Origin of the sequence: Pelagicoccus sp. SDUM812003 (assembly GCF_031127815.1) — a bacterium.
GTDB lineage: Bacteria > Verrucomicrobiota > Verrucomicrobiia > Opitutales > Opitutaceae > Pelagicoccus.
Window position 1 is genome coordinate 1 of the sequence record NZ_JARXHY010000021.1, and the last position, 57671, is coordinate 57671.

Here is a 57671-nt window from a genome sequence, read left to right on the forward strand (position 1 = left end):
GGCAACAGCGTGGGCAACCTGCAGGACTACTGGGACGTCATCGAGTCCTACGACATCATGCAAGGCGGCTTCATCTGGGACTGGGTCGACCAAGGCATTCGGGCCTACACCGAAGACGGCGAACCCTACTGGGCCTACGGCGGCGACCTCGGTAGCGGCCACCTCCACCATGACGCGAACTTCTGCCTCAACGGCCTCATCAATGCCGACCGCACCGCCCACCCCTCGCTCTACGAAGTCAAAAAAGTCTACCAGTTCATCAAGTTCCGAGACTACCAGCCCTCGGACAACAGCATCGAGATCGCGAATGGATACGACTTCACTTCGCTCGCCGACTTTGTCATCTCCTGGGACCTTTTAGAAAACGGCGAAGCGATCGCCTCCGGCACCCTTTCGCAGCTCGACATCGCTCCCGGCGAATCCCGTCGCGTAAAGTTGGATACGCCAAGTCTTCCCTCCGACAGCGGCGAATATATGCTGAACCTCAGCGCCAAGCTTCGCACGGAAAAACCGCTGCTGCTCCGCGGCGTCGAACTGGCGCGAGAACAGTTCGCTCTCTCGTCCTACTCATTCGCAAACAAAGCTCTTTCGGGCTCCAAGGCCCTCGAGTTGCAGGAAGACGAAAGCGCGATCACGGTTCGCGGACCTGCCTTCGCAGTTGGTTTCGACCAGAAGACCGGGGCGTTGTCCAAACTCGTCTACCATGGAGATTCACTCTTGCTCGAACCGCTTCGGCCCAACTTCTGGCGCGCTCCGATCGACAACGACTTCGGCTACCGCATGCCCAAGTCCCACGGCGCCTGGAAACAAGCCACGGAGTCGCAAACGCTGAAGAGTCTCAAAACGAAGACGCTTCCCAACGGAGCCATCCAAGTATCCGCCCGCTATCGATTGCCATCCGTCGACGGAGACCTCGACATCACCTACACGGTCTCCGCTGACGGTTCAATCCTCGTCGAGAACCAGCTAAGCGGCTTGTCCTCCGACCTGCCCGACCTGCCACGATTCGGCAACAACTTCGTGATCAAACAGCAATACGACCAAGCGACCTGGTACGGCCGCGGCCCCTTCGAAAACTATTCCGACCGAAAGACAGCCGCCTTCATCGGGCGCTACCATTCGACTGTGGCCGACCTTCCTTATCCCTACGCTCGCCCCCAAGAAAATGGATACAGAACGGATACGCGTTGGCTGCAGCTTCGCGACGAGCTCGGCAAAGGCATCGAAATCAGAGCCATCGACGACGCTATCGGCTTCAACGCCCGCCATCATTTCGATTCCGATCTGGATCCCGGCATGGAAAAGGCTCAGCGCCACAGCACCGACGTCCCGCATCGACCGCTTGTCAGCGTCAACATCGACCATGCTCAAATGGGCGTCGGCGGCGACACCAGCTGGGGGCAGCGTCCGCACGAGCAATACCTGATCGCGCCTAGCGCTCTGCGATACGCATATCTGATCGCTCCGATCGACTAGCTCCCCCCTATCCAACCAGCACCCTATAACCCCACTCGCTAACATGTCTCACCTACGACTCGTATCCGCTTTTCTATCACTAGCGTCCTGCGCATCCTGCTTCGCCCAAGGCTTCGGCGAATCGCAACCGATCCACGAATGGCAGTTTCATCTCGGAGACGACGTCAGCGTGGTAAATCGAGAGCTACGGTCCGGAGATGCCGAGTGGCGAGAGGTGGTGGTACCTCACGACTGGAGCGTGGAGCATCCGGCCAGCCCTGAGCTGGCCAGCGCCACAGGCTATCTCCCGGGCGGCGTAGGCTGGTACAAGACTGAGCTCGAGATCCCCGCCGAGAGCGAAGGCAAGCGTTTCTACCTCTACTTCGAAGGCGTGTACAATCGAAGCGAAGTCTTCGTAAATGGAGCATCGGTCGGGTATCGTCCGAATGGATACGTCTCCTTCATGTACGACATCACTCAGCATGTAGAAGCAGGCGAGGGCAATCAAGTGGCGGTTCGCGTCGACCACAGCCTCTCCGCCGACTCCCGCTGGTACACCGGCTCCGGCATCTATCGCCCCGTTCAGCTCGTCACCGCAAATCCGATACACCTCGATCTTTGGGGAGTGAACTACTGGGCGGAATTCGACGATAGCGGAGACGCCACCTTGTTCGTAGACGCCCAGATTCGCAACCACGACGCCCAGTACTCGAACACTCCCAAGAGCGCGGCGCTCACTCTCGTGCACAAGCTGAAAGACGCGTCCGGGGCCCTTGTCGACAGCGTGACGGCGGAGCTCGCGACGCAAAACCAGAGCGAGTTGAGCAAGCGGCTTCAGTTCGCCGTGACGGAGCCTAGACTCTGGAGCCCCCAGAATCCGACGCTCTACGAACTCGAAACGACGCTCTATCAAGGCGACCAGATCGTAGACTCCACCTCCACTCGCGTCGGCTTCCGTTCACTCACCTTCGATCCCGACCAGGGCTTCGCCCTCAACGGGGAATGGATGAAGATCAAGGGCGTTTGCTTGCATCACGACGCAGGCATTCTCGGCGCCGCGGTTCCCAAGATCGTCTGGCGCGAGCGACTGGAAACGCTCAAGGAAATCGGCGTGAACGGCATTCGCATGAGCCACAATCCTCAAGCCACCGACCTGTACGATCTCTGCGACGAGATGGGATTTTTGGTCATGGATGAAGCCTTCGACGAGTGGGAATACCCGAAGAAGAAATGGATCGAAGGCTGGAATCTAGGCGAACCCGGCTTCCAAGGCTCGGCCGACTTCTTTCACGAGTGGGGAGAACGCGACCTGGAGGCTGTCGTCAAACGCGACCGCAACCATCCTTCGGTCATCATGTGGAGCATCGGCAACGAGGTCGACTACCCGAACGATCCCTATAGCCATCCCGTTCTGGACGAGGAAGGCATCGACCAGCAGCATACCTCCGGCTACCAGAAAGACCAGCCCCCTGCCGAACGACTGGGAGCTATCGCTCACCGACTCGCCGACGTCGTGCGCAAGTTCGACACCTCTCGCCCCGTCACCGCAGCCCTCGCAGGACCGGTCATGTCCAACGAAACGACCTATCCCGACGCCTTGGACGTAGTTGGCTACAACTACACGGAGCGACGCTACGATCAGGACCACAAGAAGTACCCGAACCGCATCCTCTACGGTAGCGAAACGCGACACGATCTCGACGCTTGGAAAGCCGTTTCCGAAAACGACTTCATCTTCGCTCAATTCATCTGGACGGGCTTCGACTACCTCGGCGAAGCGGGAGCTTGGCCCTCACGCGGCTTCACCTCAGGGTTGGTCGATCTGGCCAACAACATCAAGCCGCGCGGCTATTTCCGCAAGGCGCTCTGGTCGGACCAACCCGTCGCCTATCTCGGAACGTATTTGAGCCGCGACGACAGGCCTGCCTGGCGCACGGTCTACGGAACGCAGTCGTGGGACTACGAAAACGGGCAGCAAGTCACCGTGGTCTGCTACACAAACGGCGACGCCGCGCAGCTTCGCTTGAACGGAAAGAAGATAGGCAAGCGCAAGCAATACGATCCCGACACCGCGACCATCCAGTGGGAAATACCCTTCGAGGCTGGCGAGCTGGAAGTGACGGTCTTCCGAGATGGCAAGCCCATCGCGTCCGATACCATCTGGACGGACGGCGAGCCGAGCTCCCTGCGCGCCGAGCCGGTGGAAACGACCTTGAGCGCCAAATACGACGTCGTCCCGATCGAGGTGACGGTCATCGACGCCCAAAATCGCTTGGTCTACGGATCCGATCATGAAATCACCTGCACCGTGACCGGGCCCGGCCAGTTGCTGGGTCTCGAAAACGCCTCCCGCGACGCCTCCGAAAACCATCTCGACAACGTCGCACCCGTCAATCACGGCAAGCTCGTGGCTTACGTCAGGTCCACCGCCGACTCAGGAGTGGTTGAGGTCGAATTCACCGCCGAAGGCCTCAAGCCCGCTTCGGTCCGACTGCCCATCGCGCCCTAAGCGTGCAGCAATAGCGGTGGCAGGCGACCCACGCCTGGTCCGCTCAGTCTAGGTGCACGATGCCATGGCGAATCCCTGCTATGGCTGCTTCGGTCCGGTCCCGCACGCCGAGCTTCGAATACAGGGTCTTCATGTGCGACTTCACCGTCTCGTCTGAAATGCACAGAGACCGAGCGATTTCCTTGTTGCTTCGTCCTCGGATCAGGGACTCGAGGACCTCCCTTTCCCGTTCTGTGAGCGGCTGCCTTTCGGAGCGTCGCGCCAAACGCTCCGCGACCTGGCGAGGCAGGATCGCCCCTCCCTCGAACACCTCCCGGATAGTGCCGGCGATTTGTTCGACCGACATGTCCTTGAGCAGGTAGGACTTCGCCCCTGACTGGATCGCTCGATGAATCTCTTCGTCCCAGTCATAGGTCGAGAGCACGATGATCTTTGCTGCGGGATCCTTGCGGCAGATCGAGAGGATGGCCTCCACTCCGCCCATGCCATGCATGCGCAAGTCCATCAAAACCACATCAGGCGATACGTCTTCGTAGACTTCGATCGCCTCTTCGCCATCCGATGCTTCCGCGATAACCTCCATGTTCGGCTGGCTATCGACCAGAGCGATGATTCCCATCCGCATGGAGGGGTGGTCATCAACTACGAGGAGACGGATGCGGTCCCGCGCCTGCGCCACGTACGATTCGGTCGCCCGATTGCCTAGATCTTGTTTCATGGGGTTCAGGTGTGGTGGCCATTCGCTGATACGATTCGCCGACAATCATCCTATCAAAAAACGGGCTTTCATTTCTTCACTCGATTAGGGGAAAGCGCCGTTTTCCCAAAGCAATACCTGACTTTCCGAAGGCAATTCAGCTTGCCGAGGGCTCGGCATTTCGGCGATTCTATTTACAGAACTGTGCGCTCGAACTCCCCCAACCGCCCCCTCGTCTTGCCTGCAAGCGGCCTCTTCGCCATCCTTCTCGGACTGCTGGCGCTGACGGCGCCTGCGCAAGCTCCAGCCAAAGAAGCCGAGTCGCGCCGCGTTCTCACCACAGCGGCTGAGGTGCGAGCCCTCACCCCCGAAGAGGCTGACCAGGGAATACCCATTCGACTCCGCGGCTGCTTCATGACGAGGGAGCTCAGTTCATTCGCCATGATCGATGAGACCGATGGCATCTTTCTCTTCACCGAAGCAGACTTCGTCATCGATTTTCAACCCAAAGACCTAGTCGAAGTTGAGGGAGTCACGCTCGCGGGAGACTACGCTCCCTGCGGCGTCGCCCACTCGGTGCGGCGTATTGGCTACACGGATATGCCAGAGCCTCGCCCCGCCACGATCGCCGAGCTGCATACCGGTCAGCTGGACGCCGCTTGGGTGGAAGTCACTGGAATCGTTCGAAGCATCGAGCACTTGCCGGACACCGTCCCAGAGGACCCCTATGCAGCGGCCGACCCATCCTTGGTCACGGAACCGCACGACTATACCTTGTTGAAACTGGCCGACGGCCATTCCGAGGTCGCTGTCGAGCTGCAGGAAGTCTTGGACCCCAAAAAATACCTCGACGCCAAGATCCGACTGCGAGGCATCAATTTCTACTTGCAGAACGACAACCGGCAGGCCGTTCGCCCAATCCTCCACTCCACAAACGGAATCGTGCCGGAAATCATCCAACCGCCGCTAACCACGGATTTCAGCGGCCCGCCCCGCCCCGTATCCAGCCTAATCACCTTCGACCCGACAGGCGGACACCCCGGGCACCGCGTGCACGTGCGCGGGGTCGTCACCCACCATCGCCCCGGGCAAGCCCTTTGGATACGCGACGAAACCCACAGCCTGCAAATCCACACCACGCAAGCGGACCATCTCGTGCCAGGAGACATCGTCGACGCCCTCGGCTTTCCGGAAATGGGCACCTACAGTCCGGTCCTTCAGGACGCCGTGTTCCGCAGGAGCGACTCGCAATCCAGTCCAGATCCGGTGCGGCTTGACGATATCGAGATGATCACGCAGCACGACTCCAACCTCGTGCTGGTGGAGGCCCGGCTGGTGGAGGTCCAGCGCTATCCAGAGAGCGTAGAGCTGACGCTACAAGGCCTAGGCACCACAATCAGCGCCTCGCTCCCGACCGGATCCGAGACCACCGACCTTCCCAACTGGGAAGCGGGCAGCACCGTTTCCGTATCAGGCATCGCCTCGGTGGGCGTAGAAGACACCATCCCCAGAAACGGTCGCTGGACGCCCCAGTCCCTTCATATCCTTCTGAGGTCTCCCGGGGACCTCGCGGTGATCGTGCCGGCGCCTTGGTGGACCTCGAAACGCATCTCCTACGCCCTCGCGTTGGTGCTGACGCTCGCGGTGATCACGATCGCTATCGTAGTGCTTTTGTCACGACGACGCATCCACGAGCAGAAACAGCAGCGAAGCATGGCTGAGTCCGAGTTCTCCGCCATTCTCAACGAACGAAATCGGGTGGCCCGCGAGATTCACGACACACTGGCTCAAAGCATCGGAGCCATATCCGTGCAGCTGGAGCTGGTCCGGACCGATGCCAGCAACTTGAGCGATGGGACGCTGAAGCACGTGAAAACGGCCCACATGCTGGCCCGAAACGCCCTCACCGACGCTCGTGATTCGATTTGGAACATGCGCTCGCAGGTACTCGAGAAACACGATTTGGGCGAAGCCCTGAAACGAATCGTGAAACAGCTGACCGATGGCACCGAGATCGTGGCTTCCGCGCAGGTCGAAGGTCAACGCAGGCGTCTGCCGCCGATAGTCGAAAACAACCTGCTTCGAATCGGACAAGAGGCGGTCACCAACGCCTGCAAGCACGCCAATCCCCACCGTATCGACGTCACCATCACCTACCACAAGCGACGCGTCGAACTGGAGGTCTCAGACGATGGCAACGGATTCGATCCGGACGCAGTCTCCCGCGATGAAAACCGAAGCTTCGGACTCGTCGGCATGCGAGAGCGCATCGAACTGATCGGCGGCAACATCGAATTTCGAAGCGCCATCGGGAAAGGGACCCGCATCTGGGTCGAGGCGAACGACTAACACCACAGAACGCTCATCATGACAAACGGAGAAGCCAAAGCCCCCATTCGCGTGCTCATCGCAGACGATCATCCATCCATGCGGATGGGCTTGATCGCTCTGATCAACAGCCAAGCTGGCATGGAAGTGATCGCCGAAGCCTCCGATGGCGAAGAGGCGCTAGAAGTCTACAAGGACACGAAGCCCGACGTCACCCTGATGGACCTGCGCATGCCGGGCATGGGCGGAGCGGAGGCCATCCTGGCCATACGAAAATGCGACCCCTCCGCAAAGATCATCGTGCTCTCCACCTACGATTGGGACGAAGACATTCACCGAGCCCTGCAGTCCGGGGCGGCGTCCTACCTGCTCAAGGACATGCCGATCGAGGACATCGCCGAAACGGTGAAACGCGTGAACGAAGGCGAAGCGTCGCTGCCCAAGTCAGTGGCGAAGCGGTTGGCGGAACGCTCGCATCGAGAACAGCTCACCGAGCGGGAGCGGGACGTGCTCGAAGCGCTCACCAAGGGTCGCAGCAACAAGGAGATCGCGGCCAGTCTTTCCATCTCCGAAGAAACCGTGAAGTCGCACCTGAAAACCTTGTTTCAAAAGCTAAAGGTACGCGACCGGACCGAGGCCGCCATCGAGGCCATCCGGCACGGCATCGTGCATCTCGACGAGTAATCCTTCCAACGAGGAAGTTGGCGCGACCAGCTCCGCAAGGATCGCAAAAGGAGGATCGCGAAGCGAAAAGAGGCCCCTTCAAGCGAAGGGACCCCTTTGAATTTTAACCTAACTAGATTTCCTCCTTAGAAACTAAAGGTATTCGAAAGAGTCCATGTAGTTTCAGCAGGGATACGCACTTGGGCGATCGATCCATCCGGATTCGCTAGAATCGGGATCATGTCGTCATCCGCGAAGAGGTTTCTGGCATTGAGCTGCACGCGGTACTCGATCTTGTCGTTGATCGGCCGTTGGTAGCCGATCCACATGTCGAAGTTCTCCTCCGACGGACCGTAGATCGGGCGTTCCACGTCCGTCACCCAAATGCCGGCTTCTTCGTTGTATTTGGGATAGTAGCCGACCGCGGACTTATCCTGCCAACGGACCGCTCCACCCACGTTGAAGCCCTTGAAGGGGCCGTCATCGGCGAACTGGTAGTTGGTGATGAAGTTGAAGCGCCATTTGCGCAGCTCGTTCACGCCCTGTCCTTCACCCGCCTTGAAGTTGTGGTAGGGAGCGTAGACAGCGTTCATCATGCGGCCTCCGGTCGTCTCTCCGTAGCTGGAATAGCCTTCTTCGCCGTACCAGTGCCGAACGTCAGCGTAGCCGTCGATGGTCCAGTAGTTCAGCTCGTCGACCTCCTCTTGGGTGTTGTTGAAACCGTCGAACCAAATCGGGGCCATGGCTTCGATGAACTCCGGCCAGTCCGGCAGGATGTTGGTGCGAGTCGCCTCGTTCTTCGAAGCGTTGAAGCTCATGCGCCAGCGATCGGTCGGGTTGGCGGTGATTTCGAATTCGACCCCCTTCGATACCAGATCGTTGGTCAGCTTCTGACCACCCGGGGCGGCTGACTCCCAGAGGTAGTAGTCTTCGCCGATCCAGCGGAAGTTCTTGAAGTCGACCCACTCCTGATCGAGCGGACGGAACCACTCGGCATCGGTGCGGGCTTCGAACCAGGCTCGGCGGTACTCCTTTTCCTCGGCCGTAAGCGGTGGGCCCAGATACGGCAAGCCTGAGTCAGGATTGATGTCGCCCTGAGCGACGTAGTTCGGCGAGCCTTCTACCGCGGATTGGCGGATGCGAAGCGGCTGGTTGACCAATGTCGAAAGCTGGCTCTCCCAATCAGCGGGAATCGGTTGATTCATCACGGCCGTGTCATAGCTGCCTTCTCCGAAGAACCACTTGTTGACCAGCCACTCGGGAACGGGCTGCTGGTAGCGATCGCCAGAATTCGCCCCCCAAATCTCCATGGCGAGACCGTCGACGTGGCGAATAATGCCTCCGGCGGACCAACCGATCATACCCGGATCGCTCAGCGTGGTGTTCTGCTGAGTGGTCTCGTACCAAGTGGTGCGAAGCTCGAGCTTGTTATCGAAGAGGGCCAAACGGAAGCCATAGTCCTCTGTGGTGCCCGAGGGAGACGCTAGATCGTTGCCATAGTTGTCGATGCCCACGTCAGCCGGACGGAAGCTGCTGGAGTCGTTGTAGAAAACGCTCAGCTCCGTGCCGCCGGGCAAATCGCTGCCGAACAGGTCAAGCAGCTGATTGACATGCACCACCACGCCCCAGCTTTCGCGCGAGGCCTTGGCGTAGATGGGTTCTCTACCCTCGTAGGTCCATTCAGGATCGAAGGGCAAAACGTAGTTGTAGGTGGCATCGCGCGGGGGGCCTTCCTTGTCCCAGCGCTCGTACTCGTCTTCACGCCAACCGAAGAGAGGGATGATGGCGTCGTTGAGCAGACGGCCTTGCCATACGAAGGCGAGCGACTCGGTGGTGTCGTAGCCCTGCCAGGCGCCGTTGTAGAGAGGCGTCTTGTCGTCAGTGTAACTGAGAATCTGCGATGTTCCGGTCACCCATTCGCGACTGTCGGAATAGTCGAAAGTCAGCACGTGGTTGCTGGAACCCGGCGTATGCACGGCATTGAGTCCTGGCACTGCCGAAGCCGGAATCGCATCCATGCTCGCGTAGTTGCTCAAGTTCTCTCCGATATAGTGGATCCCCCAGGTGCCTCCGTAGGTCAAGCTGTTGTTGTAGCGTTGGTTAAACGTCTCGGCATCCCAGACGAACGGATTGAAGTTGGCCCCGAAGTTGGTCTTCTTCTCGTCGGTGTAGACAGCGGTGAACGTCTGCTCGCCGAAGAGCTTACCTAGGAAGTCGTTGCTGAAGGCCTCGCCTGGACGGAACCGGTAGAAGGCGGTGGTACGGAAGGAATCCACGGTATCCCTGGAGTCGTTTCCGCTATTGCCCCCGAGAACGAACGGACGCCCCGCGTCCGGATTGTTGTAACCCGCGCGCAGGTTGGCGTTCACGTCGATGGAGACGGAGTTCGTATCAATAAAATTGGTACGCCCATGCTCGTAGGTCTCATCGTAGTATCCAACATTGAAACCCAGATCCCCGTTGAGGAAGGTCTGAGAGAACGCCAGCTCCAAGGATTCGAAGTCGTTGTACTCGCTCTTGTTAGGGCCTTGAATGGTCTGGTCGATCATGGCCAGAGGTCCTGACAGGAGGTTCTGAGTCGGCCAAAGCGAGCCAAAGCCTTCGAAGGACTGACCGGTCTCGCTTTGATACTGGCTGATGAGCGGAGCGATCACCGGATTGTTCGCGTAGTAGGAAACCTGATCCTTGTCGTTGGACCAGTTTCGAGCTGCGAGACCGCTGAGGCCACCCCAGGGGCTGCCGTCGCGTTGGCGGTAGGCGTCCAGCTGGCCGTTGCCCACGACCCCGGAGTTCGGGTCCTGATAGATCGTAGCGGGCCAGCCATTCCACCAGGACCCCGCTGGAGCGCCGGTGAAAAAGGTGGCGATATCGTCACGGCGAGTATACGGATTCTCGGGGTCGCCCGTTGGCTCTTGCGGAACGCCATTGGAACCGATCGGAGTATGCGTGTACAGCTGCTCAGCTCTCCACCAATTGGAAGCGAAGTCAGCAGCCGTGGTCGCCACCGGACGGTTGGAATCGATCTCGCCGTACTCCGCTCTCACGTCGAACTGCATGAAGACGCCGTCTCCCATCTTGGGCTGCCAGCGGAGAGCGCCGTAGTAGCGTCGATCGTCGCTGAAGGTATGCTTCTGACGGTATTCTGACTCGTCGTTCATCGCGATGAAACGGACCGCCAGCACATCGTCGATGATGGGCGTGCTGACATCGATCACCTCGCGGTGCGAGCCGTAGCTGTCGAAACCGATCTCGAATGCTCCCCCCGAGTCGTTCATGTACGGGTCCTTCAAGGCTCCATTGATGATGCCCGCCGGACTTCCCAGTCCGAACAGGATCGAGTTGGAGCCACGCTGAATATCCACCCGAGAAGTGTTGTAGGAATTGGTGGGGATGTTCGAGGTGAAGTAGTTGCGCGTGATGTCCGCCTGATTGAGGCCACGCAGGCGGGTGCCTCGCTGTGGGTTGACGAGCATCTCGTTGCGATAGCCGCCATCGTCAGCATTCGTGCCGTAGTAGTTGCCGCCGATACCCGCCACTTCGGAATTGGTGGTGTAAACCAATATGTCCTTAAGATCGGTCGATGCCGTGTCGTCCAGGAACTCCTCGGTCACGACCGAGATAGCCGACGCCACGTCCTTCAACTGGGTCTTGAGACGAGAGCCCGCGAGCGAAGAGGTCGCACGGTAGCCTTGGTTCTCGTCAGAACTCACTTCGAAGGGAGAAAGCTCGAAAACCTCCTCTCCATCTTCGGTGTCGGACACCTGGGCAAGCGCGATTGGCGAGAACCACGCCGCAAGTCCGGCCAAGGCAAGCAGTTCCGCCTTGGCAAGAGCCCTAGGGCTCCTTTGATCAGTTTTCATAGTCATTGGGTTTGCGTTAGTTTGTATTTTTGGGGTGAAGGAAAGAGCGCATCTCAACCGCAGAATCCAATGCATGAGGGTTCGTCGGATTCCTCTGCCAAAGCGATGCGAAGCCCCGACAAAACAGGGGGCGCGAGACGACCGTCGATGAGCGAATCGCGAATTCTGGCACAATAGGGTACGGCAAAGCACAGACGTCCTCTCAGGGGTATGCGGGGTGATGAGTCAGGGGATCGAGGATTAACTAATAGTATAGCCCATCATCCTCATTCCATCCACCCCCCAAAAGGGGGAAATTTCGTGTAAGAACCGCCCACCGTCATGGCAGAGCACGCATCCACACGGGAGAGAACAACGCTCAGGAAGGAACGTTCATTCTCCAATTGCTCGAACAACTGGGCGTCCTTACGTAGGGATAATCATAATACACGCATCCGGCATCGCTCCGAATAACAAAGCCGGGCCGTTGTGGTTCTTATAAAAACGAAAAAAAGCCGCTGCTCCTTCGAACAGCGGCAATGAAGAAACAGGTATGAAGAAAGCCTACTCTAGATAGTACGAGCGGAGTTTCGCTAGGTTTTCTCCGCCCAGGCCAAGTCCTTCTTCGAAATAGGCCTCGAAGGAGCCATACTTCGCCTTAATCGCCGCGAAGGCCGACCGCAGCCACTTCTCCTTGGTGCCCATAAACTGCTTCATTACTTCGGGAGCGATGCCGTACTTGTCGGCGTACTGCTCGATCATCTCGTCCGGCATCGACCACACCTTTCCTGAGATCATGTAGTCCTGTATGACCGTCTCCTCGTCCACGCCGAGAGCCAGCAAGACCAGAGCGGAGCCGACTCCAGCGCGGTCCTTTCCTGCCTGACAGTGAAAGACGAGGGCGTTCTTGTCGTCTTCGAGAAGCTCGTCGAATATTCTTGAATACAATGGCGCTCCAAAAAGAACGAAGCCCGCGTAGCCTTGCTCCATAAACTGGTCGCCGATGACCTCCAGTTCCGCCGGCGACTTGTCCTTCAGCTTCATCAGCGCTTCCGCGTCCAGCTTGCGGCCGGTCGCCTCCGCCATGGCAGCTTGGATATCGAGATGCAGATACTCCACATCCGCATCTTCAGGCAGGCGATCAGGCGACTCCTGCAGCTCGCGCGCTTCGCGCAAGTCGCAGACCGTATCGATCCCCAGCTCCTGGAAGAGCTTCAAATCGTCATCCGTCAACTTGTCCAGGGCGTTCGAGCGATAGATCTTACCCCACTTTATCGTCCTGCCGTCTTTGGTTTCGTAGCCACCTAGATCACGGAAGTTGATCGCTCCTTCCATGCCAGGGAAACGCTTTTCTTCCGACGCGTCCAGGCTGAGCGTCATCGTCATTGCGGCGGCAGCGACAAACGCTGCCTTGTGTATCCATTTTTCCATTTTCGGTTCCTCCGATCGAGTTAGAATTTGGCCCGTAGTCCGAGCATGTAACGAGGTCCGAAGCCTTCCACTTCCACTGGTTGGGCGACGGTCGCCTGGTACCGAATCCCGCGCTCGTCCGTCAAGTTGTTGGCATCGAAGTAGATTGAGTAGACATCGTTGACCTGGTAGCGGGCCGAGAAGTCGACGCGCTCGGTGGCCTTCCAATAGATGTCGTCAGCATCGCCGAAACCCACGTCGTCGAGCCAGTCATCGCGCCATTGGTAGCTGAGGCGGAGCGAAAAACCGTGGTTTTCGTAGAAGAGCGATGAGTTGATCACCGCGTCCGATGTCCCTGGGAACGCGGCCTCGCGCCCGGCCGGCGTGTCGAAGGAGCCATCGAGCAAAGCGAGGTTCACTTGCATGCCCAGTCCATCGAGCGCATCTGGCAGACCGAGCGGACGGTGCAGCAAGTTGAACTCCAGTCCGGAGAGCGAACCGTCGCCACCATTGAGCGTGGTCGTGTATTGGTAGTCCGAGCGATCAATGCCCCCCGAATCGTAGCGACCGTCCCCCACTACGGTGGTGAAATCGAAAATCACGTCCTCGACTTCGCGATGGAAAAAACCGGCCGAGAGCAGCGACGACTTCGAGAAGTACCACTCGATCGACGCATCCACTCCATATGCGCGCTCCGGGTCGAGCAACGGGTTTCCGCCTATCACCGATTCATCGGTGTCGCTGATGCTGGCGCTGTAGCGCAGCTCTCCGAAATCAGGTCGGCCGATGCCGGAAACGGCAGCGAGGCGCAGCTTCGTATCGTTGTTCAAATCGTAGTTGTAGTGGACGCTTGGAAACAAGTCGGTGTAATCGTTTCCGATCTCCTGGGGAACGATGGCATCGCCCGCCACTAGATTCCCCGAGCTCGTTATATCCACTTGTTCGATACGCAATCCTGTGACGAGCTGGTGCTTGCCCGACTCAATCGTCGCCATGGCGTAGGTGGATTTGATTTCCTCCTGGATTTCGAACACGCTGTCCGGCGAAACGCCGCTGCTGGGATCGTAGAGGCCTGCCGCGGAAAGCGTTTCCAAAGCTGAGTCGATTTCTTCGCGCAAGCCGATGTTGTCGACGTAGTGGGTCGTAAATCCGAGATCGAAATCGGATACCCAAGCGTCGTTGGTGACGAACCGCCCCGAATCCCAATCGCCGCCGATGGCTGCCATGTAGGGCGATAGCGGCACCGTGTTGGCCACCGTAAAGGTGTTTCCGTCCGCCTGCCGATCGTCCATCTGCAGACCCAGCTTGAGCGTGACGTCGCTCTCACCCGCTGCGAACGCTCGCTCGGCATCGACCGATATCGTGTAAGCGTCGGAAAAGGTGCCTGAATCGATCGGGAGCAAAAGGTCCATGCCGAAACCTGCCTGATTCAGCTGTCTCTGCGGGGCGCCGAAACCAACGATCCCCTCGCTCGGCCGAAAGTCGGTCGCATAGAGATCGATGATCGGCGTGCCAGAAGCTAAACCGGTGTAGCTCAGACTGGGAAAGAGCGAAGGATCGGTCTGAATCTGCATCAGAATGGGCAAATAAGTGGATGAATCGGTTTCGGTGAAGTTGGCTTTCCACTGCAGGTCCCAATCCCCTATCGCGTGCTGGAAGCCCGCCGTATTGGTCCAGGTCGAATTGCGGTACTGGCCGTATTCCAGCATACCTCGCATGGGTACGCCGATCAGGTTTCCGGTATCCGCGCCGGCAGCGCCTCCAATCGCATCCTCAAGCGTGAGCACGTATTGGTTGCGTTGCTCGTCGTCCGAAAATTCCGAATACACCGTGGAAAGATAGAACAGCGAGTCCTCGCTCGGCGCGTACTCGAGCTTCAAGCTACCTGCGTTGTTCTGACGGGTGATCTTGTAGCTGCGAAAATCGATGCTGGTCGGAGCGCCATCCGCCCACTCAAATTCGCGATTATCGGTGGTCTGATCCATTCGGAAGTGCGTCGCGGATACCGATACGCCCCATTTCTCGCCGCCCTGAATGTATTTGACCGAAGCCCGTCGCTGCAGGCCGTCGCCTAACTCGAGATTCCCGTATCCAACCTCCGACGACAGTTGCGGATCCAATAGGCCGATCGCGGAACTGGTAGCGATGTTCACACGCCCAGAAATCGACTCCGCAGGCATGTCCGGAGTCATCGTCTTGTGGACCTCTAGCTTGTCGATGATAGCGGAAGGAACGGAATCGAACCGGAAGATGCGCTCCTCCGCTCCGATCACGTTCACGCCATCGAAAGCAACCGAGGTCCAGCGGGCAGGCGCTCCGCGCACCTGAATGAAACGAGCCTGCCCCTGGTCGCGCTGAACCGCTACCGCCGGCAAACGCGCGAGGGCGGCCGCCGCATTCTGGTCCGGAAAATTGCCGATCGCGTCGGAGGCGATCACGTTCAGCACCGTCTTGGCGCGACGCTGCAGATCCACCGATTCCTGCTGGCTGTGAAAGATCGGGGACGCGGATACCGTGACCGCGTCAAGCGTCACGACGTTTTCATCGTATTCAGATTGTTGCGACATCGCTGCGCTGGTTATTCCAAGCCCCAACGAAAACGGAACGAGAAGAGTTCTGGTAAGAGAATTCATAGGTGAGCAGTTGAGTTAAACTACGGCCAATGAATAACGTTCGTTATCGTCCTGACTAGGAAATTTAGGCGTTCTAGCGTTACGTTTCACTACATGCCGGTTACGCAAAGGTTACAGGCGACACATCGAGTAACGTTCGTTACTATATTGACAGATTCCGCGCACCGTCGAAGCTTCACTCGATGGCACTCTCGGACCCCTTAGTCGACACCGTCACCTTCGAACGAAACGCCCGGACCTTTCGCGAGCTTGGTTTGCAGGAGCCGATTTGTTTTCTGGCAAGGGAGGGCGATACTCGAAAACGCATTTTAGAGGCGGCATTGGAGCTGTTCGCGACCATCGGCTTCGATGCCACGCCGGTCGACATGATCGTATCGAAATCCGAGACATCGCCAAATACCCTGTATCGACAGTTTGAATGCAAAAGCGGTCTTCTGAACGAACTCTACCGAATCCTGCAGCTCGAGTTCCGCAGCTACTTCAGCGAGATCGGGATGGAGGATATCGGCACCAACATAAGCTTCATCGAGGTGGTTCGCCGTTGGTTCGCTTACGCGATCTATCGCCCGCATCGGCATGATCTGCTCTTCGTGCGCGATCTATCGATGCACCTCGACGAGCGAAATCGGGCGCGATTGGCGGAATTCCAAGAAGGCAGCGAGCGCTTCTACCAGAAAGGCCAGCAAGGCAGGCACCTTCGCCCGGGGGACCCCGCCCTGCTGAGAGCTGCGATCGAAGGCTGCCTCAACGGAGTGCTCGCCCAGATCAACAGGGGCAAGCTCGAGCTGAACAAGGATACTTTCGAGCTCGCCCTCAAGGTGGCCTGGGACTCGATTCGCTACTGAGCGTCTCGCTGCCACGCAACCGAAACGCCAGCCTTTCATTGGCTGGCGTCCGACTTTCGTTTTAAAATCTAGTTCCAGAACTCGCCTTGATCGGCATGGCTGGTCGCCAAGCGGCGATCGCCGGACCTGGTCGGAGAGGATGGGGCTGCGAAGCGATTTGAGCTGCGTGTCCCGCCCCTGGTCGGCCCTCGGCTTGTCCGGCGATTGAGGCTGCCATCTTCGGAGATGTTCAGGAGCTGGTTGAGCTCCTCGACCACCGAATAAAGGTTTTCCGCCTGGCTGCTGAGCTCGTTGGCGGAGCTGGCCGTTTCTTCGGCGGAGGCGGCGTTGCCTTGGGTGACGACCTCCATCTGCTCCATGGAGCTGTGCAACTTGGAAACGCTATTCGACTGTTCGCTCGAGCTGTGGGCGATGCTGCTCATCAGCTGATCCATTTCGCTGGAGCGTCCTAGGATCTCGTCCAGCTTGCCGGAGACGCGACGGCTGGTTTCCATGCCTTTGGCGCTTCTTGTAAGCGATTCGTCGATACGCTCGCTGGTTTCTCGGGCCGCGACGGCGCAGCGCTGCGCCAGGGCTCGTACTTCGTCGGCCACTACAGCGAATCCGGCTCCCGCCTCGCCAGCACGAGCCGCTTCGACCGCCGCGTTCAAAGCGAGAATATTGGTTTGGAAAGCGATCTCGTCGATGGTTTTCAGGGTGTCGGCGATGTTGTCGCTCGACTGCTGGATTTGCTCCATGGCTTTGACCATGGTTTTCATTTCCGAGAACCCTTCCTTCGCGGAACGATCGACTAAGGTGGCTGCATCGCGAGCCTTGCCGGCCGCTTCGGCGTTCTTGGTGATCATGGAAGAGGTTTCTTCGAGAGCCGCGTTGGTTTCCTGCAGCGACGCAGCCTGTTCGGAAGCGCCTTCGGCGACCCGCTGACTGCTGGTGCTGATTTCGTGAGCCGCTGAGCTGGTGCGGTCCGCGTTGTTGGAAAGCTCGCCGACGATGGTCAGCAGTTTCCTGCTCACTCGAACGCCGAACGCCCAGACGATGAAGACGCCCACGGCGAGAGAAAGAACGGTCACCGCGATGATCAGCCATTTGGAACGCGCCGCAACCTGATCGGAGGAAGCCTTCAAATCGCTGGCCATTCGCTCCATGCCCTCGGTGAGCTGGTCTATGCTCTTGCGGGCCTTCTCGAAGAGCTCCGCTCCGGATCCCAGCGAACGGGTGGCCGCCTGCTCCCAAACGATCGTGTCCTCCGATTTCAGGCCCTTGAGAATGGCGAGGGCGCTGCGTTTCCAGATTTCGAAATCGCTCTCGAACTGCTCGGAGGTAGCTAGAATCGATTGGTCGTCGAAGTGAACGACGGTATCCTTGAACCCTTGCCACCGCTGCTCCACCTGCCCGATGTTTTCCCGGATGGCTGCTTCCAAGGGAGCCTTATCGGTGGAATTGATCAGCGTGCGCTCCGCGACCAAGGCCTGCTGCATGTCTCGGTCCAACTGCAGGAGCGTGTCGGTGGCAGGCAGGACTTTGCTGTAGAACACGTTGAGCTCCCTGAGAATCGCATTGCTCGCGAGGACTCCGATGATCCCGGTGCAAATGCAGAGCAAGAGGAGGGTCGACATGCTGGCGACCGTTTTAGCTGTGTACGTTAGTTTCATTCGATTTCTTGGTTCGCGCATGCAGCGTCGACGATAGAGAGAGCCCCTCTCCCTCCATGGTAGACACGCGGTCTACATCCTCTATCGACTGAGCGATTGCGCTGCTCAAAGCATCGTCCTCCGGTCTAGGTACTTGACAGAGGAGAACACCTCGATTTTAGGGCCAGCCCACCCTAGCCTATCCCGATCGAATCGGAGACGCTCGGCGGATTCTCTCAAAACCCGGCCTAGTCCGAAGACAGTTTCAGCACTTCCTCCAAGCTATTGGCGACGCTGTAGTATCCGGTCTCCTTCCACGGATCGAGCATTCTGACCAGGTGATCCCAAAAGCCGACACCTCCCGGCAGCTGCTTGTTGTAGATGACGACCGGCTTGCCCTTCATGAGCGGACTCCCGAGTTGCTTGAAGATCAGCAGCGCCAGCATCTCCTGCACCGTGCCCGCCCCGCCAGGAAAAATAACGAACGCATCCGAATTCTGGATCATAGCCTCCATGCGAGTGTAGATGTCCGGGCGCAGCCAGAAGCTAGTCATGCCCTCGGGCAAGCCTTCCAGCTCGATGATGTGCGGCACGTTGGAACCTCCGGTCCATCCTCCCGCTTCCACCGAGCCGCGCACCACCGCGCCCATCACGCCCGTCGTGCCCGCTCCGGAAACGCAGCCGATGCCTCGCTCCGCCAACATCTTCCCTAGTTCGTATCCTTCCGCCAAATACGAAACGTCCTCGATGCTGGCCGAGCAAAACACGCACACCTTGCGGGTGATCTGGCCTTGATAATCCTTTTCGAAGGACTCCGCATGGCATTTCATGATCTTCTCCCGCCCGACGTCCGGCAGTCCTTCCTTGTCCACGCGTTCCAGCGAGTCCAGCACGTCCTGCGGATGGTTGACCTGCAAGAGAAACTTGCGATAGTTCTGCCGGATGGTGCCGAGCTCGCGCAGGCTGTCCAGGAGCTCGAACAAGCTGTCCCACGAGCGGTCGGAATTGAGGATGACCGTGGCTTTGCCAAACAGGTGCACGTCCAGCGTCTGGTAGCCTACGAAGATCGATACCGCCTTGAACAAGTCCTCCAGCGAAGCCCCCGGCATGAAGACGAAGGCGTCGGACTCCACGATCTTTCGCTCGATGTTGGAGAGCGTGATCTGCTGGTCCCCATTGGAGTTGTAGATGTCCCAGCCGTTGGCGAAGAGCAGGTAGAGGATGCGGGCCCGAGCCTCGCGGCTTGGATCTTTAGTTCCTGATATCTTTCCGGATAATCTGACGAATGGCATGTTTGAGAGGTAAAGTCTGCGGTTTCTCGCGGCTCGGCTTGCATTCGACCGGAGCTTTCGCCGCTTGTTCTTGCGCCACGAAAACGTAGCGGAAAACGGCGAAGACGATCACTGCGAGAAGGTAGCCTAGCGCGATTGTCCATGCAGGTCCAATGCCCGCAGTGACATCGGTCTCGATGACCTCGAACCGATGCATCACGCCAGTCAAGGAAAGACCCGCCGAGGCGGCCAGCCAGCCCATCGCGACCAGAGGCCGCTTTTCCACGATGGCGACCATCACCGAAGCGAAGACGATGGAGGCGTACAGCCAACCCTGCTCCAGCGCGAAAACGCCCTCCGCGTAGAAGTTTCCCGCCGCCATATCGGCTAGCAAGCCCTCGCTATAAGGCTGATCGGACGATCCGTAGCCCACCGCCCCGAGCACTCGCTTGGCGATCAAGGCCGCAAAGGCTCCGATGCCGGGCAGCAAACCCGCGACCACCGCAGGGATGTGGGCTTTCGGCACCGATGAGAAGGCCTGCGTGCTGATGGTGAAGCCGATCCAGATCAGAATCGCCATGCCGGCCTCGATGGGGATCAGTTCGGAAAGCAGCCCGATGGCCCCGGTGAGGCAGAGGAGCGACATCGCCACCCCATTGATCAGCGAATAACCAGAACGCGCCCCGATCGCCTTCCAGCCAGGGTGCCCGATGTATAGAGTTGTTGGATACGGAGATCCCAGAACGCCGGCCAGCACCGAACCCCAGCCGTTGATCAAGAGCGAAGGCTTTGCCGGGAAATCGTCCCCCGACGCCACTGCCGATTCCAGCGCCTGCATGGAACCGATCACATTGATCAGCCCCATCGGCAAAATGACTGCCGCGAAGGACAGCATGTAGCCGATCTCCGCAAACGCCTCGAATCCGTAGGGAAACGGCCAATACATGCCAAGCGACAGATTCGTTTCTCCAAGTCCGCCGACTGGACTGCGTAAACCTAGCCAATGGCTTCCCCAAGCGATGGATACACCAGCCAAAAGCACGATCAGCCCGCCGGGTATGTTCCAGCGAATCCTGACCGATCCGTAGTAGAAATAGAGGGTGAGGAACAGCGTAGGCAAGCCGACCAAGGGAAACGCGTACGCTCGGAACGCGTAGTCCGCGGCGATGAAGAAAATGCCAACTGCCGCGAGGGCGGAGAGCATCGCGGCCCGCGAGGCGACCTTTCGCAGGTGATGCACGAGATAGGAGCCGACCACTTCCACCAATCCAGAACCCACGCAGGCCAGCACGCCCGCGATCCATGCGATGCGGTTCGCTTCCTCCTGGCTCGCTCCATCCGCCAACGCCATCTGCTGAGCCGGCAGCATCACGTAGAAAGTGAAGAAGAAGATCGGCAGCAGATTGATCCCGTACGGCAAGGCGCAGACATCGTCCCGCCCCGTGCGCTCCGCCAGCCTACGAGCCTGCCAGGCGTAAAAGAGATTGCCGAAAAGCAGCCCGATCGCCATGCCGGGAAGCACGCGGGTGGCGATGAACTCGGCGCTGAATCCAAGCACGCTCTGGCTCAGACTGATGATCAGCAGGAGATTGATAAAGTTGTTCAGCCCCAAGCCGAAAAAGCCGTCCCAATCTCCTTTCGATATCACTTTCACAGAGGCCACAAAAGCAGGGATCAGACCAACTCCCGCCCGCGGACTCGCTTATTTCCAGTTGGAAACCAAATAGATCGTGGCCTTGGCGGCGCTTTCGGCGGCGAACGGGCCGTAGGTCAAATAGTCGTCGCTCGGCGTAGGCTGAGCTTGGTTGCTTCCGGAGCGCACCACCAGAAACGGCACGCCGAAATGCCCGCAGACCAGGGCGAAGGTAGCGGACTCCATCTCCATCAGATCCACGTCGAGCGTCCTGAGTTCGCTGATACGTCGAGCGTTCACCCCAAAAAAGTCGCCAGAGGTCACCACCCCGCTTCGAATGGACACCGGATAGGTTTCGCCATCGACCGTCACGGAATGCGGCTCGTATTCGGATATCAAGGACATAGCCTTTCGGTGCATCACGGCGGGGATGGAGAAATCGTTGGCCAGCAAGGGTGCGCGGTTCGGCACGGAAGGCGGCTGCAGTCCGGCCATGGTGATGCCGTCGTCGCCGAGGCTACCGTAGTCATGCAGAAAGACGCGAGCGGGCAGGATGACATCCCCGGTACGCAGTCCGGCGTCGATGCGGGCCGCCGTACCTGTCATGAACGCAGCATCCGGTTCGAATTCCTTGAGAAAAACGGCTGTCACCATCGCGGTATAGCTCTTGCCCACGCCAGTCAGCGACACCACGACTTCGTTTTCCCCTAGCCGCCCTCTCGTATACGCCAAGCCACTACATTCGCCCTCCACCGGATCCTTGAGGGCCGCCACGATCGGTTTCGTCTCTTGCGGCACCGCGCCGAGAATCAGGTAGAGCGGGTTTTCGGAACGGGCTTGGCTCGGAAAAACCAGGCACAGCAGGGCGACAGCGGAGAGAAACGATTTCATTGCCCGCCCCTTAGCAGCTCGTTTGCCAGAACCGTCCACGTTCGCCCTTTTGACCCTCGCAAAAACGAAGATTCGTGAAAGTTGGCGCTTAATCCGCTAAAGGCCTCAGGGCGACTCGCTACGCCTAACCTATGCTGGTCTTCTACAACGACGATTCCTTCCAAGTCCTGCGGGGACGATTCCTGAATCCGCAAACCGACACGCAGTGCCAATACCTGCGCGACGCCCTGCTGATCGGGGAACGCCGAGAGGACGGCTGCCGCATCGTGGACTTCGGCGACGCCACCTCGCTGGCCGAGCGCTACGGTTGGGACCTGGACCGGATCCCCTGCAATCCGGGGCTGATCCTGCCGCCGTTTTACGACTTGCATTTCCATTGGGTCCAAGACGACGTGCGCGATGCTCCCAAGGTCTCGCTGCTGGAATGGCTGGAGCGCTACACCTTTCCCGAAGAGGCGCGCTTCGCCGACGCGGACTACGCTGAAATCAAAGCGAAGGCCTTCTGGCGGCGCATCCACTCGCTCGGCACCGTGGGCGGTCTATGCTACAGCTCCATCCACGACGAAGCCCTCGATGCCGCCATGCGCCACGCGCCTGCGGGCTTTCACATCGGCGGCGTGCTCATGACCATGAACTGCCCAGCCCTGCTGCGACAGTCCAAGCAAGAGGCAATCGAAGCCGCGAAACGCGGGGCGGCTTCCTACGGCTCCCGCTACTGCGTCACCCCTCGCTTCGCTCCCACCACCCATCCCGAGGTGATGAAGGCAGGAGCTGGCATCGCCCGCGAAAACGATCTTTTCCAACAAACCCATCTCGACGAGACCCTGGCTGAAATCGATTGGGTGCTGGGCATTTACGAGGAGTTCGAAGGCTTTCAGGACGTGGGGAGCTACACCGAAATCTATCAACGCTGCGACATGCTCGGCCCCAAAACGGTCATGGGCCACGCCATTCATCTCTCGGAGGACGAGCTGGAGCTGCTCGCCCAGAGCGATACCGCGATCGCGTCCTGCCCGACCTCCAACGCTCCCACCGAGGTACGCGGACTGGGTTCCGGCTTGTTCAATTTTGAGCAAGTGGAAAGCGCGGGGATTCGCTGGGGACTGGCTTCCGACATTGGCGGAGGGCCCTACCTGTCCATGTTCGACGTGATCGACTCCTTCGTCAGCCAGAATCGAGAAGCGGGAAGGGACGGGGCCACCTACGCCAAAGCTCTCTACCGCTCGACGCTGGCCGGGGCCGAAATCCTGCAGGTGGCCGAAAGCAAAGGCAATTTCGCCCCTGGAAAGTCCTTCGACTGCATCCACTGCCCGCTTCCGGATACTGCGGCCCGCCTGAGCTCGGCGGAAACCCTTCTCCCGGTCCTCATCGCCCAAGCCTCCGCTCGCTCCCAGCGCGACGAGCTGGTGGAAACCACCGTGCTGGAGGGGAAGCAGGTCTTTTCCCGCCCCCAGCTCCTGCTCAGCCAAAGCAAAAGAGGAATCGCCTGATGCAAGACCTCTGGAGAAACGCTCGCGAAGAGCTGCGAGCCGGTCGGCGGGTATTCTTGGCTTTCGTGGCGCAAGCCCAAAACGGCTCTCCCGGCACCCCCAAAGCCCGCCTTCTGGTGAGAGAAGATGGCAGCCAAGTCGGTACCATCGGGGGCGGCATCATGGAAAAGCGACTGCTCGAGAGCGCGGTCAAAGCCCTGCGGCTCCAAGCCTGGTCCCCACGCTTGCAGCATCTCGAACACTCCGCCCTCTCGGACCACCCCTCCGGCCTGATCTGCGGAGGCCGCCAAACCAACGCGCTGGCGACCCTCACCCCCGATCGCGACCTCGCCACCGTCGCGGAAATCGTGCAGCGCATGGACGCCAGACAGGAAGGCGTCATCGAGCTCAATGCCCGCGGACTCGCCTTGCGGACCCGAACCCGCCAGCCCCGCTTCGCTTTTCTATTCCAGCAGGAAGCGGGAAGCTGGACCCTGCAGCTCAGCCTGCTCCCCGATCGACGCATCGCCATATTCGGAGCGGGCCACTGCGGACAAGCCCTAGCCCGCCAAATGCTTCGACTCGGCTTCGCCACCCGCTTGTTCGACGAGCGAAAGGACCTGCCCCTTTCACCCGAGCTGAAAGACGAAGCCGTTTCGCTCGGCGACACGCCTCACGCCTTCGTATCCAAGTTTGACGACTGGCGAGACACGCCCTCCGTCGTCATGACCCACTCCTACCCATCCGATCTCAGAGCACTGCTAGCGGTGATGCCGGAACGACCGAGCTTCCTCGGCCTGATGGGCAGCCCGCCAAAACTGGCCCGCATCTTCGCCGAGCTCCGACGGAACGGCATCCCAGAGGCGAGCATCAAGCGTCTCCAGGCGCCGGTCGGACTTCCCATCGGCAGCGACACGCCCGAGGAGATCGCAGTGAGCGTCTCCGCCCAGATTCTACTCAATCAACACACTTCCCGAACTCATGAGCAACACTTCGCAGATTACGCTGTTACTTAACGACGAACTCGTGACAGCTGATCTCCCACCGGGTCTCGTAGCTCTCGACTTTCTTCGCAAGCATCGCCAACTCACCGGCTCCAAAGAGGGCTGCAAGGAGGGGGATTGCGGAGCTTGTACCGCAATCGTGGGTACGCTCGAAGGAGAAGACGTCAACTACCAGCCCATGACCTCCTGCCTGCTTCCCATGGGAGAGCTGCACGGCAAGCACCTGGTGAGCATCGAGGGGCTCAACATGAGCCAGCTCTCGCCCGTGCAAGCAGCGATGGTGGATTGCGGGGGGACTCAGTGCGGATACTGCACACCTGGATTCATCGTAGCCATGACAGCTGGCTTGATGGACCCAGGCCTGCCTCTCGACGCAAAGGGTTGCGAGCGGGCTATCTCCGGAAACCTGTGCCGGTGCACTGGATACAGATCCATCAAGCAAGCCGGAGCGGACGCCATTCGGACCCTATCTCCCATGCTCGCTGGCAAGCCCCGCATCGAAGCCCTCTGCCAGGCGAACGCCCTGCCCGACTCCTTCCGAACCGTAGCGACGAAGCTCAAGTCGATAAAAAACGATTCGCCTTCGAGCCCTTCCTTCTCTCCACCCTTCGTCGCCGGAGGCACGGACCTGTACGTGCAGCAGGGCGAAACCCTCCCGGAAAAGCCGGTGCAACTGCTCAATCGCAAGCCCCCTCTCGAGCCCCAGTTCTTCGATGGCGCGCTGCGGCTGGACGCTCGCATGAGCTTCGAAGCCTTCGCCCGCCACCCGCTCGTGCAGGAAGCCATTCCGGAGATCCTTTCCTACAACGACCAAATCGCCAGCTGGCCCATCCGCACACGAGCCACCCTAGCGGGAAACATCTGCAACGCGTCGCCCATCGCGGACCTCACCTGCCTACTGCTGGCCTTGGAGGCGGAGCTCATCCTGCAAGGTCCGGATGGTCAGCGCGCCGTCCCCTTGAACCGCTTCTACCTCGGATACAAGAAACTGGCCAAACGAGCCGAAGAGATCGTCAGCCACATCAGCTTTCCGAAACCGGATCCCGACACGAAAGTCCATTGGGAAAAGGTATCCAAACGGCGGGTACTCGACATAGCGACAGTGAATGCCGCTATCAAGATCAAGGTCGTGAGCAACGAGATCCGAGACGTCCACCTGGCATTGGGCGGCGTCGCCCCGATCCCGCTCTATCTCGCAAAGACCAGCAAGTTCCTCCGTGGGAAAAGACTGGAGCTGCCTGTGGTCCTGCAAGCCCTGGAGCTCGCTCAAAGCGAGTTCGACCCGATTTCCGACGTGCGCGGATCTGGGGATTACAAGCGTTTGCTCGCTCGCCAGCTTCTCCTGGCCAATCTCACGCGCCTCTTCCCGGAAACCTTAAACTCCGATCGTATCCATGCGGCACTGCGATAGCGAACTCCACGTCACCGGCAAATCCGAATACGTCGACGACGTCGCTCCGCCCGCTGGCATGCTGCATGCGGCCGTCTTCGGATCCCCCGAAGCCCATGGAAACCTCGTCTCCATCGACGTTTCGGGAGCTCTGAAAACCGATGGAGTGGTATCTGTATTCACATTCTCAGACATTCCCGGAGAGCCCTACTTCGGGCCAGTGGCGCAGGACGAGCCGCTATTCGCGGACAAGAAAGTGCTGTTCCAAGGACAGCCTATCGCCTTGGTCGTGGCGACCAGCCACGAAGCGGCTCGCAAAGGCGTGACTCGCTGCAAGGCGGACATCGACGCGCTTCCAGCCATCACCTGCCCTCGCCAGGCCTTCGAGAATGGGGAGATCCACCAGGAGCTACGGACCTTCAACAAAGGAAACGTGGACGAGATCTGGGACCGCTGCGCCCATGTCTTCGAGGGTCGGATCGACCTCGCAGGCCAGGAGCATCTCTATCTGGAAACCAATCGCAGTCGGGCCATCCCCTTGGAGGACGGGCAGCTCAAGGTGTTCGCATCGACGCAAAGCCCCAGCGCCACCCAGAAAACCATCGCATCAGTGCTGGGCCTTCCCATGAACAAGGTCGAGGTTGACGTAAAACGCCTCGGGGGAGGCTTCGGAGGCAAAGAGGACCAGGCCACGCACTGGGCGGTCATGGCCTCCTTGGCAGCCTACGCCCTCAAAAAGCCGGTGCAGATCGTTCTCAGCCGTCCGGACGACATGCGCATGACCGGCAAGCGCCATCCCTACAAGCAAGACTACAAGATCGGCCTCGATCCCGAAGGACGCATCCTGGCGTATGAAGTGAGCCACTACCAGAACTCCGGCGCCTTCATGGACCTTTCCAATCCAGTTCTGGAGCGGACATGCATGCACTCCAGCAACGCCTACAGCATCCCGAACATTCGCATCCGCGCCGTGCCGTGCCGCACCAACCTCCCTTCCAACACCGCCTTTCGAGGCTTCGGCGGACCTCAGGGCATGTTTCCGCTGGAAGTCGCGATCGAAAAGGCGGCCGCTGGCCTTGGCGTACCCCCAGACTGGATACAAGAAAGAAACCTCGCCCGCGAGGGCTACGTCTTTCACTACGGACAAACGCTGGAGGACGATCGACTGAAACGCGCTTGGGACGAGGCCAAAGAAACCTTCGATCTCGCCTCGATTCGCGAGAGGATTCAAACCTACAATCAAAGCAACCCGCTCTCGAAAAAAGGCTTCGCCCTGATGCCGGTCTGTTTCGGTATCAGCTTCACCAAGACATTCCTCAACCAAGGCAGCAGCCTTGTTCACGTCTATACCGACGGAACCATAAACGTCACCACCGGGGGGATCGAGATGGGGCAAGGCGTCAGCTCCAACATGATCGCCATTTGCTCACGCGTCTTCGGCGTGAACCACAAGCGTATTCGCTGCAACAGTACAAACACCTCACGTATCGCCAACATCTCCCCCAGCGCCGCGAGCGCCACTAGCGACCTCAATGGAAACGCGACCATCATGGCCTGCGAGGAGATCCTGACTGGCATGAAAGCGGTCGCGGCAAAGGAGCTTTCCTGCGAGGCTGGGCAAATCAGCATCGTCGCCGAACGCGTGCGCGTCGATGGGCAGGAAACGGAACTCACCTGGGAACAGCTGGTTCTCAAAACCTACTTTTCCCGAGTCCAGCTCATGGCGCACGGATTCTACACGCCGCCTAACATCTCCTTCGATCCCATCGCTGGCTGGGGCAAGCCGTTTCACTACTACACCTACGGGACCTGTCTCGTCGAAGCTACCGTCGACTGTATCCGCGGCACGTATACGATCGATTCCGCCAAGCTGGTGCACGACCTGGGCCGCGGCATCATCCCATCGGTCGACCTGGGTCAGGTCGAAGGCGGACTGGCTCAAGGCATCGGATGGTTGACGCTGGAGGAGCTGGTGTTTTCAGACGAAGGCAAGCTGCTTTCCAACGCCCTCTCCACCTACAAATGCCCGGATGGGGATGCCTTGCCCGACGACATACAAGTCACGTTTCTGGAAAACGCGGACAATCCAGGCGGTCCCCTCGGCAGCAAGGCGGTGGGCGAACCTCCCTTCATGTACGGCATCGCCGCCTACTTCGCCATTCGCCGAGCCATCGAAGCGTTCGCTCCTCTCGAAGAAACGGAAACCCGCGCTCCCATGACCCCGGAGCAAACGCTGCTCAAGCTCTACCCGAACGGCCTCTCCTCTCTGATGCGAAACTCGAATCCCTCCTCCATTTCATGAGTCCAGAACTTATCGACTTCTTCAACATCACGCTCCGCTACGTGCACATCGTGGCGGCGATCATGTGGATCGGCAATTCCCTGCTCTTCACTTGGATGGAGATCAATCTACTGCAAAAGAAGGAGGACAAGGACCTGATCGGCTACATGGACATGCTGCACGGCGGTGGCGTTTTCCATCTGCAAAAACGTATCCTGAAACCGGATTCGATCCCCTCCCCGCTCCACTGGTTCTACTGGCAAAGCTACACGACCTGGCTCTCTGGATTCTTTCTTTTGGTGACCTACTTTTTCACTCGAGCGGATACCTTGATGATTGACCCGGCGAAAACCGACCTCTCCAGCGCCGGAGCCATCACCATCAGCCTGGCGGGTATCTTCGGCGGTTGGCTGCTCTACGATCTCTACTGGCGCAGCCCGCTGAAGAACTACCTGAAAACCGGAGCCGTGGTCTGGATCAGTCTGGTGGTGCTGTACGCGTGGGGGCTCGACTCCGTTTTCAACGGGAGAACGGTCTTCCTCCAAGTCGGCATGACCTTGGGCTCGTTCATGACGGCCAACGTGTTCTTCCACATCATCCCCAACCAGCGCCGTTTCATGAAGGCCCTGAGAGAGGGCAAGGAGCACAACCTAAACGTCGGCAAAGCGGCGAAGTTCCGGTCGTTGTCGAACCACTACATCACCTTCCCCGTCATCTTCCTCATGCTCAGCGGCCACTATCCATCGCTCTACGGCGGAGAGCGGCGGGTGCTGGTTCTTAGCGTCATCGTGCTCGGCTTGATCGTCATCAAGTACATGATGAACATTCGCAACACCTTCAAACCATGGCTGGCGGTGGCGGGAGCCACCTTTGCAGGCAGTGCATCCATCATCGCCGCCGCCATCTCCTTGCCGACTGGAAACGAGCCCGAACGCAGCGAACTGGCCATCAAAGGCGAGACCGTTTTCACCCAGACGGGTTGCAACGCTTGTCACCAGGGAGCCAATACAAGCATCGCTCCGAGCCTTGAAGGGATTTACGGCAGCCTGCGCCAGCTGGCCGATGGCAGCGAAGCGGTGGCGGACGAGGCCTACCTGAAGGAGTCCATCCTGCGAGCCCCGACAAGAGTCTCAAAAGGGTACGCCCCTGCCATGCCGGTCTACGAAAACGTACTAAGCCCAACTCAAGTCGAGCAGCTGGTCGCCTACTTGAAGGAACTCTAGTCCAAACCCCGAATGCAAACACACCCGCTTCTCAAGCAAATCAATCCACCTCCACGTCTCATGATGGGCCCCGGCCCTGTGAATGCGGACCCGCGCGTGCAACGAGCCATGTCGGCCGACCTGCTAGGTCAGTACGATCCGGCTATGACCTCCTACATGAACGAGCTCATGGCCCTCTACCGGGAGATCTTTCGATCCGACTACTGCTGGACCTTCGTCATCGACGGAACCAGTCGGGCGGCGATCGAGAGCGCTCTGGTCTCCCTCATCGAACCCGGAGACAAAGTTCTGGTGCCTGTATTCGGTCGCTTCGGGCACCTTCTGGCGGAAATCGCTTCCCGCTGCGGAGCGGAGGTGGTCACCCTTTCTCAGAAATGGGGCGAGGTCTTCGCTCCCGAGGAAATCGAAGCCGCCCTGGACCAGCATCGCCCGAAGCTGCTCGCCATCTGCCAGGGCGACACATCAACCACCATGAACCAGCCGTTGGCTGAGATCGGCAAGCTCTGCCACGAACGCGGCGTCATCAGCTACGTCGACGCCACCGCTTCCATCGCCGGGAACGAGCTGCTCATCGGCGAATGGAAGATCGATGTATGCACCGCAGGACTACAGAAATGCCTCGGCGGACCTTCCGGTTCCGGGCCAATCACCATCTCGAATCGAGCGGCCGACCTGATCAAGTCCCGCTGGCATGTGGAAAAAGGGATCGAACCCGCAGGCTACTCGCCGGGACCTCGTTCGCGCATTCAGAGCAACTACCTGGACCTGGCAATGGTCATGGCGTACTGGAGCCCTCAGCGACTCAATCACCATACGGAAGCGACCAGCATGCTCTACGGAGCTCGAGAATGCGCTCGCTGCATCCTCGAGGAGGGACTCGAGGCCGGCATCGCTCGGCACTGGCTAGCCAGCGAGGCCATGACCAGCGGATTGCAAGCCCTCGGCCTCAAGCTGTTCGGAAACCAGAGCCAAAAGATGTCAAATGTCACCGGAGTCTACATACCGGACGCCGTCGATGGCGAGGCGGTGCGTCGCGACATGCTGCACCACTTCGGAGTGGAGATCGGCACCTCGTTTGGGCCGCTTCACGGCAAGATCTGGCGTATCGGCGCCATGGGATACAACGCTCGCAAGGATGCCGTTCTTCGCACCCTCAACGCTCTGTCGTCCTGTTTGCGCCTTCACGGATACCAGGTACCCGAGCAGGACGCCGCTCTGGCCGCTCTCGAAGTCTACGCCGCCTCCGAATCAGCCCCCGCCGATATAGAGGTTTCTCCCGCTTCCGAAACGAAGTGAGCGCATCCACCCTCCCTCACACACTTCCGATCACCTCATGCTTCAGCACGGCTCACTGCTCATAGAAAACATCGACTACCTCGTCACGGCCAACGAATCGCAAGACGTTCTGACCGACGCCTGGCTTGTCATCGAAAACGGTGTGATCACCGAGGTCGGCTCCGGACGCGAGCAGCCGAGTATCAATATTTCCGCTACACTCTCTGGGAAAGGAAAGATCGCCACACCCGGTTTCATAAACACCCACCATCATCTCTATCAGAACATGGCTCGGGCCTACACGCCGGGCAACAACCTCCCGCTGCTTCCTTGGCTGTCTCATATGAACAAGCTGTGGAAGGGGTTCAGGGAAGACGATCTCCACGCCTGCAGCTTGTTGGGAATCGCGGAGCTCATGCTTAGCGGAGCGTCAACTATCGCCGACCATCACTACGTTTTCCCCGCAGGAGCGAAAGACATGATCCCCGCCCAATTCCGGGCCGCCGAAACCATGGGTGTCCGTTTCCACGCCAGCCGCGGATCCATGGACCTGCATTCCGAGCTGATCTCCGAATGGGCTCTACAGGATGGAGAGACCATTCTGAGCGAGACGGAGTCGCTGATAAAGACCTACCACGACGCTTCGCGCGGCAGCTGGCGACAAATCATCGTGGCTCCTTGCGCCGCCACTTCCTGCTCGCAAGGACTGCTTCGCGACAGCGCCTTTCTCGCACGGAAATACCAGACCGGGCTGCACACCCACTGCGGCGAAACGATCGAGGAGAATTCGTTTTCCCTGGAAAAATTCGGCCGCCGCCCGCTGGACTACTTGCTGGATTGCGGTTGGGACTACGATCGGGCCTGGCTCGCTCATGGCATTCACTTCGACGATCGCGAGCTCGCCCTGCTCGCCGAATGCGGCATCGGCGTGGCCCATTGCCCAAACGCCAACATGCGCCTAGGCTCCGGGATCTGTCGCGTGCCGGAACTGATCCAGCTCGGCATCAAGGTCGGGGTGGGCGTCGACGGCAGCGCTTCGAACGATTCGGGACATATGCTCGCCGAGCTGCGTCAAGCCCTGTACCTCGCCCGCGTGCGCTACGGAGCCGAGGCGATGAGCCCGCTCGACGCTATCGATCTAGGCACATGGAGAGCCGCCGAAGTGATGGGGCGATACGATATCGGTCGTATCCAAAAAGGATACTGTGGAGACGTGGCGCTTTTCCCCACAGAGGATCTGTATTCAAACGCCGCAGAAAACCCCGTCGACGCCTTGCTCATCTGCCACGCTCGCCAAGTCAGCGAACTTGTCGTGGCTGGACAACTACGCATATCCAATGGGGAGTTTCTCGACATCGATCTGGCCCGGATTCAGAGCGATCACCAACAACGAGCCCTGCGCGTCAGAGCCTCAGCCTAGCGAAGCCACGTGAACATCGTAACCATAAGGAACTGCCCGGAATCCATCGCTCCCGATCTCGCGGTCGCGAAGGAATTCATGTCGCCTCGCGTATCAGGCCTGGCAAACTTAAGCATTGCGGAAATCACCATTCCTCCGGGAGTGACCATCAAGAAGCACTACCATCGGGAAAGCGAGGAGGTCTATCAGGTCGTCTCGGGATCGGGAGTGATGTTTTTGGACGGAGAATCAAAAGCGCTGCACAGCGGACAATCCGTCGCCATCAAGGTTGGACAATGGCATCGCATCGCAAATCCAAGCGATCGGCCGTTGGTGATGATCGTGACTTGCTCGCCGCCCTGGCGGGCGGAGGACCAGGTCTTCGAGGAGGGGCCTGAGGAAACGTGAATCAGGCCCTAGCGAATCCGAAATCACGAGGAGCTGCCTTGGTCCTCCTTGCGGGCGTCTGCTGGGGCTTTCATGGCGTTCTGATAAAGTTCGCCTACGCCATGGGCGCGTCCTTCATGGAGGTGTTTCTCTCCGAGGGCATCGTCGCGAGCGTCGTATTCGCTTTTCTGTTACGTCGTTCAAAGTCGGTCCAGCTTCCTCAATCGGCTAAGGAATGGGCCTGGCTCGCTTTAGCCGGCGTTACCTCTCTCGGCGTCGGCAGCTTTCTGTTTCTATCGTTTAGCCTGGGTCCAGTAGCGATCGGAGCTACGCTGCTCTTTCTCTACCTGCCACAAATCTACCTGTTCTCGATTCTGAGCTCGCGCCACGCGTTTCGATGGAGCCAGTTGGCATCGGTCATCATTCTGCTACTTGGAGCCGCTATCGCCACCGACGCCCTATCCGTTTTCCAAGGACTCGAGTCAAAAGGAGCCTTGCTAGCAGGATTCGCCGCTTCGGTCTGCTACGCGACGATCTTTCTCATCACCCCTCGCATCAGCCAGCATTCCTCCGCCACCTTCCGCTCGCTCTTCCTATCGCTGGCGAACGTGCTCGGCAGCCTGCTGGTGCTTTCGAGCCTGCCCATCACTCGCGGAGAAATCAGCAGCGAGCCCATCTCCTTCGTCGCTCTAGCGCTTGTATTGGGATTCGTGGGACAGGCCATACCGATCATTGCGATGATGAAAGGCATCCCGCTGGCGGGCTCCAGCCTTTCCGGCGTGCTTGCTTCCACAGAGCTTCCGATCGCAGTGATCTCTTCTGCCCTCATCCTCGACGAAGCCATCACGCTCCAGCGAGGAGCAGGGGTGGTTTTGGTTTTTCTCGGCATCGTTCTCTTCAACCTTCGTTCCTCCAAATGAGCCGGATCTCACTCGCTGAACTCAACGCCCTGCCAGGCCCGGAGTACCTCTTTCGCTTAGGCGAACTCTACGAATACTCCCCCTGGGTGGTGGAGGAATCCTGCGGCCGGCGGCCCTTCGCTAGCCTGAAAGCCATGCAAGCCACGCTGGAAAGCATCATCTACGGAGCCACCCAAGCGGAGCAGCTTTCCCTTTTGCGAGCCCACCCGGACCTAGCGGCCAAGATAGAGCAGGTCGCTTCACTGACCGAATTTTCGCGCGGCGAGCAAACCCGAGCTGGGTTCGCGGAGCTCCCGGCGGCCCAGCTTAAGGAGCTGCGATTCAAGCTCGAAGCCTACCGCGAACGCTTTGCACACCCGTTTATCCTTTGCGTGAGCGAGCACAACGCTAGCGAAACGCTGCCGATACTGGGCGCTCGCCTGGAAGCTTCGATCGATTCCGAGCGCATCGCCTGCCTTGCTCAAGTGGCCCGAATCGGCTGGCACCGCCTGAGCAAACTTGTAACCACCGAACCCCTACAATCATGAGCGGAAAACTGAGCACACACGTCCTCGACAACTACCACGGAAGACCGGCCCAAGGCGTCTATTGGAAACTCTCGCGACTCTCCGCAGAGAATCAATGGGAGGAAATGAGCGAGGGACAGACCAACGCCGACGGTCGCACCGACGGGCCCTTGCTCGCAGACGGGGCTCTGACCACCGGTCGATACCGCTTGAGTTTCAAAATCGACCACTACTACGCCGACTCCAAAGTCCCTCTTCCTTCGACTCCGTTCCTCGACGTCATTTCCATCGAAGTCAATTTGCAGGCGGGTGAACGCTACCATGTGCCATTGCTCATGACTCCTTGGAGCTATTCAACCTACCGGGGAAGCTAACCCATGAGACCCGATCCCAGAGACGTCGTCTTTCAAAAATTGCTCGAGCGTATTGAGATACTCGGCACAATCAGCTCGTCGGACCATTGCTTGACACGCATATTCCTGTCACGAGAGATGGATACAGCCTCCCGACTCATTCAGTCTTGGATGAATTCGGCCGGCTTGATCACACAGGTGGATGGCATGCAGAACGTGGTCGGCTCCTGGCCCTCCGAAAACGCCCAGTCTCCCTCCCTACACATCGGATCCCACTACGACACCGTGATCAACGCCGGGAAATACGATGGCACGCTGGGTCTGTTGCTGAGCATCGCTGCGGTGGAATTGCTTCAACAGGAAGGCTATCAGCCTCGCCATTTCATCAACGTGCTCGGCTTCTGCGACGAGGAAGGGATCCGATTCAGCTCGACCTTCCTAGGCAGCAGCTACTTATGCGGCGCATTCGATCTTGGCATGCTCCACCGCAAGGATCGAGACGGTATCACCATGGGCGCAGCTTTGGAGGCCCGCGGGTTTGATACGAGCTCCATCAATCGACCACCCGCCCTAATCCAGGAAGACGACATATTTCTGGAGACGCATATCGAGCAAGGTCCGATTCTCGAGTCCCTCGACTTGCCGCTGGGAGTCGTCGACGGGATCGCCGCCCAGATGCGTATCAAAATTTCGCTGACAGGAAAGTCAGGCCACGCAGGCACCACTCCTTTCCCGATGCGAAAAGACGCTTTGGTGGCGGCCTCGGAAATGATCCTCGCTGTCGAAACCCTTTTCGCCCAAAACCCAAACGCTCGGGCCACGGTCGGCTACCTAAACAATCAGCCCAACGCGATCAACGCCATTTCAGGAGAAGTCGATTTCACCATCGATCTCCGGCATCCCGTCACTGCCGGACTCAACGCCTTGTTCGAAAAGCTTGAAAGCGATCTTCGCCGCATCGCCAGAAATCGCTCCATCGAGATGGAGATCGATGTCATGCAGCGGACCGAGTCCATCGAATGCGATCGCGACGTGCAGAAGGCTATCAGCAAGTGCATCAGTCGACACCAGAAACGACTGACCAGCTTCACCAGCGGAGCGGGACACGATACGCTGAAGATCGCTCAAACCTGCCGAGCAGGCATGATGTTCGTACGCTGCCGCGACGGGTTGAGTCACCACCCGGATGAATACACCGACCCTAGCGACATCCGTTCCGCCCTCGATGCATGGGTGGATGTCATTCGCGAAATCGATCAAAACTTCCCATCGAAAAAAGCCGCGAGCAGCATGGAGCAAAAGCCCGTGACGCAATCAAGCCGATCATGATCGACCTCTGTATTCATAACGTTACGACATACATCGACGGCTCCTGGAGGACCTCGAGCTTGAGCGTCGATGCAGGAAAGATCGTTTCCTTCGATCGCGAACGGGCTCGTCTGGTCGTGGACGCCGAGGGCAAGCGCTGTCTTCCTGGAGCAGTCGACCTGCATGTTCATTTCAACGAGCCTGGTCGAACCCATTGGGAAGGCTTCGCCACCGGGGCACTAGCAGCAGCTGCCGGAGGGGCCACCTTCGTAGTGGAGATGCCGCTCAATAGCATCCCGTCCACCGTATCCACGCAGGATCTCGCGACCAAGCTCTCCGCGATCGCGTCGAAGTCCATGATCGACTTCGGCCTCTGGGGTGGGCTAGTGCCAGGAAACGTCAATCAAATCGCGCCACTGGCCAAGGCGGGCGTGGCGGGCTTCAAGGCATTCATGTCGCCCAGCGGAACCGATGATTTTCAGAACAGCGACTACGCCACCTTGAAAGCGGGCATGAAGGAGATCGCTCACACGGGCAAGCTCCTCGCCATCCACGCGGAGGATCCCCAGGTTTTGGATACAGTGGACTTTGCAGGACGAACGCGCATCAGCGCCTTCGACTGGGAGTACTCGCGTCCGGTAGAGGCGGAGATCAAAGCAGTGGAAATCGCCATGGAGCTCTCCCAGGAAACGGGCTGTCCGATCCACATCGTGCACGTCAGCTCGCCAGCGGTGCTCGATCGCATCGCCCTCGGCAAGCAGGCGGGAGTGAAGGTCACCTGCGAAACCTGTCCCCATTATCTGCTGCTTTCCACCGAAGACGCCCATCGCATCGGCCCCAACGCAAAGTGCGCCCCTCCGCTTCGACCGGAGGAGACTCGCCTCGCACTATGGCAGGCTCTGGATCAGGGAAAACTGGACACCATCGGCTCCGACCACTCGCCCTGCCCGCCCGACATGAAGACGGGAAGCCCGTTCTACGACGCTTGGGGCGGCATCAGCGGATTGCAGCACGGTCTGCCCCTTCTGTGGAATTTCGGGCGCCAAGACGAGGCGCGATTCGCGAAGTTGATTAGCCTAACCTGCGCCCAGCCCAGCGCCCTGATCAGCCTACCTAATAAAGGCGCTCTTAAAATCGGCTACGACGCCGACTTCGTCCTGGTGGAAGAGCTCCCTTCCCCTCTGAGCATCGATGCAGATAGTCTGCTCTATCGCCATCGCCATAGCGCCTACTGCGGCCTGAAAACTCGGTACAGGATAAGCGAAACCTGGCAACGCGGTCGCTGCCTGCTTCGCGATGGGAAAGCGGTGGCCCCGCCCGCAGGTACCTTCATAGCCTTTAACTAGTCGCCCTGCCCGGCCGAAGGCGCTGGTACAGATCGTGCTGAAAGTCCTCTTCCCTAGAAAAATGGAAAATGCCATCCCCATCGTAGACTTCAGCGGAATGCTCGGCGACTCGATCGAGCGTCGAAAAGCGGTCGCAAGAGAGGTAGACCGCTGCGCTCGCGAGGTCGGTTTCATGTATTTGAAAAACTTCGGCATCGCGCCGGAAACCTTCGAAGCGCTGCGCGACACCGCGCATCGATTCTTCAGCGCGAACCAGGATCTCAAGGAACGCTACCTTTTCGATCAGCGCCTCAACTTTGGCTACCATGCCATCGGCAAGGAGGGGCTCGATCCGAGCAAGCCGAAAGATCAAAAGGAGTCCTTCACAATGAGGGATGTATCCAGCATTGTGAGACACGCCGACCTGTGGCCAAGCCTGCTGTTCCGTCAGGTTACGGCTGATTTCTACCATGATTGCCGTCGCCTCGCGGAACGACTCATGAGCGCCTTCGCCATGGCGCTCGATCTACCGGAGGATTTCTTCACCGACAAGCACAGCGGACGCACCCAAACCTTGCGTCTGCTCCACTACCCTCCGAGCGAAACCCACGAAGAGGGCCAGCTCGGAGCTGGAGCCCACACGGACTACGGAACGCTCACCCTGCTCTATCAAGACAACACAGGCGGACTGGAGGTCATGAGCCAAACCGGAGAGTGGCTGCCAGCGCCTCCCCTGCCGGGAACGATCGTCATCAATACCGGCGACCTGCTCGCGCGATGGACCAACGACGTCTACCGCTCGACTGCCCACCGCGTTCAAGTCCGCCCCTCCGCCGCGAAGAGCGGCCGACTATCGATCGCCTTTTTCAGCGATCCTGATCCGGACGTAGTTATAGACCCACTACCGTCCTGCATTAGCGAGGACAACCCCTCTCGCTACGCCGCAATCACCGCAGAGGAACACATCAACGCCAAGATCGCCGCGACCAACTGATTCATGACTCGAAAGCAAATGCTATCCCACCTGCGAGCCTGCAACGAAGTCGCAGCTATCGCCGTCGCCAACGGAAACCACCCATTCGGCGCAGTGCTGGTCGCTCCGGACGACGAGGAGATCCTGCTCACCCAGGGAAACGTCGACACCGTGCGCCACGCTGAAACCGAGCTTTCTCGCTACGCGTCCAGCCTTTTCCCCAGCGACTACCTCTGGAACTGCACTTTGGTCAGCAGCTTCGAACCCTGCGCCATGTGCTCGGGCACGCTGTACTGGGCGAACATCGGACAGCTCGTCTATGGCGTATCCGAAAAACGGTTGCTAGAGGTCACCGGTTCCGACGATCGAAACCCCACGCTGAGCCTCACCTGCCGAAACGTTTTACGCTCGGGACAAAAACGCATCAAAATCCACGGACCGTTTCCCGAGATCGAAGACGAACTGCTCTCGCTGCACGCCGATTTCTGGCACCATTGAGTAGGCGATCGCAGCTAGCACACGCTTTCCACATCGCCTTTGGCTGTCCAGGACCCAGTGATCCAGCGCACGATCAGGTAGACCATCGGCGTATCCACGATGGCGACAAGCATCTTGAGCAGATAGGATCCGAGAATCACCTTCGGCAACACCTCGTTGGGAATCACGCCGTAGAACGCGATGACGTAGAAAATCGATGTATCCAAAAGCTGGGAACCGAAGGTCGACGCGTTGTTTCGCAGCCAGAGGTATCGCTGGCCTGTTTTTCGTTTCACCCATTCGAATACATAGATATCCCAAAGCTGGGCTACCATCGTGGCCACTAGGGACCCGGCTACGATACGAGGGGCTCCCTGGAACAGGACTCGATACGCCTCGTTGTTTTCCCAGCCTTCGGCGGGTGGCAGCTGCACGCCTATGAAAAGCATCAGCGTGCAAAAGAGGTAGACGACCACCCCCATGTAGACCATGGAACGAGCCCGCTTGGCTCCCCAGATCTCCGCGACCGCATCGGTGCAGGGAAAGGTGAGAGCGTGCACGAACGAACCATAGCTAAAGGCCAAAGTTCCCAGCCCCATCCAGGCAAGATCCAAGGGGACCAGCTTCACCGTCAGACTCTGGAGCATCCCCCAGAAGCCGACGTAAAAGCCAAACAGGACGAGGTATTTGCTTTCGCGACTCATACAAAGTCGCCCTTGAGCAGGTTAAGCGCCCGGAGAGCTTTCGAGCGCCGATCCACATACGCTTCTCGACCTGTCAACACGCTCCGATCCCCGGCCTGATTCTTCCGTATCCATCGGGCGAATCTGGTAGGGTTTGTGCTCACGGAATCGCGATGCTAGTCGAAACGCCGCCCCCTGAAGCTTCTTCCTCGAAACCGGCCGTGGCAGGGCAAAGCTCCCTGCTCTACCCGCACGATTCCACGATGCCAGCCCCTAAAGCCCTGCTCGCAGGATTCCAGCAGGTCATCGCCATGTTCGTGGGCTGCATCACGCCAGTGCTCATCTTCTGCTCGGTCGTGGACGTGAGCGACGCCGACCAGCGCTACATGATCAGCATGGCCCTTTTCGCTTCGGGAGTCGGCACCTTTCTGCAAGCCAAGCGCTTCGGCATGATAGGCTCGGGATTGCTTTCGGTAAACGGAACCAGTTTCGCCTACGTCGACCTCCTGCTCCGAGCTGGCAGCGAAGGCGGCGTCCCACTGGCTTGCGGCATGGCCCTCGCAGCGGTTCCCGTGCAGTTCGCCCTCGCCTTCTTCCTGCCAAAGCTTCGCTCGATCATCTCCCCGCTGGTTGCCGGTATCGTGGTTCTGATCATCGGCTTAGACCTTATCCCCGTGGCTGGCTACTACATCGCGGGCGATCTGGGGGAAGGCATCAGCTGGAGCGTCAACGCCTCTATCGCTTCGCTCGTGGTCCTGGCCCTGCTGCTTTCCCAACTCTCGGCCAAACCCTTGCTGCGCATGAGCGCCCCTATCATCGCCATCCTAGCAGGATACGCCCTGAGCGCGGCGCTCGGGATCATCCAATGGCCGGCCACGGACAGCGAACAATGGATCGTGCTCCCACAAGCGCTTCCCTTCGGACTGGATTTCAAATGGGAGCTTCTTTTGCCCTTCGCCATCATCTACATCGTCTCCTCCATCGAGGCGATCGGCGACCTGTCAGCGACCGCGAGCCTCTCCGGCCTAAAAACGCATGGCAGCGACTTCTGGAAGCGGGTGCGCGGCGGCATTCTTTCCGACGCCATCACCAGCGCCTTCGCATCGTTGTTAAACGTCTTCCCGACCGCCACCTTCTCCCAAAACAACGGGGTGATCCAGCTCACGGGGGTAGGCAGCCGAAAGGTCGGATTCTACGTCTCAGGAATCCTGATACTGACCGCCTTGCTTCCTCAAACCGGCTACCTTTTCAGCATCATGCCCAGTCCCGTGCTGGGCGGGGTCACACTGGTGCTCTTCGGCATGATCGCTACCGCCGGATTTCGCATGATCGTAGGAGCGGGCCTGGACAACTCCGCCATGCTCATTCTCGCCATCAGCCTCGGGCTCGCCTTCAGCATCCCCAGCCAGGAAGACTTCGTCGCCAGCCTGCCCGAGTTTCTCTCGGCCATCTTTTCATCCAAAGTGGCGACTGGTGGTCTGACCGCCATGATCATGACTCTGGCCCTCGCCTCGACACGAAAGCTGCGAGCCGCCTCGTAGGAGGAGCCGTCAAAAAAAGCGTACCACTAGCCCGCAGCGCCTGCGCCCTGGCGCGTTCGTCCAGCCGGAGGCTCGTTCGCAAAACCGAAAAGCTCATTGCCCCCAAGCCTTGGAAAGCAAATGATGCCATCCTTCTCCGATCATGCCAGTTCGAATCAAGAATCTCCTCGCCAGCCAAAGCTTCACTCTCGCTCTGGTCGGCGCCGTTGTAGTTGCCATTCTCCTACCGGACCTCGGCGTAAAGGGAGGACCGCTTCGGGCCGAGCTCACCACCAAGATCGCCGTTTTCCTGACCTTCCTTCTGCAGGGCCTTTCGCTACCTACCCGTCAGATCGCCGCCAGCGCCGCCAAGTTCAAGATCCACTTCTATTGCCAGGTCGCGAACTTCGTGATCGCCCCCCTGCTCATGCTGGGCTATCTTCCCCTTGTAGGGATGTTTCTGATACCAGACATACATCCAGGCTTCCTCTACCTCGCCGCCCTGCCGACCACCATTTCGTCAGCCATCGTGATGACTTCCTCCAGCGGCGGGGACGGATCGACCGCGCTCTTCTCCACTACGCTCTCGAATATCCTGGGCATATTCATCACCCCTACGCTCTGCGCCTTCCTCCTTGCGACGGGTCCCAGTCAGGGAGGGTCGCTTGGCGAGCTCATCGGAAAACTCTCGCTGCTGGTCCTGCTGCCCATCGTAGTTGGCCAACTGCTACGTCCATTCGTTCGCGAATGGGTAAACCGCTCCAAGAAGCTCTTCAAGCGCCTTAGCAACGGCTTCATCGTATTCATCGTGTACGCGGCATTCTGCCAGAGCGTGAAAAACGGGATCTGGCTGCAAATCGGGGCTCCTGCGGTGCTCGCCACTCTCGTCGTCACCCTGGTCTTTCTGCTCCTCTTTTCGTCCGTGGTGTGGTTTGGCTCGAAACTGATCACGAGCCGCCGCCCCGAGCGAATCGCCGCCTTCTTTTGCGGTTCTCAAAAAACGCTGGCCACCGGCGTCCCGATGGCATCGGTCATTTTCGCCAATCAAAGCGGAAGCATGGCGGCGGTCTCCATCGGGTTGATCATTCTCCCACTGATGTGCTACCACCCGCTGCAGCTCATACTGGCAGGCCTGCTCTCGCCTCGTTTCACCAAGTGGGCTGAAGAAGCCTAAGCGCTCGCTTCGAGATGCGCCCCCGAGACGCTCGATGGGCGCAGATGCGTCGTCAACGGTCGGCCCGGCGCCAGTCGGCACTCCCGCTTTCCGATGCGCGGCCCCTCGTCTTCAGCCGTGAGGGCATAAAGAAAGCGGCCGCCTTCCGAAGAGGGCAGCCGCTGTAGCTCAGAGTTAGATGTCCTGTCGAAAAGCTAGAACGAGTACTTAGCCGAGAGCTCGAAGCGAGCTGGCTGACGGGGAAGGATGGAACCGTTTCCGTATCCGGAATTGTTTACATCCCAATTCTCCTCGTCCGTCACGTTGAAGATGGTGAGCTTGTAGGCCCAGTTTTCGTACTCGTAAGTGAAGCTCAAGTCCGCTTCGTATTGGAATCCCAATACAGCGGTATTGGCGGTGAGGATGTAGTCTTCACCTCCGTTGGCGCCGGTAAGGTCCGGAACCGCGATCTCGAAATCCGAGTAGCCGGAATAGGTATCGCCCCAGCCGATGAAGCCGAGCGTCATGCCAAATCCGTTATCCCATTTGTAGCGAATCAAGCTGTTGACCAGCTTCTCCGGGATGCCAGGCGCCGGCACGAGCTCGCTCGGAGCGAGGAACAGCGGAGAGATGTAGATGCCGCCCGTTTCGTCCGCTCGGTCGATGGTGTAGGGAGAGGCGAAGAAACCAGCGGTACGCTCCGCATCCATGTAGCTGAATCCAAGGGTGGCGAAGAGGTTCCGATTCGGCTGATAGTTGAACTCGATTTCGTAGGCGTCGATGAATACCTGGTCGACCGATCCGTCGATATTTCGCTCGGTGAACTCGCGATCCACGAGAGCCGCGTTCAGGAAGAACTTGCCATCAGCGAAAACGAACTTGGTTCCGAATTCGAGCAGGTCGCTCTCCTGGGTATCGCCAAAGCTGGACGGCAGAATACGTCCCCCTGTATCCACGCTGTAGGTCTCGCTGAAGTTGTAGGTGGCGTAGAGCGTGGAGATTTCCGAAGGCTTGTAGATGAAGCTGAGGTTGTAGTTGTCCAGCTCCGTGCTCTCATCGAGCAGGTAGCCGCGCTCCGCCATGTCGTCGGCGATGGTTCCGTCGCCGCTGAAATCGAAGGATCCCGATTCTCCGAGCACCGGGTGAACTTCTTCCGCATCGACGAAGTCGGTGGTGAAGCCAGCCAGCACGCTGAAGGTGTCGTTTAGCTTGAGATCGAACTGGGCGAACGGACCGAAGATGAAATTCTTGCCGTCGCCGCCGGTGACGTACGGCACGTCGGCAAAGGCGTCGATGCCGATGTACCAGTGGTCGAGCACACCGCGAGGCTCTTCGTCGAAAACCCATGCGGCGCTTCCGAGGAAGCCTTGATCGGGCACGCGTCGGGTGTCCGGATCGCGGGTCATATCCCAGAAGTTGACCGGCTCGTTGTAGAAGTGATTCGCCGACCAGATGTCGTCGTAGCGAAGGCGAACGCCGGCGTTGATATCGAAGGAGCTTTCGTCGCCGAACTCGTTGTTGAAGCGAATCTCGGTGCGGTTCTCAAAGGCGATGTTGTCGCGCAACAGCTCGGAGTAGTGATAGGACGAAAAGGTCTGGCGATCCTTCCAGGAGAAGAAGGTCTTGTTGACCAGATCGAAATTCTCCAGCTTCAAGGTCTGGTCGACACCGCCACTTACCATGCGTCCGAAGGAGTCGTCTCCCGGAGCGGCAAGCTTCCAGGTGCGATCCACCGGCACGGGGTTGTCGAGGTCGGGCAGAGCGATGGTGGCGAAGCCGGCGCCTCCGAACTGGCTGGCATAGTCCACACCCGGCGTCCCCGCCCAGAAGCCCGCGCCATTGCCCAGCATGGCGATGTAGTCCAGATACTCCTGATCGGTCTGAGCGTTCGGCAAATACAAGCCATTGTCCACCAGGTCCTGAGATACGCGATTGATGCCCCAGTTCTCGGTGTAGTCCGCCTGGAAATACTCGATGTTCGCCTCAAGCGTATACTTCTCGTTGGGGCGGTAGGTCAGGGCGAAGTAGAGGGCTTGCGAGTTCTGCTTCCAGAGCTCCCAGTAGCCGTCCCACTCCTTTCCTTCGTAGGATACGCGATAGGCCAGCTTGTCGCTCACCGGCTTGCTGTAGTCCACGTTCCAGGTGTACTGGTCGTAGGAACCGACGCTCACGCCGAAGGAGCCTCGCTCCGCGTCGAAGTAAGGCTTCTTGGTGATGAGGTCCGCATAGCCGCCCAGGTAGTTGGTCGTTCCATACACCACGCCAGCAGGTCCCTTCACGATGTTGACCGATTCGACCGCGTTGAAGTTGACCGGCAGTCCGTTTCCATTCACCGAGCCGCCGCGGCGCATGCCGTTCACGAAAAGGTCCGCTTCCTGGCCGCGCAGGTTGGGCGTGGAGGGCGAGCCGAAATTTGTCTTAGTATAGGAGCTGGACGTGAGCTTGGAAAAGTCGCGCACGTCCTTGATCGCGATGGAGTCCAATTGCTCTCGCGAGATGATGGTGACGTTTCGCGGCGTATCCAGAATGCTGCGATCCGTGCCGTACACGGAGTTGAAGGGTCGTGAGGTTGGAAGGATGTTCTCCTCGATGGGCACTTCCTCCGAGATGAAGGCGTCCAGTTCCTCCGGCTCCTCGTCTTGGGCAAAAAGGCCTGCGCTGAGCACGCTTGCGGAAACAAGCGCGGGCAACATGCGGGCCGCTCGTCGTATCTGTTGTTTATTTGATTCGTGCATGACTGATAAGGTTCAGTCCCTCTAGCAGACCCCGTGCTAGACCTGTGCATTGGTTCGCATTTTCCCCGCTTTTTTATTTTTGCTCAAGTGTGCCGAGCCCGAATCTCCATGAAGGGCTTTTTTGAATACAAAGCTCCGCCTCGCCCTGCTTTCTGTAAAAGAAAACAGACCCTCCCCTCGTAGAAACTTGAATTTGGCTCAACTTTGGGCGGCTGACGTCCCTACCGCTCGAAAAGGGGCACGATCTCCATTTCCGGGACCAGCACCAACCCCTTGTCGGTCAGTCGGATCTCCGGAATGACCGATAGCGGCAGCAGATTGAAGCCCATGTATGGCAGCGTACAGCCCATCTCGCGCCAGACTTTCTTCAGCTCGCTGGATTCCTCGGCCACCTCCGTGGCCCGCTTGTCCGAGAGCAGTCCTGCAATGGGGAGAGCCACTGACGCGATGACCTGGCCGTCCCTCGCCACCACGACTCCGCCTCGCAGCTCCTTGATGGTCTTGGCCACCAGCTGCATGTCCGCCTCGTTGGCGCCCGCGATCACGATGTTGTGGGCGTCGTGACCGACGCTGCTGCCGACCGCGCCGCCCTTGAGACCGAAATTCTGCAAGAATCCGTAGCCGATTTCGCCCGTCTTCCCGTAGCGTTCCACCACTGTGAGGTAGCAAAGGTCGTTGTCGCTGAGAAACGTGTCCCAGCTGACCGCGGGATCGAATGCGACGGACTTTCGCAAGGTCACGATCCCCGGGAGCTCCGCCCGAATCAGGTTCACCATTCTGGCGTCAGCAGGCACCTCAGGCAACAAGGAAAGCTCGTCGCTGTAGTTGATCGTCTCGTAAGCGGGTTTTGGATACACGTAGCGATGATCGCTCAATTGTTCATCCAGGAGCGAGGTGACCTTGCCTGCTTCCACCATCAGCGATCCGCCGTACCAGGTGTTCTGCACCTCATAGTCGTCGTTCAACAAAACGATGTCCGCCCGGCGCCCGTGACCGAGCGCTCCAAAGTCCCCATCCTTGGCGTAGCGCGTGGCGGGATGCAAAGAGCCTGCGCTCCAAGCCTGAGCTGGGCTGAGACCCGCGACCATTGCCTGACGGGTCACCCAATCGAGCCCGAATTCGAAGAGATCGTCCGCGTCGCGATCGTCCGTGCAGACGCAGACCCGCTTGTGCGACGCGCCGAGCTCCGTCACTGCCTTGATCGCTTCAGGCAGGCTATGCCACGGCGTGGTAGGCGGACCTCCACGCAAAAAGACCCAGATGCCGGCCTCCAGAAAATCGTCGGCGATGTCCCGATCGATGGCCTCATGGGTATCGGTCACGCCGCTGGCCGCGTAGGCGGAAACGAACTCGCGCCCGTAGATGTGACCGCAGACCGGCTTGCCTCGCTTGAGGGCCTCGGCGATGATGCCGTGCGAGCGGGGATCCCCCATGCACACCGGCACGAAGTCCATCTTTTCTCCTAAAGCCACGATCTCCGGCCACTTGTCAAACAGCTGCCCTGCCTTATCCGGCGTCAAATCGCCACCGCAGGTTTCCATGGCGGCATTGGTCGCAGGTATGGTAGAAGGCAAGGTCAGGAAAATGTTGAGCGGCGCCTGTCGGGCATCCTCCAGCATCCACTCGATGCCGGCGACGTCGCTGACGTTTCCGATCTCATGACTGTCGCAAAAGATAGTGGTGGTACCATTGAGCAAGGCCCCTTCGGCATAGGCGCAAGCGGTCATCATGCTGCTCTCGATATGAATGTGCGGATCGACGAGTCCTGGGGCGATGATCCCGCCGCCGGCATCGTAGGTTTTGACGCCTGAAAAACGGCATGCGCCAGCGGGTGCGACCGCGGCGATGCGCCCTTCCTTTATCCAGATTTCCTTCTCTTCCCGTATCCTCTCAGTGTATACGGATAGTACGCGGCCGCCCTTGATGACGAGGTCGGGAGCGGCTCGGCCGGAGGCGACATCAGCCAGGGAGCGCGTGACGGCGTGCAGGGGGGCGACGGAGAATCGTGTCAGGGGAGAAAGCATAGCGAACGGGGTTGGTGGTTATCGAATTCGGTTGGATGAAGTCGGAGTGAAGCGATGCCGGAGCGAGCGTTTCCATGGGAAGCGCCACACTCAGTTCGGGATTTGAGAAACGCGTTTCAGCATCTAGGAATCAAAGCGAGAGGCCGAGGTTTTTAGTACCGTAGTCATAGGTAATGGCGTTCGCCTCGTTCGCCACCGTTTTCCAGCCTCGCTGCAAGCAATTCTCCGCGAAGCGCTCAAGGTCCGCTTCGTAGTCCGCCAGCAGCTGGGCCTTTTCATCGTCGGCTAAGAAACTGTAGGACAGGCTGTTGCGGCCGAGCGAAACCATTTCCGACCAGGAAAGATTGAAGCGGGTGACCGCTACGAAATACTCGTCGGTCATGTTGGAGTGCCACATGCCGCGATCGTCGGTATTGAGACAGACCGGAATCCCCTGTCGCAGATAAATGGGAAAGGGATGCTGGTCCAAGTCCGGCACGTAGCCCAGCAGCTCGTTGCTGATGAGGTTGATCTCGATGAGAAACGCGCCGCAGCGCATGAGCTGCATGGTCGGCTCGTCCCGATAGAGGTTGATGCCGTGACCGATGCGGGTGGCTCCAAGTCGCAGAGTATCGAAAATCTGGGTATCGCGTTTTTCCGCCTCGCCCGCGTGTATCGAAATTCCAATGGCAGGATAGGTCCGCAGCATCTTGTCGAACACCTCGGTGAAACGAGCCGCGTATCCACGGTTGTCATCCTCGCGACCCGCCATGTTCAAACCGACCCAGAAGTCTCGGTGTTTGTCGATGAACGCGTAGTAGTCCTCCACCCTCTGCTCCGCGTTGTCCTGAAACCGGATAACGATGCCCTGAAATCGCACCGTCACCCCGGTCGCTACGGCGTCCGGCTGAGCGATCCTATCCTTGATGGCTTGATTGGCTTCGTCCGGGGTCAACGCGCGACCTGAGGCAGTGCTCCAGCCCCACGGCCCCGTCTGGATCTCCAGGTAGCGCACCCCCTCCGCGCCGAAGCGTTTCATGTTTTCCACCAGCACCTCGGTCATCACCTCGATGCTGCCGAGCAAGTCGCTGATACGCGGCCAGATGTATTCGAAGAATTCCGTGCGACCCTCGTGTTCTCGATCCAATACGACGGATGAGAGCCATTCCCCCTTTTCCTCCTCGCTCAGATCCGACAACGCTTTGAAGTCCGCCTTTTCGCTTGGAGCGAGCGTTTGATAGTTGAGTTCGCTGACTGTGGTCCAGAACGCCACGTCGCGCGAGTCGCGGTGAAAATTCGACTCGGACTGGAAGTATCCGCTTATTCGATACCTCGTGTAAAACTCCTGTCCGCCATTTCGACTTTTGTCAGTCGCGACCTCCCACCAGGTTTCCGGGAGCACCCCGCCGCCGAAGTGGTGGTGAATGTCTCCACCTTTGGGAAGCGCGTAGAGAAAGGAGTACATCTCCTCCGGCGAGGCTTCGGCCTTCACGGTCTCGAACAAACGGCCCATGGCGGCGCGAGCGGGCTTGGGAGCGAGACTTGCGCTGCTATGCATGGTCCGACCTTCTATAGCCGCCGCAGGATGCGATGGCTTGGCATGGCCAGCCTGGCCAGCCAGTCCCACAACGCCGCCCGCTAGCAGGCCGGCAGCGAGAAAGTCGCGTCTGGAAAAAGCTTTTTCTGGGTCTTCCGGAATCATTTGAAAGCGTAGTAGATGATGAATACCAGAGTGATGATGTGGCTGAGCAAGGGCACCGACCTGGCTCGACCGGAGAGCAGCATGATCACGGTGAAAAGCGTCAGACCGAGTCCGATGCCTTCGGTGATGCTGAAGGTCAGCGGGATCATGAGCATGGTGATGAAAGCTGGAGCAACCTCGCCGAGATCGTCGAAGTTCAGTTCCTTCAGGCCCTGCGCCATAAAGATGCCCACCATGACCAGAGCAGGCGCGGTGGCGGCGGCGGGCACGACCAAAATGATCGGCGTGAGAAAGAGAGCGATCAGGAAACAAATCCCGGTGGTGACCGAAGTGAGCCCAGTGCGCCCTCCCGATTCGATGCCCGCCGCGGACTCGATGTAGGAGGTGGTGGTCGATGTGCCGAGCAAAGCCCCGGTGATGGTGGCGATGGAGTCAGCGGTGAGGGCCCGCCCCATCTTGGGCATGCTGCCGTCGGCGTTTACCAGTTTCGCCCGGCGCGAGAGCCCTACCAGAGTCCCGATGCTGTCGAACAAATCGAGGATCAAGAGCGTTAGCAGCACGTCGGCAATCTCCGTGAAGTGGGTGAGCGGATACAGCAGATCCAGTTTGAAAAACGTTTCCCCGATCCCGCTGGGCAGAGAGAAGAGACCGTCAGGAACCGTCGTGATCGCTTCTCCGTTTATGGTGATAAACAGCCCCACGAGCGTCACCGAAAGGATGGTGATCAGCAAGGCGCCGGCCACGCGCTTGAGCGTGAGAAAGGTCATCAGGGCCACCCCTCCCAGCACCAGCAAGGACACGGGAGACTTCAAATCGCCGATGGTGACCAGCGTGGCGTCGTTCCCCACCACGATTCCCACGCTCTTCAGACCGAGGAACGCGATGAAGAAACCGATGCCGCATTGGATGCCGACCTTGATGCCATTCGGCAGGGCTTCGGCCAGGCGTTTCCGAAGACCGGTCACGGAGAGCAGCAGGAAAAGAACCCCGTTCCAAAAGGTCAAAGAGAGAGCGGTCTGCCAGCTCAAGCCCGCCCCGATGCAGATGACGAACGCGAAGTAGCTGTTGGTTCCCATGCCGGGCGCCTGGGCGATGGGAAAGTTGGTGAGAGCCGCCATGAGGAAGCAGCCAATCGCCGCCGCCAGAGCCGTCACTGTGATCAAGGCAGGCACCGGCATGCCTGCATTGCTCAAAATCGCCGGGTTCACGGCAAGGATGTAGGCCATGGCCGCGAAGGTGGTAAGCCCCGCAAGCGCCTCGGACTTAACCGTTACTCCGTTTTCTTTCAGTTTAAAACAGCGATCGAGCATGAGGGGCCGCCTAGCAGCTTCGATGCCGAGCTTCAACCGTTTGCTCAAAATAGCGCAGCGAACGGCTCCCTGCGCCCATCGCCTCGCCACCATGGACTGATTTTATCCAGCGTCAGGCAGCAAGCCTGCCTCCATGCCACTCCATGGCGCAAAACCTGCCTGTCGCCTCGCCATGCTTGATCCATTCGCTCGACGTCTCTTCGCTATCGCAGCTCTCATGGCGAGTCCGCTCGCCTCTTCCACCGCTCACGCGGAAACTGCCCCTGCGCCGATCAAGGTCTGCGTGCTGGCAATGTTCGAGATGGGCGAGGTCACCGGCGATCGCCCCGGAGAGCTGCAGTTCTGGGTAGAGCGCGAACCGCTGGAAAACATCTACCCTTTCCCCATGGGACAAACGCCCCTGCGGGTCAGCGACGACGGCCTAATGGTAGCCCTCACCGGAGGAGGCGTCACCCACGCTGCGACCACCATCACGGCCCTCGGCATGGATCCACGCTTCGATTTTTCGAATACCTACTGGATCGTGGCCGGCATTGCCGGGGCCGACCCCACCGACGCCTCTCTCGGCAGCGCCGCTTGGGCGAAGTGGGTCGTCGACGGCGATCTTCTCTATGAGATCGACTCCAGCGAAATCCCGGAGGACTGGCCCTATGGGCTCATCCCTCTCGGCGGCTACGAGCCCAACCAGCTCGACACCGGTTGGACCGTCGACAATATCGCCTTCAAACTCAACGAGGGGCTCGTGAATTGGGCGTATTCGCTCACCAAGGACATGGAGCTGATGGAGACGCCCGCCATGAAGGAGTTCCGAGCCCAGTTCGAAGGCTATCCCAACGCGATGCTGCCTCCTCGCGTGATGATGGGCGACGCCCTCAGCTCTTCCACCTACTTCCACGGCGAGGTGCTCAACCAATGGGCAAACGACTGGATGAAACTCCACACAGGCGGCGAAGCGAACTTCGTCATGACCAATATGGAGGACAGCGGCACCCTGACCGCTTTGCGAAGCCTCTCCGACGCTGGCTACGTGGACTACGACCGTATCCTCGTTTTGCGTACCGCAAGCAACTTCTCCATGCAGCCGCCCGGCAAACCAGCCACCTGGAGCGCCACCGCTCCCTATCCCGACAATGGTCGGCCAGCTCTCGAATCCGCCTACCAAGTCGGCAGCGCCGTGGCCCATGAGCTCATCGCCAATTGGGATCAATACGAAAACCGCATTCCACGTGCCGAAGCGCCCAAGGAGAAGGTGAAAGCGGTGGTGGTGACCATGTTCGAGATCGGAGACGATACCGGCGACCGGCCCGCGGAGTTTCAAAACTGGGTGGAGCGTTTCCCGCTATCCGAAAGGATCTCCTTTCCTCACGGGTATCGCGATCTTCGATACAATCGAGAGAGCGGGGTGCTCGGCATCGTGACCGGCATCGGCACATTTCGCTCCGCCGCTTCCATCATGGCCCTGGGCATGGACGAGCGCTTCGACCTAAGCGAGGCCTACTGGCTGGTGGCCGGCATCGCAGGCGTGGATCCGAACGACATGTCCCTCGGCTCCGCGGCCTGGGCGGAATGGCTCATCGATGGCGATCTCTCCCATGAGATCGATCCGCGCGAAATGCCCGATGAGTGGGAATTTGGATACACGCCCCTTCGCTCCGCCGAGTACCCTTGGGGACCGATTCCTGAGAATGACGAGGGCGTTCGCTACCGACTGAAGCCCGAACTGGTCGAATGGGCGTATCAGCTCACCAAAGACATTCCCATCGCCGACACCGACGCCATGAAGGAGATGCGCGCAAAGTACAAAGGATACCCGAATGCTCAAAAACCGCCATCGGTGCTGAAAGGCGATCAGCTGGCCGCCATGACCTTCTGGCACGGCAAGCTCATGAACGATTGGGCCAACGAATGGGTCGACTACTGGACCGAAGGCCAAGGAAACTTCGTCACCTCAGCCATGGAGGAAACCGGCACCATGCAGTCGCTCTCCTTTCTCGCCAACGCCGGAAAAGTGGACCTGCAGCGCGTCCTGGTTTTGCGGACCGCCAGCAATTTCTCCATGCAGCCTCCAGGCGTCACCGCAGCTGAAAACCTGAGCGGCGAAAAGAAAGGCGGGTACTCCGCGTTCATCCCCTCCCTCGAAGCCGCCTACGATGTGGGCAGCGCCGTGATCCGCGAGCTGGTGGAAAACTGGGAGACCTACCGAACCACGATCCCCCAGTCCGAATCGCCCCAGAGCTGACGTCACACTCTTTACCCAAGACTCCGCAGCCGCGTTCCTGCGGAAGGCGCCCTCTGCTTCCCTGAAGTCACTGCCCTCGCGAAATAGACACCAAGCGTCCTGAAAGATCGGATACCTGCGGCACGCCGTAGTTGAAATTCACCTGAATCTCCGGCGACTTGGTCGCTTCGAAGGCGTAGTCCTTCAGCATATTCGCCAAGACGATAGGCATATGGATGCGGGCAAGGTTCATGCCCAAGCATATATGGGTGCTGCCTCCGAAGGTCCCGTGCGCCTTCTTCGGGTAGTTGTTTTCCAGCCAGCGCTGCGGCTTGAAGTCGTAGGGATCTTCGTAGATCTCCTCCAGAAAATGGGTCAGGGTCTGCATGTGCAGCACCTTGGTTCCGGGCTCGAGCTTGCGCCCCTCGAATTCCATGGGTTGGGCGACCACGCGCGCGAGAACGGGCGCAGCGGGAAACATGCGCTCGATCTCCATGAGAGTGGCCTTGAGCTTGGGAAAAGCATCCATGCCGCGGGCGAAAGAAAGTGGCTGGTAACTCTCCACTTCCTCCCGAAGGGCCTCGAGCCACGGCCGGTCCTTCCAGACGCGCTGCAACCCGCAGTTGAGCAATTTGGCGGTGTTTCCCGTACCCGCCATGAGCAGAAGATACGCCTCCGAAACGAGCTCCTGCAGGTCGACCTCCTCTCCCCGATCCTCCAAGGTCAGTTTCAGCACTTCTGAAAAGTTGTCCTCCACCTGCTCTCCATCTAGCCGTCGCTGCACGAGCTGTCCCAAGTATCCGAATACAAAGGCTTTGTCCTTCACGAACGACTCTCGTTCGTAGAAAGCCTTTCGAGCCGAGCTCTCCATGATGGTGCCGACGATGAACTCCTCCTCGAAACGGATGAAAGTCTGCACCTCCGTCTCGCTCAACGGAGCCCTAAGCACGGTCTCCGAATTCGCGTAGGTCAGAGATCGCATAAAAAGATCGTGCAAGGAAACCTCCTTGTTCGCTGACTCGCCCAGCATCCGCTTCACCACCGCGTCGATGGCGGGAATCAGCCGTCCGATGGAGCTCATGGAGAATCCGGGTTTGAGCTGACGGCGCTTCTGGCGGTGCGGAACGCCGTCCATCTGGGTCACATGGCGATCGCCCATGATTTCGCGAAACGGGGTCAGAGCGGACTCGTAGTCCCACAGATCCGGGTTTCTCCAGGCCATGGCGTTCGCCTCCAGCCCTCCGATGCACACCCATGGTTCGCCACGAAAATGGACTGTGTAGATGGGTCCCAGAGCCCGGTACGCTCCCAAGTGGTCAAAGGTATCCAGACTGCCATGCTCCATGAAATCGAACTGGGCGAAGTCTTTCTCGTAGGACGGGATCGCGGCGTGAGCGTCGGTAGGCATGAGCGTCTGAAAGCAAATGTTGCGCCGCAGCTACCGACGGGACGCGCAACGATTTCGAGAAGCGCTCGCTTTTGTGTTAACATCGAGACCTGCCCGCCTACTCTCCCCAACATGCGCCTTTTCCATCTCTTCATCATCTCCGCATGCCTGCTGCCAAGTCGTCTGATATTTGCCGACGCGACCCTGCTAAACGGTCCCATGCCCGGCGCCAGCAGCATGACGGAAGTGGTTATCTGGACCCAAACCTCCGAACCGGCGTCCGTGCAAATCGAATATTGGCAAAAGAACTCCAAGGTGCAAACGGTCCTCAGAAGCCCTCTCTATCAGACCTCGCGAGATCAGGCTTGCGTGGCAAAGGTCTCGCTCACTGAGGGTCTGGCGCCGGGAGAGCATTACGAATACGCGGTGCTGGTGGACGGCGAGCCGCACGCGCCAGCCTTTCGCGAGGGCTACGAGCTCCAAGGCCCGGTGCCCATGGAGTTTCAAGTGAAGCCGCGCTGGCGCTTCGTGCCGGAGGGGGAGCTCGCCCATAGCGTATTCGATTTTCGGATAGCGGCGGGCAGCTGCGCCTACATCAACGAGAAAGGCTACGATCGCGAAGGCGGTACCCCCTATGGCGGAGAATACCACATCTTCGAATCCATCTTCGAGAAGGACCCGGACCTCATGCTGTGGCTCGGCGACTGCATCTACTACCGAGAAAACGATTTCGAGAGCGAGATCGGCATGCAGCGTCGCTGGACCCACGACCGGCAGCTTCCCGAGCTTCAGCCGCTGCTGGCCAGCGCCCACCACTTCGCCATCTGGGATGACCATGACTACGGACCGAACGACATCGGACGCAGCTTCACGCTCAAAGGAGCCGCGAAGGACACCTTCGATCTCTTCTGGGCCAACCCAAGCTCCGGACTGCCGGAGACGCCTGGCATCTTCACCTTTCTCAACTGGGGCGACGTCAATATCTACTTGCTGGACAACCGCACCTACCTCAGCTCCGCCACCTCGCATCCCGAACGCTTCAACAAACCGAAAGCCATGCTGGGCGAGAAGCAGGTCGACTGGCTGATCAACCATCTCGTGTGGGCCCAGAGCCAAATGGAAAACGACGGCAAGAGCTACCCAGCTCGATTCAATCTCATCTGCGTAGGCAACCAGGTGCTCAACGAATCGGGCAATCCTCACGGGTATCGAAATTTCCATGACGAATGGCAGTACCTCATCGATCGCATCGTGGAGGAAGGCATCGACGGAGTCGTCTTCCTCAGCGGCGACGTGCATTTCAGCGAGGTCAACCGCCTGGTCTACAAGGGCGGCGGCAGGCCGGGGGTGCCGGGCAAGGCCGGCATCAAGGGCGAGGACTACGTCTTCTACGAGCTGACCTCCTCCTCCCTCACCTCCGGCTCATGGGCAGGACACGAAAACAACCCCGCTCGCTTCGACATCTTCGACGACCCGAAAGTGGACCGCGTGGGGCAGCGAAACTTCATGACGCTCGACTTCAAGGGTCCGCTCAAGGACCGCCGCATGGAGGTGCGCTACTTCGACTCGGACGGAAATTTGCTCAACCGAAAGAGAGGCGGACGCCCCGACGAGATCACCGAGGCGTCGATCTTCCGCGCGGCCGATCTGAGGGCCCCAAAACCCTGAGCGTCGATACGGCGGCTCACATTCGCATTTACCTGAATCCGGCCCTCTCTAAAATCCGCCGCGAATCTGCTCCCATTGCAACTATGTCACCTCTTCCCATTTCGATCTCAGACTGGAAAGCGCTATCCGCCGCCGATCCGGACCGGGCCGCCCAAGCTTTCATAGGCAAGCTGGAGACCATACCCTCCAAGACGCGGCGCCGCGTTTTCGCCAGTGTGCCGGATCTGCTCAGCCTCAGCGACGCCTTCACCGCCGCAGCGGAAAACAGCCCGAAGGCGGCGCCCCTGCTCGGCGTCCCGTTTCTCCTGAAAGATCTTTTCGATTTTCCTGGCGTTCCCACCACCGCGTCCTCCGCCTTCCTGTCCCGAGTCCGCCCCACGACCAGAACCGAGTCCGCCCTTTCCGCATCCCTGCGCCAGCAAGGAGCCGTCTTCGCTGGCAAGACCCACCTCAACGAGTTCGCCTACGGCCTCTCCGGAGAGAACCTTCATTTCGGCGACTGTCCGCATCCAAGCTTCCCCGACAGGGTGAGCGGCGGATCCAGCAGCGGCTCCGCTTGGGCGGTGGCCAAGGGCATCGCCCCAATCGCTACCGGCACCGACACCGGAGGCTCCATCCGCGTGCCTGCCGCCTGGTGCGGCATCTACGGCTTGCGTACCTCGCCCAACCGCTGGTCCACCGACGGCTGCGTGCCCCTCGCCCCCAGTTTCGACACGCCTGGCTGGTTCACCGCCACCTCCGAAGATATGGAGTTGAGCATCCTAGCCCTCATCTGCCCGAAAACCAGGCGCAAGCGACCTCTGAAGGGCGTCAGCCTGCTTTCCTACGTCGACGGGCTTTCCGACGAATTTCGAGCCAAATTCATGGAGGCGATGGAGATGGTGAACGGAAACCTCGACCCGGCGGCGACCAAGGAGTTCAGCGACGCCACCAGATCGGTCGCGCGGCACTACAGCGTGCTGCAAAGCCAGGAGGCCTACAGCGTGCATCAAGCTTGGCTGGACGAGCACCGAGCGGAATACGACCCGGTGGTGTGGCAGCGCATCGATCGCGGACGACATTGGTCCCCTGCAGACGTAGACGCGGCAAAGAAATCCGAAGCCAAGCTTGCAGCCTTCTTCGAGTCCGCCTTTCAGTCCTACGACTTCGTAGCCATGCCGGCCACGCAAAGCCCCGCGATCAAAGCCTCGGAGCACACGGACGCGTTTCGCAACGAGCTGCTCAGGATCACCGCTCCAGGCAGCTTCGCGCGCTGCCCTGTATTAACCATCCCGATACATCTCAAAGACGGCGAATCGCAAGGCATTCAGATCATGTACAAGGACGAACGATCAGACCTCCCTCTTCGCGTGCTTGAAGCCTTGCGAGAACGGGTGGAGGAATAATAGGAAAGAGGGTGGTCACAGACGCCGTCAGCAGCGCCAGCCTCGCGGTTACCCCTCGCGAAAGCAGATCAACCTCAGGCTAGTCGAAAATCGCTTCCGGAAGATAGCCCGTGATGGTGGTGGTCGGCACGTTCACCAGTTGACTGACCTTCAGATCCAGAACGACGGAGCACGTCACGTAGGCTTGCTCCCGGCTAAGCCCGACCCTCTTCACCAAGTAGTCGATCGCTCGTCTCACCACGCGCTTGCAGGCTTCTCGCGGGTTCTCATCGGACTCGATAAACGCGTGAAACGGCTTCGCTCGGTATCGAGGGGAAACCAGCTCGCCCGGCGTCAGCAAGTAAGGAGCGGACAAGGGTGCGTCCTTGATCAAGGTGACTTTCAGACGCACGCTCATCGGCGCCTCCATCCCGTTGATACAAACCTCGCCATCCCCTTGAGCAGCGTGGCAATCTCCGGCGCAAAGCCCTGCCCCTTCTACCAATACCGGCAGGTGCAGCGTGGAGCCAGCGACGAGGTGCTTCACATCCATGTTTCCACCGAAGACTCCCGGCGGACGGGTAGCAAACTCTCCCATCTCCTCTCGCTGCACGCCAATGATGCCGCAAAAGGGATTCAAGTCCAAGGTCAGCCCAGGCATGGAAGTCGTCTGCGCTTCATCGAGTCGCCAGATGTGCAGAAAGTAGTCCTCGAAGTCCTCATCGAGCAACCCTAGTCCGGGCACGATGCTGGTCCAAGCCCAGCCCTCATGCTTGTATTCGAGAATCTCGATCTTTAGCTGATCGCCCGGCTGGGCATGCGCGACTTCGATCGGTCCGGTCAGAGCGTGGATCAGACTACGGTCGATCGCCTTATAGCCCTCCGCGTCCATCTCTGGATGAACCTGAGCGTCGCTCGCATCGTTCATCTCGACCCACACGGTATCGCCGGATTCGATACGCAACCGGGTCGCATAGTCTCGACTCCAACGATTAAAGGTGGTCGATCGATCGAGGGTATGCTCTGCCATAGGTCTCTATGAAAAGGAGCGAAGCAAGCTGAAGCGAGCCCTAGATCGAGCGTAGAGCGGTTTCCAAGCGATCGATGTAATCGTCCAAATAGTCGCGCGGCTCTATGGCATTTGCCCGACGCAGGTTAGCGATCGCCTCACGGTACTGCTTGAGCGAGACCTGCAAGCGGGCTAGCGAGATCAAGCCCTTGCTTTCGTATCCCTTCACCTTAGCCGCTCGCTCGTACTGGATCATAGCGTTTTCCGTGTCGTCCTGGCTCTTGTAGTAGTCGCCAAGCAGGACGAGCGCCCTGCCGTTTAGTGGATCCTTGGATACAATCGACTCGAGAATGGTGGCCGCAGCCTCCATCTCGCCCTTGGCGATTGCTCCGCTGGCTTTCAGGTTCAAAAGCGACAGCTCTTCCTGCGGCGAAAGCTTGCCGGCGTAGTCGGACTCGATCTGACTAGCGAGCTGCAGCGATTGATCGATCGATCCGCGTTGAGCGAGTCCTTCGGCAGCTTTGAGCAGCTTGGCGACCGGCAGCGTGCCCATTCGCGCCGCGCTTCCATACCGCTCGACCGCCAGATCCACAAGTCCTTCGTTGAGCATGATGTCCCCCAAAAGAGCAAGACTGTCCGGCGACGCTTCGCCCATGCGGGCCACTAGTTCGAGATTGGCCAAGGCCTTTTGAAACTCGCGCTCGCCCATGTAGGCGTTGGCCTGCATCATCCAGAAGTTCGCTTTGGAGGGATCGCGTTCGATGAGGTCGGACAGCATCCCTATCGCCTCGTCGTTCATGTTCATGTCGAGCAGGGAATTCAGC

41 protein-coding genes (1 of these 41 running past the window's edge) are annotated in these 57671 nt (G+C 59.2%); 25 read left to right on the forward strand and 16 right to left on the reverse strand.

The window, feature by feature from the left end; all coding sequences use genetic code 11:
- Together QEH54_RS20685 and QEH54_RS20690 are read left to right on the forward strand one after the other, a co-directional pair.
- Positions 1-1476, forward strand: a 1476-nt coding sequence (locus QEH54_RS20685) for a beta-galactosidase domain 4-containing protein (protein ID WP_309020623.1), incomplete at its 5' end; no start/stop codon positions are given.
- Positions 1477-1519: 43 nt separating this feature from the next.
- Positions 1520-3964 (forward strand): sugar-binding domain-containing protein, encoded by a 2445-nt coding sequence (locus tag QEH54_RS20690; RefSeq protein ID WP_309020624.1) that lies wholly within the window; start codon positions 1520-1522, stop codon positions 3962-3964.
- 43 nt (positions 3965-4007) lie between these two features.
- On the opposite strand, the gene QEH54_RS20695 is transcribed toward QEH54_RS20690, so the two are convergent.
- Positions 4008-4682 (reverse strand): response regulator transcription factor, encoded by a 675-nt coding sequence (locus QEH54_RS20695; protein WP_309020625.1) that lies wholly within the window; start codon positions 4680-4682, stop codon positions 4008-4010.
- Positions 4683-4865: 183 nt separating this feature from the next.
- On the opposite strand from QEH54_RS20695, the gene QEH54_RS20700 reads away from it, so the two are divergent.
- Together QEH54_RS20700 and QEH54_RS20705 are read left to right on the forward strand one after the other, a co-directional pair.
- The gene (locus tag QEH54_RS20700) at positions 4866-7010 is read left to right on the forward strand and encodes a sensor histidine kinase (RefSeq protein WP_309020626.1); all 2145 of its coding nucleotides are present in this window, start codon (positions 4866-4868) and stop codon (positions 7008-7010) included.
- 18 nt (positions 7011-7028) lie between these two features.
- Complete coding sequence (locus QEH54_RS20705) at positions 7029-7673, forward strand: response regulator transcription factor (protein ID WP_309020627.1); 645 nt, start codon at positions 7029-7031, stop codon at positions 7671-7673.
- 125 nt (positions 7674-7798) lie between these two features.
- Here QEH54_RS20705 and QEH54_RS20710 read toward each other — a convergent pair whose 3' ends face one another.
- The 3 genes from QEH54_RS20710 to QEH54_RS20720 form a co-directional block, all read right to left on the reverse strand.
- Positions 7799-11512 carry a TonB-dependent receptor plug domain-containing protein gene (locus QEH54_RS20710; RefSeq protein ID WP_309020628.1) on the reverse strand — a complete coding sequence of 1238 codons (3714 nt, stop codon included), beginning with the start codon at positions 11510-11512 and terminating at the stop codon, positions 7799-7801.
- Positions 11513-12055: 543 nt separating this feature from the next.
- Entirely contained in the window at positions 12056-12922 is an 867-nt protein-coding gene (locus QEH54_RS20715) for a tyrosine-protein phosphatase (protein WP_309020629.1), read from the reverse strand.
- Positions 12923-12942: 20 nt separating this feature from the next.
- Positions 12943-15468: a TonB-dependent receptor gene (locus QEH54_RS20720; RefSeq protein ID WP_309020630.1), complete on the reverse strand. Its 2526-nt coding sequence runs from the start codon at positions 15466-15468 to the stop codon at positions 12943-12945.
- Between the two features lie 248 nt (positions 15469-15716).
- Between QEH54_RS20720 and QEH54_RS20725 the strand changes: the two genes are divergently transcribed.
- Complete coding sequence (locus QEH54_RS20725) at positions 15717-16379, forward strand: TetR/AcrR family transcriptional regulator (RefSeq protein ID WP_309020631.1); 663 nt, start codon at positions 15717-15719, stop codon at positions 16377-16379.
- 68 nt (positions 16380-16447) lie between these two features.
- On the opposite strand, the gene QEH54_RS20730 is transcribed toward QEH54_RS20725, so the two are convergent.
- The 4 genes from QEH54_RS20730 to QEH54_RS20745 all read right to left on the reverse strand — a co-directional run bounded on the left by QEH54_RS20730 (position 16448) and on the right by QEH54_RS20745 (position 21805).
- Complete coding sequence (locus tag QEH54_RS20730; protein ID WP_309020632.1) at positions 16448-18031, reverse strand: methyl-accepting chemotaxis protein; 1584 nt, start codon at positions 18029-18031, stop codon at positions 16448-16450.
- Between the two features lie 227 nt (positions 18032-18258).
- Entirely contained in the window at positions 18259-19302 is a 1044-nt protein-coding gene (locus tag QEH54_RS20735; protein WP_309020633.1) for a TIGR00730 family Rossman fold protein, read from the reverse strand.
- Positions 19262-20935, reverse strand: a complete 1674-nt coding sequence (locus QEH54_RS20740; RefSeq protein WP_309020634.1) for a hypothetical protein — start codon at positions 20933-20935, stop codon at positions 19262-19264. Before QEH54_RS20740 ends, QEH54_RS20735 begins: the two co-directional genes overlap by 41 nt.
- A gap of 48 nt (positions 20936-20983) precedes the next feature.
- Positions 20984-21805 (reverse strand): 5'-methylthioadenosine/S-adenosylhomocysteine nucleosidase, encoded by an 822-nt coding sequence (locus QEH54_RS20745; protein WP_309020635.1) that lies wholly within the window; start codon positions 21803-21805, stop codon positions 20984-20986.
- Between the two features lie 131 nt (positions 21806-21936).
- On the opposite strand from QEH54_RS20745, the gene QEH54_RS20750 reads away from it, so the two are divergent.
- From QEH54_RS20750 to QEH54_RS20820, 15 genes are all read left to right on the forward strand, one after another.
- The gene (locus tag QEH54_RS20750) at positions 21937-23295 is read left to right on the forward strand and encodes an amidohydrolase family protein (protein ID WP_309020636.1); all 1359 of its coding nucleotides are present in this window, start codon (positions 21937-21939) and stop codon (positions 23293-23295) included.
- Complete coding sequence (locus QEH54_RS20755) at positions 23295-24290, forward strand: XdhC family protein (protein ID WP_309020637.1); 996 nt, start codon at positions 23295-23297, stop codon at positions 24288-24290. Before QEH54_RS20750 ends, QEH54_RS20755 begins: the two co-directional genes overlap by 1 nt.
- Positions 24256-25689 (forward strand): FAD binding domain-containing protein, encoded by a 1434-nt coding sequence (locus QEH54_RS20760; RefSeq protein WP_309020638.1) that lies wholly within the window; start codon positions 24256-24258, stop codon positions 25687-25689. Before QEH54_RS20755 ends, QEH54_RS20760 begins: the two co-directional genes overlap by 35 nt.
- On the forward strand, positions 25673-27970 hold the full coding sequence (locus QEH54_RS20765) for a molybdopterin cofactor-binding domain-containing protein (RefSeq protein WP_309020639.1): 2298 nt from the start codon (positions 25673-25675) through the stop codon (positions 27968-27970). Before QEH54_RS20760 ends, QEH54_RS20765 begins: the two co-directional genes overlap by 17 nt.
- The gene (locus QEH54_RS20770; protein WP_309020640.1) at positions 27967-29172 is read left to right on the forward strand and encodes a urate hydroxylase PuuD; all 1206 of its coding nucleotides are present in this window, start codon (positions 27967-27969) and stop codon (positions 29170-29172) included. The genes QEH54_RS20765 and QEH54_RS20770 overlap by 4 nt, the downstream gene beginning before the upstream one ends.
- 12 nt (positions 29173-29184) lie before the next feature.
- Complete coding sequence (locus QEH54_RS20775; RefSeq protein ID WP_309020641.1) at positions 29185-30468, forward strand: alanine--glyoxylate aminotransferase family protein; 1284 nt, start codon at positions 29185-29187, stop codon at positions 30466-30468.
- A gap of 37 nt (positions 30469-30505) precedes the next feature.
- Positions 30506-31867 (forward strand): amidohydrolase family protein, encoded by a 1362-nt coding sequence (locus tag QEH54_RS20780; RefSeq protein WP_309020642.1) that lies wholly within the window; start codon positions 30506-30508, stop codon positions 31865-31867.
- A gap of 9 nt (positions 31868-31876) precedes the next feature.
- A complete protein-coding gene (locus tag QEH54_RS20785) occupies positions 31877-32254 on the forward strand; it encodes a cupin domain-containing protein (RefSeq protein ID WP_309020643.1) in 378 nt (125 codons plus the stop codon).
- On the forward strand, positions 32251-33153 hold the full coding sequence (locus QEH54_RS20790; protein WP_309020644.1) for a DMT family transporter: 903 nt from the start codon (positions 32251-32253) through the stop codon (positions 33151-33153). The genes QEH54_RS20785 and QEH54_RS20790 overlap by 4 nt, the downstream gene beginning before the upstream one ends.
- Positions 33150-33680 carry a 2-oxo-4-hydroxy-4-carboxy-5-ureidoimidazoline decarboxylase gene (gene uraD / locus QEH54_RS20795; RefSeq protein ID WP_309020645.1) on the forward strand — a complete coding sequence of 177 codons (531 nt, stop codon included), beginning with the start codon at positions 33150-33152 and terminating at the stop codon, positions 33678-33680. Before QEH54_RS20790 ends, uraD begins: the two co-directional genes overlap by 4 nt.
- A complete protein-coding gene (gene uraH / locus QEH54_RS20800) occupies positions 33677-34033 on the forward strand; it encodes a hydroxyisourate hydrolase (RefSeq protein ID WP_309020646.1) in 357 nt (118 codons plus the stop codon). The genes uraD and uraH overlap by 4 nt, the downstream gene beginning before the upstream one ends.
- 3 nt (positions 34034-34036) lie before the next feature.
- The gene (locus QEH54_RS20805) at positions 34037-35341 is read left to right on the forward strand and encodes a M20 family metallo-hydrolase (RefSeq protein ID WP_309020647.1); all 1305 of its coding nucleotides are present in this window, start codon (positions 34037-34039) and stop codon (positions 35339-35341) included.
- Positions 35338-36666 carry an allantoinase AllB gene (allB, locus tag QEH54_RS20810; protein ID WP_309020648.1) on the forward strand — a complete coding sequence of 443 codons (1329 nt, stop codon included), beginning with the start codon at positions 35338-35340 and terminating at the stop codon, positions 36664-36666. Before QEH54_RS20805 ends, allB begins: the two co-directional genes overlap by 4 nt.
- A 61-nt stretch (positions 36667-36727) precedes the next feature.
- A complete protein-coding gene (locus QEH54_RS20815) occupies positions 36728-37639 on the forward strand; it encodes a 2OG-Fe(II) oxygenase family protein (protein WP_309020649.1) in 912 nt (303 codons plus the stop codon).
- A 3-nt stretch (positions 37640-37642) separates the two neighbouring features.
- On the forward strand, positions 37643-38116 hold the full coding sequence (locus tag QEH54_RS20820; protein ID WP_345785683.1) for a nucleoside deaminase: 474 nt from the start codon (positions 37643-37645) through the stop codon (positions 38114-38116).
- Between the two features lie 14 nt (positions 38117-38130).
- Here the strand turns inward: QEH54_RS20820 and QEH54_RS20825 are convergent, their stop codons facing one another.
- Complete coding sequence (locus tag QEH54_RS20825) at positions 38131-38799, reverse strand: queuosine precursor transporter (RefSeq protein WP_309020651.1); 669 nt, start codon at positions 38797-38799, stop codon at positions 38131-38133.
- 242 nt (positions 38800-39041) lie between these two features.
- On the opposite strand from QEH54_RS20825, the gene QEH54_RS20830 reads away from it, so the two are divergent.
- Positions 39042-40319: a solute carrier family 23 protein gene (locus QEH54_RS20830; RefSeq protein ID WP_309020652.1), complete on the forward strand. Its 1278-nt coding sequence runs from the start codon at positions 39042-39044 to the stop codon at positions 40317-40319.
- Between the two features lie 142 nt (positions 40320-40461).
- Positions 40462-41472 (forward strand): bile acid:sodium symporter family protein, encoded by a 1011-nt coding sequence (locus QEH54_RS20835; protein WP_309020653.1) that lies wholly within the window; start codon positions 40462-40464, stop codon positions 41470-41472.
- Positions 41473-41666: 194 nt separating this feature from the next.
- Here QEH54_RS20835 and QEH54_RS20840 read toward each other — a convergent pair whose 3' ends face one another.
- The 4 genes from QEH54_RS20840 to QEH54_RS20855 form a co-directional block, all read right to left on the reverse strand.
- Complete coding sequence (locus QEH54_RS20840; protein WP_309020654.1) at positions 41667-44186, reverse strand: TonB-dependent receptor plug domain-containing protein; 2520 nt, start codon at positions 44184-44186, stop codon at positions 41667-41669.
- 221 nt (positions 44187-44407) lie between these two features.
- Positions 44408-46210: an adenine deaminase C-terminal domain-containing protein gene (locus QEH54_RS20845; RefSeq protein ID WP_309020655.1), complete on the reverse strand. Its 1803-nt coding sequence runs from the start codon at positions 46208-46210 to the stop codon at positions 44408-44410.
- A 130-nt stretch (positions 46211-46340) separates the two neighbouring features.
- Positions 46341-47891, reverse strand: a complete 1551-nt coding sequence (locus tag QEH54_RS20850; RefSeq protein ID WP_309020656.1) for a hypothetical protein — start codon at positions 47889-47891, stop codon at positions 46341-46343.
- Positions 47888-49201, reverse strand: a complete 1314-nt coding sequence (locus QEH54_RS20855) for an NCS2 family permease (RefSeq protein ID WP_345785685.1) — start codon at positions 49199-49201, stop codon at positions 47888-47890. The genes QEH54_RS20850 and QEH54_RS20855 overlap by 4 nt, the downstream gene beginning before the upstream one ends.
- A gap of 172 nt (positions 49202-49373) precedes the next feature.
- Here QEH54_RS20855 and QEH54_RS20860 point away from each other — a divergent pair, with 172 nt between their 5' ends.
- Positions 49374-51440: a purine nucleoside permease gene (locus QEH54_RS20860; RefSeq protein WP_309020658.1), complete on the forward strand. Its 2067-nt coding sequence runs from the start codon at positions 49374-49376 to the stop codon at positions 51438-51440.
- Between the two features lie 67 nt (positions 51441-51507).
- On the opposite strand, the gene QEH54_RS20865 is transcribed toward QEH54_RS20860, so the two are convergent.
- Entirely contained in the window at positions 51508-52827 is a 1320-nt protein-coding gene (locus tag QEH54_RS20865) for a cytochrome P450 (RefSeq protein WP_309020659.1), read from the reverse strand.
- Between the two features lie 111 nt (positions 52828-52938).
- Between QEH54_RS20865 and QEH54_RS20870 the strand changes: the two genes are divergently transcribed.
- Positions 52939-54474, forward strand: coding sequence for an alkaline phosphatase D family protein (locus QEH54_RS20870; protein WP_309020660.1), 1536 nt, complete (start codon positions 52939-52941; stop codon positions 54472-54474).
- An 83-nt stretch (positions 54475-54557) separates the two neighbouring features.
- The gene (locus tag QEH54_RS20875; RefSeq protein WP_309020661.1) at positions 54558-55859 is read left to right on the forward strand and encodes an amidase; all 1302 of its coding nucleotides are present in this window, start codon (positions 54558-54560) and stop codon (positions 55857-55859) included.
- A gap of 79 nt (positions 55860-55938) precedes the next feature.
- Here QEH54_RS20875 and QEH54_RS20880 read toward each other — a convergent pair whose 3' ends face one another.
- Both QEH54_RS20880 and QEH54_RS20885 read right to left on the reverse strand, forming a co-directional pair.
- Positions 55939-56868 carry an acetamidase/formamidase family protein gene (locus tag QEH54_RS20880; RefSeq protein WP_309020662.1) on the reverse strand — a complete coding sequence of 310 codons (930 nt, stop codon included), beginning with the start codon at positions 56866-56868 and terminating at the stop codon, positions 55939-55941.
- A 40-nt stretch (positions 56869-56908) separates the two neighbouring features.
- Positions 56909-57671, reverse strand: the 3' portion of a protein-coding gene (locus tag QEH54_RS20885) for a tetratricopeptide repeat protein (RefSeq protein WP_309020663.1). The gene runs 611 nt beyond the window's last position; only the last 763 of its 1374 coding nucleotides appear in the window; its start codon lies beyond the right edge, outside the window; it ends in the stop codon at positions 56909-56911.

Excerpts from the sequence above, each read along its gene's own strand:
- QEH54_RS20830 (WP_309020652.1), top strand. The coding sequence starts at position 39,042 with ATGCCAGCCCCTAAAGCCCTGCTCGCAGGATTCCAGCAGGTCATCGCC.
- QEH54_RS20845 (WP_309020655.1), bottom strand. The coding sequence starts at position 46,210 with ATGCTTTCTCCCCTGACACGATTCTCCGTCGCCCCCCTGCACGCCGTC.
- QEH54_RS20695 (WP_309020625.1), bottom strand. The coding sequence starts at position 4,682 with ATGAAACAAGATCTAGGCAATCGGGCGACCGAATCGTACGTGGCGCAG.
- QEH54_RS20775 (WP_309020641.1), top strand. The coding sequence starts at position 29,185 with ATGCAAACACACCCGCTTCTCAAGCAAATCAATCCACCTCCACGTCTC.
- allB (WP_309020648.1), top strand. The coding sequence starts at position 35,338 with ATGATCGACCTCTGTATTCATAACGTTACGACATACATCGACGGCTCC.
- QEH54_RS20720 (WP_309020630.1), bottom strand. The coding sequence starts at position 15,468 with ATGTCGCAACAATCTGAATACGATGAAAACGTCGTGACGCTTGACGCG.
- QEH54_RS20755 (WP_309020637.1), top strand. The coding sequence starts at position 23,295 with ATGCAAGACCTCTGGAGAAACGCTCGCGAAGAGCTGCGAGCCGGTCGG.
- QEH54_RS20855 (WP_345785685.1), bottom strand. The coding sequence starts at position 49,201 with ATGCTCGATCGCTGTTTTAAACTGAAAGAAAACGGAGTAACGGTTAAG.
- QEH54_RS20840 (WP_309020654.1), bottom strand. The coding sequence starts at position 44,186 with ATGCACGAATCAAATAAACAACAGATACGACGAGCGGCCCGCATGTTG.
- QEH54_RS20705 (WP_309020627.1), top strand. The coding sequence starts at position 7,029 with ATGACAAACGGAGAAGCCAAAGCCCCCATTCGCGTGCTCATCGCAGAC.
- QEH54_RS20865 (WP_309020659.1), bottom strand. The coding sequence starts at position 52,827 with ATGCCTACCGACGCTCACGCCGCGATCCCGTCCTACGAGAAAGACTTC.
- QEH54_RS20880 (WP_309020662.1), bottom strand. The coding sequence starts at position 56,868 with ATGGCAGAGCATACCCTCGATCGATCGACCACCTTTAATCGTTGGAGT.
- QEH54_RS20850 (WP_309020656.1), bottom strand. The coding sequence starts at position 47,891 with ATGATTCCGGAAGACCCAGAAAAAGCTTTTTCCAGACGCGACTTTCTC.
- QEH54_RS20710 (WP_309020628.1), bottom strand. The coding sequence starts at position 11,512 with ATGAAAACTGATCAAAGGAGCCCTAGGGCTCTTGCCAAGGCGGAACTG.
- QEH54_RS20825 (WP_309020651.1), bottom strand. The coding sequence starts at position 38,799 with ATGAGTCGCGAAAGCAAATACCTCGTCCTGTTTGGCTTTTACGTCGGC.
- QEH54_RS20870 (WP_309020660.1), top strand. The coding sequence starts at position 52,939 with ATGCGCCTTTTCCATCTCTTCATCATCTCCGCATGCCTGCTGCCAAGT.
- QEH54_RS20735 (WP_309020633.1), bottom strand. The coding sequence starts at position 19,302 with ATGCCATTCGTCAGATTATCCGGAAAGATATCAGGAACTAAAGATCCA.
- QEH54_RS20780 (WP_309020642.1), top strand. The coding sequence starts at position 30,506 with ATGCTTCAGCACGGCTCACTGCTCATAGAAAACATCGACTACCTCGTC.
- uraD (WP_309020645.1), top strand. The coding sequence starts at position 33,150 with ATGAGCCGGATCTCACTCGCTGAACTCAACGCCCTGCCAGGCCCGGAG.
- QEH54_RS20725 (WP_309020631.1), top strand. The coding sequence starts at position 15,717 with ATGGCACTCTCGGACCCCTTAGTCGACACCGTCACCTTCGAACGAAAC.
- QEH54_RS20715 (WP_309020629.1), bottom strand. The coding sequence starts at position 12,922 with ATGGAAAAATGGATACACAAGGCAGCGTTTGTCGCTGCCGCCGCAATG.
- QEH54_RS20745 (WP_309020635.1), bottom strand. The coding sequence starts at position 21,805 with ATGAAATCGTTTCTCTCCGCTGTCGCCCTGCTGTGCCTGGTTTTTCCG.
- QEH54_RS20805 (WP_309020647.1), top strand. The coding sequence starts at position 34,037 with ATGAGACCCGATCCCAGAGACGTCGTCTTTCAAAAATTGCTCGAGCGT.
- QEH54_RS20820 (WP_345785683.1), top strand. The coding sequence starts at position 37,643 with ATGACTCGAAAGCAAATGCTATCCCACCTGCGAGCCTGCAACGAAGTC.
- QEH54_RS20760 (WP_309020638.1), top strand. The coding sequence starts at position 24,256 with ATGAGCAACACTTCGCAGATTACGCTGTTACTTAACGACGAACTCGTG.
- QEH54_RS20730 (WP_309020632.1), bottom strand. The coding sequence starts at position 18,031 with ATGAAACTAACGTACACAGCTAAAACGGTCGCCAGCATGTCGACCCTC.
- QEH54_RS20860 (WP_309020658.1), top strand. The coding sequence starts at position 49,374 with ATGCTTGATCCATTCGCTCGACGTCTCTTCGCTATCGCAGCTCTCATG.
- QEH54_RS20765 (WP_309020639.1), top strand. The coding sequence starts at position 25,673 with ATGCGGCACTGCGATAGCGAACTCCACGTCACCGGCAAATCCGAATAC.
- QEH54_RS20815 (WP_309020649.1), top strand. The coding sequence starts at position 36,728 with ATGGAAAATGCCATCCCCATCGTAGACTTCAGCGGAATGCTCGGCGAC.
- uraH (WP_309020646.1), top strand. The coding sequence starts at position 33,677 with ATGAGCGGAAAACTGAGCACACACGTCCTCGACAACTACCACGGAAGA.
- QEH54_RS20875 (WP_309020661.1), top strand. The coding sequence starts at position 54,558 with ATGTCACCTCTTCCCATTTCGATCTCAGACTGGAAAGCGCTATCCGCC.
- QEH54_RS20750 (WP_309020636.1), top strand. The coding sequence starts at position 21,937 with ATGCTGGTCTTCTACAACGACGATTCCTTCCAAGTCCTGCGGGGACGA.
- QEH54_RS20835 (WP_309020653.1), top strand. The coding sequence starts at position 40,462 with ATGCCAGTTCGAATCAAGAATCTCCTCGCCAGCCAAAGCTTCACTCTC.
- QEH54_RS20690 (WP_309020624.1), top strand. The coding sequence starts at position 1,520 with ATGTCTCACCTACGACTCGTATCCGCTTTTCTATCACTAGCGTCCTGC.
- QEH54_RS20770 (WP_309020640.1), top strand. The coding sequence starts at position 27,967 with ATGAGTCCAGAACTTATCGACTTCTTCAACATCACGCTCCGCTACGTG.